General features: G+C 63.1%; 52 protein-coding genes and 1 tRNA gene (2 of these 53 only partly in view). 16 read left to right on the top strand and 37 right to left on the bottom strand.

Features of this window, described 5'->3' with window-relative positions; genetic code table 11:
• On the bottom strand, positions 1-994 hold the beginning of the coding sequence (hypF, locus tag ACDA63_RS11280) for a carbamoyltransferase HypF (RefSeq protein ID WP_373663343.1). Its footprint begins 1277 nt before the window's first position; only the first 994 of its 2271 coding nucleotides appear in the window; its start codon is at positions 992-994; its stop codon lies beyond the left edge, outside the window.
• 217 nt (positions 995-1211) lie between these two features.
• Here hypF and ACDA63_RS11275 point away from each other — a divergent pair, with 217 nt between their 5' ends.
• A complete protein-coding gene (locus tag ACDA63_RS11275) occupies positions 1212-1931 on the top strand; it encodes a HupE/UreJ family protein (protein WP_373663342.1) in 720 nt (239 codons plus the stop codon).
• A 49-nt stretch (positions 1932-1980) separates the two neighbouring features.
• Here the strand turns inward: ACDA63_RS11275 and hypE are convergent, their stop codons facing one another.
• The 5 genes from hypE to hypA form a co-directional block, all read right to left on the bottom strand.
• Complete coding sequence (gene hypE, locus ACDA63_RS11270) at positions 1981-3024, bottom strand: hydrogenase expression/formation protein HypE (protein ID WP_373663341.1); 1044 nt, start codon at positions 3022-3024, stop codon at positions 1981-1983.
• Between the two features lie 2 nt (positions 3025-3026).
• Positions 3027-4154 carry a hydrogenase formation protein HypD gene (hypD, locus tag ACDA63_RS11265; protein WP_373663340.1) on the bottom strand — a complete coding sequence of 376 codons (1128 nt, stop codon included), beginning with the start codon at positions 4152-4154 and terminating at the stop codon, positions 3027-3029.
• A gap of 10 nt (positions 4155-4164) precedes the next feature.
• Entirely contained in the window at positions 4165-4419 is a 255-nt protein-coding gene (locus tag ACDA63_RS11260) for a HypC/HybG/HupF family hydrogenase formation chaperone (RefSeq protein ID WP_373663339.1), read from the bottom strand.
• 10 nt (positions 4420-4429) lie between these two features.
• On the bottom strand, positions 4430-5266 hold the full coding sequence (hypB, locus tag ACDA63_RS11255) for a hydrogenase nickel incorporation protein HypB (protein WP_373663338.1): 837 nt from the start codon (positions 5264-5266) through the stop codon (positions 4430-4432).
• A 74-nt stretch (positions 5267-5340) separates the two neighbouring features.
• Positions 5341-5688, bottom strand: a complete 348-nt coding sequence (gene hypA / locus ACDA63_RS11250; RefSeq protein ID WP_373663337.1) for a hydrogenase maturation nickel metallochaperone HypA — start codon at positions 5686-5688, stop codon at positions 5341-5343.
• A 269-nt stretch (positions 5689-5957) separates the two neighbouring features.
• Between hypA and ACDA63_RS11245 the strand changes: the two genes are divergently transcribed.
• Genes ACDA63_RS11245 through fdhD form a run of 3 tightly spaced genes read left to right on the top strand, consistent with a single transcriptional unit; the run spans position 5958 to position 9531 of the window.
• Positions 5958-6500: a 4Fe-4S dicluster domain-containing protein gene (locus ACDA63_RS11245; RefSeq protein ID WP_373663336.1), complete on the top strand. Its 543-nt coding sequence runs from the start codon at positions 5958-5960 to the stop codon at positions 6498-6500.
• 36 nt (positions 6501-6536) lie between these two features.
• Positions 6537-8681 carry a formate dehydrogenase subunit alpha gene (gene fdhF, locus ACDA63_RS11240; RefSeq protein ID WP_373663335.1) on the top strand — a complete coding sequence of 715 codons (2145 nt, stop codon included), beginning with the start codon at positions 6537-6539 and terminating at the stop codon, positions 8679-8681.
• 46 nt (positions 8682-8727) lie between these two features.
• Positions 8728-9531 (top strand): formate dehydrogenase accessory sulfurtransferase FdhD, encoded by an 804-nt coding sequence (gene fdhD, locus ACDA63_RS11235; protein ID WP_373663334.1) that lies wholly within the window; start codon positions 8728-8730, stop codon positions 9529-9531.
• 15 nt (positions 9532-9546) lie between these two features.
• Here fdhD and ACDA63_RS11230 read toward each other — a convergent pair whose 3' ends face one another.
• The 12 genes from ACDA63_RS11230 to ACDA63_RS11175 form a co-directional block, all read right to left on the bottom strand.
• Positions 9547-11532 (bottom strand): sigma 54-interacting transcriptional regulator, encoded by a 1986-nt coding sequence (locus tag ACDA63_RS11230; protein WP_373663333.1) that lies wholly within the window; start codon positions 11530-11532, stop codon positions 9547-9549.
• Between the two features lie 211 nt (positions 11533-11743).
• Positions 11744-12220 carry a hydrogenase maturation peptidase HycI gene (hycI, locus tag ACDA63_RS11225; RefSeq protein WP_373663332.1) on the bottom strand — a complete coding sequence of 159 codons (477 nt, stop codon included), beginning with the start codon at positions 12218-12220 and terminating at the stop codon, positions 11744-11746.
• 145 nt (positions 12221-12365) lie between these two features.
• Positions 12366-12776 (bottom strand): formate hydrogenlyase maturation HycH family protein, encoded by a 411-nt coding sequence (locus ACDA63_RS11220; protein WP_373663331.1) that lies wholly within the window; start codon positions 12774-12776, stop codon positions 12366-12368.
• A complete protein-coding gene (locus ACDA63_RS11215; RefSeq protein ID WP_373663330.1) occupies positions 12773-13585 on the bottom strand; it encodes an NADH-quinone oxidoreductase subunit B family protein in 813 nt (270 codons plus the stop codon). The genes ACDA63_RS11220 and ACDA63_RS11215 overlap by 4 nt, the downstream gene beginning before the upstream one ends.
• 1 nt (position 13586) lies before the next feature.
• A complete protein-coding gene (locus ACDA63_RS11210) occupies positions 13587-14129 on the bottom strand; it encodes a formate hydrogenlyase complex iron-sulfur subunit (protein WP_373663329.1) in 543 nt (180 codons plus the stop codon).
• An 11-nt stretch (positions 14130-14140) separates the two neighbouring features.
• Entirely contained in the window at positions 14141-15853 is a 1713-nt protein-coding gene (locus ACDA63_RS11205) for an NADH-quinone oxidoreductase subunit C (RefSeq protein WP_373663328.1), read from the bottom strand.
• 2 nt (positions 15854-15855) lie between these two features.
• Positions 15856-17448, bottom strand: coding sequence for a hydrogenase 4 subunit F (locus ACDA63_RS11200; RefSeq protein ID WP_373663327.1), 1593 nt, complete (start codon positions 17446-17448; stop codon positions 15856-15858).
• A 4-nt stretch (positions 17449-17452) separates the two neighbouring features.
• Positions 17453-18103 (bottom strand): hydrogenase 4 membrane subunit, encoded by a 651-nt coding sequence (gene hyfE / locus ACDA63_RS11195; protein ID WP_373663325.1) that lies wholly within the window; start codon positions 18101-18103, stop codon positions 17453-17455.
• A 30-nt stretch (positions 18104-18133) separates the two neighbouring features.
• Positions 18134-19573: a hydrogenase 4 subunit D gene (locus tag ACDA63_RS11190; protein WP_373663324.1), complete on the bottom strand. Its 1440-nt coding sequence runs from the start codon at positions 19571-19573 to the stop codon at positions 18134-18136.
• Between the two features lie 15 nt (positions 19574-19588).
• Positions 19589-20530, bottom strand: a complete 942-nt coding sequence (locus ACDA63_RS11185; protein ID WP_373663323.1) for a respiratory chain complex I subunit 1 family protein — start codon at positions 20528-20530, stop codon at positions 19589-19591.
• 9 nt (positions 20531-20539) lie between these two features.
• Positions 20540-22555 carry a hydrogenase 4 subunit B gene (gene hyfB / locus ACDA63_RS11180; protein WP_373663322.1) on the bottom strand — a complete coding sequence of 672 codons (2016 nt, stop codon included), beginning with the start codon at positions 22553-22555 and terminating at the stop codon, positions 20540-20542.
• Positions 22552-23184: a 4Fe-4S dicluster domain-containing protein gene (locus ACDA63_RS11175; RefSeq protein WP_373663321.1), complete on the bottom strand. Its 633-nt coding sequence runs from the start codon at positions 23182-23184 to the stop codon at positions 22552-22554. The genes hyfB and ACDA63_RS11175 overlap by 4 nt, the downstream gene beginning before the upstream one ends.
• A gap of 303 nt (positions 23185-23487) precedes the next feature.
• Here ACDA63_RS11175 and moaA point away from each other — a divergent pair, with 303 nt between their 5' ends.
• Positions 23488-24804 carry a GTP 3',8-cyclase MoaA gene (gene moaA, locus ACDA63_RS11170; RefSeq protein ID WP_373663320.1) on the top strand — a complete coding sequence of 439 codons (1317 nt, stop codon included), beginning with the start codon at positions 23488-23490 and terminating at the stop codon, positions 24802-24804.
• 129 nt (positions 24805-24933) lie between these two features.
• Here moaA and ACDA63_RS11165 read toward each other — a convergent pair whose 3' ends face one another.
• Positions 24934-26268, bottom strand: coding sequence for an MFS transporter (locus ACDA63_RS11165; protein ID WP_373663319.1), 1335 nt, complete (start codon positions 26266-26268; stop codon positions 24934-24936).
• A gap of 100 nt (positions 26269-26368) precedes the next feature.
• Positions 26369-27553 carry a M24 family metallopeptidase gene (locus ACDA63_RS11160; RefSeq protein WP_373663318.1) on the bottom strand — a complete coding sequence of 395 codons (1185 nt, stop codon included), beginning with the start codon at positions 27551-27553 and terminating at the stop codon, positions 26369-26371.
• Positions 27554-27662: 109 nt separating this feature from the next.
• Between ACDA63_RS11160 and ACDA63_RS11155 the strand changes: the two genes are divergently transcribed.
• Entirely contained in the window at positions 27663-28613 is a 951-nt protein-coding gene (locus ACDA63_RS11155; protein ID WP_373663317.1) for a LysR family transcriptional regulator, read from the top strand.
• Positions 28614-29077: 464 nt separating this feature from the next.
• On the opposite strand, the gene ACDA63_RS11150 is transcribed toward ACDA63_RS11155, so the two are convergent.
• Positions 29078-29167 (bottom strand) — tRNA-Ser (locus ACDA63_RS11150).
• A 68-nt stretch (positions 29168-29235) separates the two neighbouring features.
• Positions 29236-30525, bottom strand: coding sequence for a serine--tRNA ligase (serS, locus tag ACDA63_RS11145; protein ID WP_373663315.1), 1290 nt, complete (start codon positions 30523-30525; stop codon positions 29236-29238).
• A 228-nt stretch (positions 30526-30753) separates the two neighbouring features.
• Here serS and ACDA63_RS11140 point away from each other — a divergent pair, with 228 nt between their 5' ends.
• Positions 30754-31017, top strand: a complete 264-nt coding sequence (locus tag ACDA63_RS11140; protein WP_373663314.1) for a hypothetical protein — start codon at positions 30754-30756, stop codon at positions 31015-31017.
• Positions 31018-31135: 118 nt separating this feature from the next.
• On the opposite strand, the gene ACDA63_RS11135 is transcribed toward ACDA63_RS11140, so the two are convergent.
• The gene (locus ACDA63_RS11135; RefSeq protein ID WP_373663313.1) at positions 31136-32116 is read right to left on the bottom strand and encodes a GlxA family transcriptional regulator; all 981 of its coding nucleotides are present in this window, start codon (positions 32114-32116) and stop codon (positions 31136-31138) included.
• Positions 32117-32248: 132 nt separating this feature from the next.
• On the opposite strand from ACDA63_RS11135, the gene ACDA63_RS11130 reads away from it, so the two are divergent.
• Together ACDA63_RS11130 and ACDA63_RS11125 are read left to right on the top strand one after the other, a co-directional pair.
• Complete coding sequence (locus tag ACDA63_RS11130; protein ID WP_373663312.1) at positions 32249-32881, top strand: cysteine hydrolase family protein; 633 nt, start codon at positions 32249-32251, stop codon at positions 32879-32881.
• Positions 32882-33178: 297 nt separating this feature from the next.
• Positions 33179-33394 carry a hypothetical protein gene (locus ACDA63_RS11125; protein ID WP_373663311.1) on the top strand — a complete coding sequence of 72 codons (216 nt, stop codon included), beginning with the start codon at positions 33179-33181 and terminating at the stop codon, positions 33392-33394.
• A gap of 57 nt (positions 33395-33451) precedes the next feature.
• Here ACDA63_RS11125 and ACDA63_RS11120 read toward each other — a convergent pair whose 3' ends face one another.
• Together ACDA63_RS11120 and ACDA63_RS11115 are read right to left on the bottom strand one after the other, a co-directional pair.
• Positions 33452-34654, bottom strand: coding sequence for a mandelate racemase/muconate lactonizing enzyme family protein (locus tag ACDA63_RS11120; protein ID WP_373663310.1), 1203 nt, complete (start codon positions 34652-34654; stop codon positions 33452-33454).
• Between the two features lie 62 nt (positions 34655-34716).
• Positions 34717-36018, bottom strand: a complete 1302-nt coding sequence (locus ACDA63_RS11115) for an MFS transporter (protein WP_373663309.1) — start codon at positions 36016-36018, stop codon at positions 34717-34719.
• A 389-nt stretch (positions 36019-36407) separates the two neighbouring features.
• Between ACDA63_RS11115 and ACDA63_RS11110 the strand changes: the two genes are divergently transcribed.
• Positions 36408-37082, top strand: a complete 675-nt coding sequence (locus ACDA63_RS11110) for a GntR family transcriptional regulator (protein ID WP_373663308.1) — start codon at positions 36408-36410, stop codon at positions 37080-37082.
• A 104-nt stretch (positions 37083-37186) separates the two neighbouring features.
• On the opposite strand, the gene ACDA63_RS11105 is transcribed toward ACDA63_RS11110, so the two are convergent.
• Positions 37187-39106, bottom strand: coding sequence for an ABC transporter substrate-binding protein (locus ACDA63_RS11105; RefSeq protein WP_373663307.1), 1920 nt, complete (start codon positions 39104-39106; stop codon positions 37187-37189).
• Positions 39107-39171: 65 nt separating this feature from the next.
• A complete protein-coding gene (locus tag ACDA63_RS11100; RefSeq protein ID WP_373663306.1) occupies positions 39172-41163 on the bottom strand; it encodes a hypothetical protein in 1992 nt (663 codons plus the stop codon).
• Positions 41164-41267: 104 nt separating this feature from the next.
• Here ACDA63_RS11100 and ACDA63_RS11095 point away from each other — a divergent pair, with 104 nt between their 5' ends.
• A complete protein-coding gene (locus ACDA63_RS11095) occupies positions 41268-42410 on the top strand; it encodes a LacI family DNA-binding transcriptional regulator (protein ID WP_373663305.1) in 1143 nt (380 codons plus the stop codon).
• A 49-nt stretch (positions 42411-42459) separates the two neighbouring features.
• Here ACDA63_RS11095 and moaE read toward each other — a convergent pair whose 3' ends face one another.
• Genes moaE through glp form a run of 3 tightly spaced genes read right to left on the bottom strand, consistent with a single transcriptional unit; the run spans position 42460 to position 44351 of the window.
• Entirely contained in the window at positions 42460-42915 is a 456-nt protein-coding gene (gene moaE, locus ACDA63_RS11090) for a molybdopterin synthase catalytic subunit MoaE (protein ID WP_373663304.1), read from the bottom strand.
• 1 nt (position 42916) lies between these two features.
• The gene (moaD, locus tag ACDA63_RS11085; protein ID WP_373663303.1) at positions 42917-43165 is read right to left on the bottom strand and encodes a molybdopterin converting factor subunit 1; all 249 of its coding nucleotides are present in this window, start codon (positions 43163-43165) and stop codon (positions 42917-42919) included.
• 4 nt (positions 43166-43169) lie between these two features.
• Positions 43170-44351, bottom strand: a complete 1182-nt coding sequence (glp, locus tag ACDA63_RS11080; protein ID WP_373663302.1) for a gephyrin-like molybdotransferase Glp — start codon at positions 44349-44351, stop codon at positions 43170-43172.
• A 359-nt stretch (positions 44352-44710) separates the two neighbouring features.
• Between glp and egtB the strand changes: the two genes are divergently transcribed.
• Positions 44711-45976: an ergothioneine biosynthesis protein EgtB gene (gene egtB, locus ACDA63_RS11075; RefSeq protein WP_373663301.1), complete on the top strand. Its 1266-nt coding sequence runs from the start codon at positions 44711-44713 to the stop codon at positions 45974-45976.
• Positions 45973-46974 carry an L-histidine N(alpha)-methyltransferase gene (egtD, locus tag ACDA63_RS11070; protein WP_373663300.1) on the top strand — a complete coding sequence of 334 codons (1002 nt, stop codon included), beginning with the start codon at positions 45973-45975 and terminating at the stop codon, positions 46972-46974. The genes egtB and egtD overlap by 4 nt, the downstream gene beginning before the upstream one ends.
• A 16-nt stretch (positions 46975-46990) precedes the next feature.
• On the opposite strand, the gene ACDA63_RS11065 is transcribed toward egtD, so the two are convergent.
• The 6 genes from ACDA63_RS11065 to rpsT form a co-directional block, all read right to left on the bottom strand.
• Positions 46991-47209 carry a hypothetical protein gene (locus ACDA63_RS11065; RefSeq protein ID WP_373663299.1) on the bottom strand — a complete coding sequence of 73 codons (219 nt, stop codon included), beginning with the start codon at positions 47207-47209 and terminating at the stop codon, positions 46991-46993.
• Positions 47210-47730: 521 nt separating this feature from the next.
• A complete protein-coding gene (locus ACDA63_RS11060) occupies positions 47731-48531 on the bottom strand; it encodes a DJ-1/PfpI family protein (RefSeq protein ID WP_373663298.1) in 801 nt (266 codons plus the stop codon).
• A gap of 91 nt (positions 48532-48622) precedes the next feature.
• A complete protein-coding gene (locus ACDA63_RS11055; RefSeq protein WP_373663297.1) occupies positions 48623-48781 on the bottom strand; it encodes a DUF3309 family protein in 159 nt (52 codons plus the stop codon).
• Between the two features lie 241 nt (positions 48782-49022).
• A complete protein-coding gene (locus tag ACDA63_RS11050; protein WP_373663296.1) occupies positions 49023-50354 on the bottom strand; it encodes an AI-2E family transporter in 1332 nt (443 codons plus the stop codon).
• Positions 50355-50595: 241 nt separating this feature from the next.
• Positions 50596-50805: a hypothetical protein gene (locus ACDA63_RS11045; protein ID WP_373663295.1), complete on the bottom strand. Its 210-nt coding sequence runs from the start codon at positions 50803-50805 to the stop codon at positions 50596-50598.
• A gap of 194 nt (positions 50806-50999) precedes the next feature.
• Complete coding sequence (gene rpsT, locus ACDA63_RS11040) at positions 51000-51275, bottom strand: 30S ribosomal protein S20 (RefSeq protein ID WP_373663294.1); 276 nt, start codon at positions 51273-51275, stop codon at positions 51000-51002.
• Positions 51276-51448: 173 nt separating this feature from the next.
• Between rpsT and murJ the strand changes: the two genes are divergently transcribed.
• The 3 genes from murJ (at position 51449) to fusA (ending at position 56385) form a co-directional block, all read left to right on the top strand.
• Entirely contained in the window at positions 51449-52990 is a 1542-nt protein-coding gene (gene murJ / locus ACDA63_RS11035) for a murein biosynthesis integral membrane protein MurJ (RefSeq protein WP_373663293.1), read from the top strand.
• Between the two features lie 72 nt (positions 52991-53062).
• Positions 53063-53797: a peptidoglycan DD-metalloendopeptidase family protein gene (locus ACDA63_RS11030; protein WP_373663292.1), complete on the top strand. Its 735-nt coding sequence runs from the start codon at positions 53063-53065 to the stop codon at positions 53795-53797.
• A 548-nt stretch (positions 53798-54345) separates the two neighbouring features.
• Positions 54346-56385, top strand: coding sequence for an elongation factor G (gene fusA, locus ACDA63_RS11025; protein WP_373663291.1), 2040 nt, complete (start codon positions 54346-54348; stop codon positions 56383-56385).
• Positions 56386-56427: 42 nt separating this feature from the next.
• Here fusA and ACDA63_RS11020 read toward each other — a convergent pair whose 3' ends face one another.
• A protein-coding gene (locus tag ACDA63_RS11020; RefSeq protein ID WP_373663290.1) for an MATE family efflux transporter crosses the window boundary here: on the bottom strand, positions 56428-56784 show its end. Its footprint extends 1014 nt past the window's final position; only the last 357 of its 1371 coding nucleotides appear in the window; its start codon lies beyond the right edge, outside the window; its stop codon occupies positions 56428-56430.

The following is a 56784-nucleotide window of genomic DNA, read 5'->3' as shown; positions in this document are numbered from 1 at the left end:
GGTTTCCGCTCGTCGCCACCAACGGACCGCCAAAAGCATCGAGCAATCGCGAATGCAGCCCGCTCGTCGGCAACATCACACCGCATCGGGGCGAATCCGGCGCGACCGGCGGCGCGACAAAACCGGGCGCGCAATCGAGCAGCACGATGGGCCCCGACGGGCTCGCAAGCAAGGTGAGTTCTTCTGGCTTTATGGATTCGCTGCCCAGTGCGCCGAGGCCCGCGACCATCACGGCGAACGGCTTCTTCGGCCTGGCTTTTCTTTCGCGCAGCCGCTGCACGGCGGATTCGTTGCGGGCATCGACGAGCAATTGGAAGCCGCCAATGCCCTTGAGCCCGACGACGCCGCCCGTGCGCAAGACAGCAATCGCAGCGTCGAGAGCGGCATCTCCGTCTGCTTTCGCTTGACCGTCCATGCCGAGCAGGGTGAGTCGAGGACCGCAGCGCGGACATGTGATGGTCTGCGCGTGGAATCGACGATCGGCCGGATTTTCGTATTCGGCGAGACAGTCCGGACAAAGCGGAAAATCAGCGAGCGTCGTGCGATCGCGATCGAAAGGCAGCGCCTCCACGATCGAATGGCGCGGTCCGCACTCCGCACAACTGATGAATGGATAGCCGTAACGCCGATTTGCCGGATCGCGCATTTCAGCGATGCAGGCCGGGCACGTGACCGTGTCCGGCAAGAGTGTCGGGACGATGCTGTCGGCGACGAGGCTTTGGACAATCCTGAAACCTGCCTCATCGCGCAAAGGCACGGCCTCATGGTGCACGCGGTCTATTCGCGAAGGCAGCGGCTTGTCGGCGACGATCCGCGCAGAGAAGGTCTCCAGTGCCGTCGGATCGCCTTCGACCTCGATCACCACACCATTGGCACGGTTTGCCACCCAGCCGGACAATCCAAGGTCGTTCGCGAGCCGCGCGACGAACGGCCGAAAGCCTACGCCCTGGACCACGCCTTCGAGTTCGAAACGGAATCGGACAAACGCACGCAAGGACTCATCCCCCATAGCGCGGATCATACGTGACCCGGGCATCGCGACATGCGTGCATGCCGCTTCGAGCTGGCCACGGCCCGCTCGGGCCGAACGACTGTCGAACTGTCAGCGCCCTCGCCCACGTCGTCGTCAGTTGTGACGAAAAGTGCGGGATCGCTATCGGCACAAAACCGCAAACCCTTGTAAATGAGCGCGTCTCGCGACCTGCACGCGCATGGCATGGAATCTGCATTCGATGCGCAACAATCGGCTCGATGACGTATCGGCTGGCAATCTCGCCACCTGCTGGTCGCATCTCGACTGCCGATATACGGCCGACCCACAGATTAGCCTGGAGATCCAGATGAACATCCGCAAGCACCTATTGCTCGCTTTGACGCTGAGCCTGCCCGGCATCGCCCTGGCTCATACGGGGACCGACGGCGGCGCGCATCACCTGACGGGCCTGGTCGCTGGGGTCGTGCATCCCTTCACTGGCCTGGACCACCTGTCTGCGATGATCGCCGTCGGCATCTGGAGTGCCATGACTGCACGCCGCATCTGGGTAGCGCCGATCTCGTTTGCGGGCCTGTTGCTGGTCGGAGCCGTGGCGGGCATGGCAGGTGCAACGCTGCCGGCCGTCGAGCCGATGATTGCGGCTTCGCTGCTGGTGCTCGGCTTGCTCACGGCCATGCGTGTAAAGATGCCCACGGCCATGGCGGCCTCGCTTGTCGGGATGTTCGCCGTCTTTCATGGTCTGGCCCACGGCGCCGAATTGGGCATCACTGGGCAAGCCACGGCGACGCTGGCCGGCATGGTATTCAGCACCTTGCTGCTTCACTGCGTCGGCCTCGTCGCCGGCCGCATGCTCATGCGGACCCACGCATGGTGGAGTTGTGTCCTCGGTGGAGGCGTGGCGCTGCTGGGGACGAGTCTTCTCGTGGGGTCGATGTGAACGACCCCTGCCCCGTTCGCTGTCGATGTGCCGACGGCGAATGGCGGCATCAACAGATCCGCGGCAGTTGCTCTCCTGTCAGCCAGTCGACCATGCGGCGTCCGCCGAAGGCCGTTTCCATCTGAACGAAGCATCGCTCGTCGATCTGCGCGTAGCCGATGAGCGACGCATCGCGCCCGAGCGGGTGGGCGTGCATGGCGTCGAGCACGCGCGGAGCATCTTCCGGCGCGCACGCGGCAACGAGCTTGCCTTCATTGGCGACGTAGAGCGGGTCCAGTCCAAGCAGTTCGCATGACGCGGTGACTTCGGGGCGCACGGGTATTGCGCTTTCCCGCACATGGATTCCGCACCCCGCGGCCTGCGCGAATTCATTGAGCACGGCCGCCAGTCCGCCTCGCGTCGGGTCGCGCAATGCGCGCACGCCGGGAACGGCCGCTAGGATGGCGTCGACCAGTCCGTTCAACGCCGCGCTGTCGGAGCGCAGTTCGGATTCGAAGGACAGGCTCTCGCGTTGCGACATGATCGCCATACCGTGGTCACCGAGCGTACCGGAAACGATGATCGCGTCTCCCGGGCGGATGTTTGCCGGGTCCAGCGTCACGCCCGGCACGGCCACGCCGACGCCCGTCGTGTTGATGAATACGCCGTCGCACTTGCCGCGTTCGACCACCTTGGTATCGCCCGTGACAATGGCCACGCCGGCCGCACGGGCCGCCTCCGCCATCGACACGACAATGCGTTCGAGGTCCGCGAGCGGAAAGCCTTCTTCGAGGATGAAGGCCGCCGACAGCCACAGCGGACGCCCGCCAGCCACCGCGACGTCATTGACCGTGCCGTGCACGGCCAGACTGCCAATGTCGCCGCCCGGAAAGAACAACGGCGAGACGACGTGGCAATCCGTCGCCATGACGATCCGCCCCGCATCGGGCGGCAGCGACAGACATGCGCCATCGTTTTGCGCCCGAAGCCACGGGTTATCGAAATGGCGCAGGAAAAGCTGCTCGATGAGTTGTGCCATGGAACGGCCGCCAGCGCCGTGGCCGAGGTCGACCCGACCGTGACGCAAATCGAGAGCGCGCGAATGAGTTGCCATGGTCAGTTCGGTGAAGTGATTGCAGTCACAGCATGGCGACCGTAGGTGTAGTGCGCCGCGCAGGCGCCCTCTGAGGACACCATGCATGCGCCGATCGGGTGATCGGGCGTGCAGGCGGTGCCGAATACGCGGCAGTCGGCCGGGCGCTTGAGTCCTCGCAGGATGGAAGCGCATTCGCAGGCCTTCGGATCGGCGACGCTGCGATAGCCGACCGCAAAGCGCCGTTCAGCGTCGAAGTCGGCAAAGTCATCCGCGATGCGCAGTGCGCTGGCCGGGATCTCGCCCAGGCCGCGCCACTCGAAGGTCTCTCGAAGCGAAAATACCTTGGCCATCATCGCCTGCGCCTTGACGTTGCCGTCGCGTGTCACCGCACGCTGAAACTGGTTTTCGACGGCCACGCGGCCGTCATTGAGCTGGCGCACCAGCATCAATATGGACTGCATGACATCGAGCGGCTCGAAGCCGGAAATCGCCACGGGGCAGCCGGATTCGGAAACGAATTTCTCGTAGGGCCGGGAGCCGATCACCGTACTCACGTGGGCCGGCCCAATCAGCCCGTCCAACGCGGCGTCGCTCTCTGACTCCAGAATGTGCGACATCGCCGGAGGCGTGAGCACGTGGTTGCAGAACACGCTGAAATTGCGCACGCCCATTGCGGCGGCCTGCATGACGACCGCGGCCGTCATCGGCGTTGTCGTCTCGAAGCCGATGGCAAAGAAGACGACTTCGCGCGAGGGATTGTCCTGTGCGATGCGCAGCGCATCGGCGCACGAATAAACCATGCGCACATCGGCCCCGGCAGCACGGACGTGTTGCAGCGAGACGCCTTTCGACGCCGGCACGCGCAGCGTATCGGCGTACGAACAGAGGATCACGTTGTGCTCGCGCGCCAATGCAATGGCGGCATCGATTCGCCCGATCGGCAGCACGCACACGGGGCAGCCGGGGCCATGGATCAGTTGTACCGACGAAGGCAGCAGATCGGCGATGCCGTAGCGGGATATGGCATGCGTGTGCCCTCCGCAGAACTCCATCAGGCGATAGGTCCGCCCGGGTCTCGCCTCGGCCGTTATCGTCTGCGCCAGGCCGCGCGCCAGTGTGCCATCGCGAAATTCGTCGACGTATTTCATTGACGTGTTCTCAAGCCAGCGGCGGCGTCAGCAGCGATTCGTCTTCGCTCACGGCCGCCATGTCGGCCAGCGTGGCAAGCGTCTGCTCGGCTTCCTGCGGATCGATGCGCCCGATGGCGAAGCCGACGTGCACGATGACGTAATCGCCCACGCACACCCCATCGAGCAGCGACAGCGAAATCTCTTTCTTCACGCCGCCGAGTTCCACGCACGCGCGCTCGTCAGGCAGAAGTTCGATCACACGAGCGGGAATGGCCAGGCACATTTCGCGGTCCTCATCGATTCGATGCGTCTTCAGTCGCCGCTGCCTCATGGCGGCTCGCCGCGCATCCTGCCGCGAGCCACGCCAGCCACGCGTCGCAGCCTTCTCCGGTGCGGGTCGACAGTTTCAGCACGGGCAATCCCGGCCGCACCTTGCGCGCATGGGCGATTGCCGCCTCGGCATCGAAGTCGACGAATGGCAGCAGGTCGACCTTGCTCATGATCAGCAAGTCGGCGACACGGAACATGTCGGGGTATTTGAGCGGCTTGTCCTCGCCTTCGGTAACGGACAGGATGACCACCTTGTGCGCCTCGCCCAGATCGAAGGCAGCCGGGCAGACGAGATTGCCGACATTCTCGATGAACAGCAGACCGTCGCGCGGCAGAGCGTCGTCTTCGACCAGCCGCGCCACCGCGTTGCTCACCATGTGGGCGTCCAGGTGACATCCCTTGCCCGTATTGATCTGGACTGCCGGCGCGCCGGCCGCGCGAATGCGGTCGGCGTCGTTCTCCGTCTGCTGATCGCCTTCGATGACGGCAAGCGGCGTACGCGCTTGCCAGCGCCGGATGGTGTCGGCCAGCAGCGTGGTCTTGCCCGACCCGGGACTCGAGACGAAATTGAGCACGAACAGACCCCGCTCGGCGAAGACTGTGCGGTTGATGGCAGCCTGCGCATCGTTGTCGGCCAGCAGATCGCGCTCGATCCGCAATATCTGCTCGCCGGTCGTGTCGGGGGCATGTGCCGCCTGCAGGGGAACCACATTCCGCTTGCGCCGCGCGCCAGCGGCGTAGCTGATCGGCACGCCACCAATGACAGTCTGGCCGCCGCCGCAGCCGCAAGTGCTACACATTGCACAACTCCAATCATTCCCGCCCCGCGCCACTGGCAAGACCGGGCTCGTACAGCAAGGCCGGAACAGTTTCGTCAGCGGCTCGCGACGCTGATATCGAGGATCTGCATCTCATCCCCCGCTACGACTTCCAACTCGAATCCACCGCAGTGCGGACAGGCATTTCCAACCCGCGACAACTCGACGGCTTGCTTGCAAGTTGCACACCATGCCTCGCCGGCGATGCGTTCCGCAACAATCTCGGCGCCTTCGGCCAGCGTTTCGCGCGCGACGAGGCCGCAGCAATAGATGAGCGTATCAGCGTCGACATGCGCCAGCGCGCCGATGCCAAGGCGAACGCGCGTGATGCAGCGCGCCCCCGCGCGGCGGGCCACTTCTTCGGCCATGGCGATGGCACGCTCCGCCAATGTCAGTTCATGCATTTCCTTGATCCAGCAATTTGACCGTCCCGGCGGCTGACGAGCGTCGTCAAAAGTGTCGAAAAGCTGTCGTTCGACACTCGGCGGCACATCGCTCTCCGCCGGATTCCATCGCGATCGAGCAGCCGCACCGCAGCCAAGCAAGTGTAGTTCCAGCGCATCGGGACAGGGACGACAACTGGCATGCCTTATGCGTCACACATGCAATTGAAAGGACGGAGGCACAACCGTCCAGCGCGCCTATGGCACGTTCCAAATGAGGAGCTCGTCAAATGAACCGGTTTGTCATCACCGAACCTAGCAAATGTATCGGCTGCCGCACCTGCGAAGTCGCTTGTGCGATGGCACATCCCCTCGATGAAGACACTGCGCTGACCCCCCAGAATTTTTCGCCGCGCCTGACGGTCCAGCGCATCGGCTCGATCACGACGGCAGTCATGTGCCGCCAGTGCGACGACGCACCCTGCGCCAAGGCGTGCCCCGTGAATGCAATCGTCTTCGCCCACGACAGCGTGCAGGTCGTGCAGTCACGCTGCATCGGCTGCAAGAGCTGTGTCGTGGCCTGCCCTTACGGCGCCATGAACGTCGTCAACGTGACGGCTCCTGCTCAGCCGCAAACATTCTTTGCCTCGCGCCGCGCGAAGTCGGAGGCTCAAAAGTGCGATCTGTGCATTGACCGGGCCGATGGGCAGGCATGCATCACGGCCTGTCCGACCAACGCCATCCGGCTGGTTGACCAATCCGTCATGACTGCCACTTTGCAGCGCCGCCGCGAACTGGCCGCTCAGAGCCTGGACAGCAAAACTCAATTTTGAGCCTCGGCGACTTCTCGATTTGAAAGGGTTTGTGACATGAAAAAAGTCATCACGGTCTGCCCCTACTGTGGTTCAGGCTGCAAGATCAACCTCCTGGTGAAGGACAACAAGGTCGTCGGAGCCGAAGGCGCAAACGGGGTGACCAATGAGGGGGCGCTGTGCCTGAAGGGCTACTACGGGTGGGACTTCCTCAACGACACCAAACTGCTCACGCCGCGCCTGCGGCAGCCGCTACTGCGTCGGCAGCGCGGCGCTGAATTCGAAGCCGTGTCGTGGGATGAGGCGATCAGCTTCGCAGCCGGGCGTCTGAAGGAAATCAAGGCCAAATACGGCCCCGATTCGATCATGGTGACCGGCTCTTCGCGCGGCACCGGCAATGAATCGAACTACATCGCGCAGAAATTCGCCCGGGCAGTCATCGGCACCAACAACATCGATTGCTGCGCGCGCGTCTGCCACGGCCCTTCGGTGGCCGGGCTGATGGTGACGCTCGGCAACGGCGCCATGAGCAACTCGATTCCCGAAATCGAGGACACGAAGTGCATCCTGGTATTCGGATACAACGCGGCGGACTCGCACCCCATCGTGGCGAACCGCATCATCAAGGCCAAGGAAAAAGGCGCCAAGATCATCGTGTGCGATCCGCGCTACATCGAAACCGCGCGGTTGGCCGATCTGTATCTGCCGCTGAAGAACGGCTCCAACATGGCGCTGGTCAACGCCTTCGCCAACGTGCTGATCAACGAGAACCTCTACAAGCCGGATTTCGTCGCGAATTACGCCGAAGGCTTCGAGGAATACAAGGCCGCGGTCGCCAAGTACACGCCGGAGTACGTCGCCGACATCACAGGGCTGGACCCGGACCTCATCCGCGAAGCCATGCGCATGTACGCTGCCGCGCCGACGGCCACGATCCTGTGGGGAATGGGTGTGACGCAATGGGGGCAGGCTGTCGATGTGGTCAAGGGCCTGTCGAGCCTGGCAACCGTGACGGGCAACCTGGGGCGTCCCAATGTTGGCGTTGGCCCGGTGCGTGGCCAGAACAACGTTCAGGGCGCGTGCGACATGGGGGCCTTGCCCAACACCCTGCCCGGTTACTACCCGGTCAGCGACGCACAGGCGCGCGACAGGTTCGCCAAGGCCTGGGGCATCGCCGCCCTGCCGGCCGAGAACGGCATCGGCATCACTGAAGTGCCGCACAAGATCCACGAAGGCAGGCTCAAGGCTTACTACATATTTGGCGAAGACCCGCTGCAAACGGACCCGGACGTCAATGCACTGCGCGCGGAACTTGAAAAGCTCGAGCTGATCATCGTGCAGGACATCTTCATGACCAAGACGGCCATGATCGCCGATGTCATTTTCCCGGCCACGTCGTGGGGCGAACACGAGAATGTCTTCTCCAGCGCCGACCGCGGATTCCAGCGGTGCTACAAGGCGGTGGAAGCACAGGGCGACGTCAAGGATGACTGGGAGATCCACAGTCTGATGGCGACAGCCATGGGCTATCCGATGAAGTACAACAACGCGCAGGAAATCTGGGACGAACTGCGTGGTCTGTGCCATCTGTACACCGGCGCCACCTACGAGAAGATGGCCGACCTGGGCTATGTCCAGTGGCCCTGCCCGACCGAAGATCATCCGGGCACACCCTGGCTCTACAAGGGCTTCACCTTCGACACGCCCAGCGGCAAGGCCCGACTGTTCGGCACAGAGTGGCGCCCGCCCCTGGAGAAGGTAGACGCCGATTACCCCTTGGGGCTGTGCACGGTGCGTGAAGTGGGCCACTACTCGTGCCGCTCGATGACGGGGAACTGCTCGGCACTGCAGACCCTGGCCGACGAACCGGGCTTCGTGCAGATTCACCCGGACGACGCCAGGACGTACGGCATCAAGGACCAGTCGCTCGTCTGGATATCGTCGCGCCGGGGCAAGGTCATCACGCGCGCCAACATCAACGAGCGCGTTAACAAGGGTGCGGTCTACATGACTTACCAATGGTGGATCGGCGCATGCAACGCGCTGACTGCCGACCATCTCGACCCGATCTCGAAGACGCCCGAATACAAGTTCAGCGCGGTCAAGGTTGAACCTATCGCTGACCAGAACTGGGCCGAGAATCACGTCAAGCAGACTTACGGCAAGATGAAGGCCGACATGCGCAAGGCCGCGCTGGCCTGAGTGCCATCTGGCATCGCGGCCCCGTGAGGGGCCGCGTTCCCGTCACATGATTGCGTCAGACCCTTCGAACGAACAGGCGACCACCCAGCAACTGAGTGTGTCGCGCCACCACTCCGGCGAGGTCACGACTTGCCGTGACGTCGTTGCGGAAGAGTTCCCGGTAGCGCTCGTATTCAACGGCATTTCGCATGCCGTGATGATGGCAACGCCGCAGGACCTCGAAACGTTCGCCGAGGGCTTTGCATTGTCGGAGGGTATCGTCACGCATCGACGGGAAATCCTCGACATGGAGGTCAACTGGCTGACGGATGGTGTCGAGATTCAACTCACCGTGACGCAGCGAGCCTTTCTCGGTCTGAAGGAGCACCGGCGGACGCTCGCCGGCCGTACGGGATGCGGCGTGTGCGGCACGGAAAGCCTGTCGCTGCTGGACCTTCACCCAGAGCGCGTGCGTACTGCTTCAGCGGTGACGGTGGACGAAGCCCTGATCCAGCGCATTCTCGATGCGCTGCCGGCCCATCAGCCCCTGATGGGCGCAACCGGATGCACCCATGCGGCCGCCTGGTGCAATTCGCAAGGCGAGGTCGTCCGCGCCTTCGAGGACATCGGCCGTCACAACGCGCTGGACAAACTCATCGGCTGGATTGCGCGCCACGACGTGGACACCACGGCCGGTGTCGTCTTCCTCACCAGCCGCGCAAGCTATGAGCTGGTACGGAAAGCGGCTCGCGTCGGCCTTCCGGTGCTGGCGACAGCCTCCGCCCCCACTGCATTGGCAATACGCATCGCGCACGAAGCGGGCGTTCGCCTGTTCAGTTTCTGCCGCACCAACGGATTCGTCGCTTACTGAGGTCGGCAAGCGCGCTCAGCGTGCTTCGTCCAGAGCAAGCGCGGCGTTGACCGAGATTCCGAAGCGATGCATGCGGGACAGCAGTGTCGTGCGTTTGAGTCCAAGCAGCACCGCGGCGCCGCGTGGACCGGCGACGATGCCGCGCGTCTCGCGCAGCGCGGAAATGATGCGCTCGCGCTCTGACTGAGCGGCTTCTCCGTCACGCAGGGGCGCCGAACGGACCGGGATCAACGGCCGATTATCAAAGGCGCCCCGTTTCGGCATGTCTTCGTGACGCACGGTCGTCAATGACACATCGAGGGTGCTGCCGCGCGTGAGAATGACTGCGCGTTCGATGACGTTCTCGAGCTCGCGCACGTTGCCGGGCCAGGAATGCTCCATGAGACGATCGATTGCCGTCGTCTTGATCTGGTCGATGGCCCGATTCATTCGTCGCGCGCTGCGACGCATGAAGAAATTGGCCAGAAGCGGGATATCGTCCGGCCGCTCGCGCAACGGCGGCACAGTGATCGGAAAAACGTTAAGACGGTAGTACAGGTCGTTGCGATATTCGCCCGCGTTCACCATGTTGTGCAGATCGCGGCAGGTGGCGGCAATGACACGCACATCGACCGGAATGACGGCGCTGCCGCCCACCCGCTCGATTTCGCGCTCCTGCAGGACGCGCAGCAACTTGGGCTGCAGGTCGAGCGGCAGGTCCCCTACTTCATCGAGGAACAGTGTGCCTTGGCTGGCCGTCTCGAAACGACCGATGTGGCGCGCGGCCGCGCCCGTGAAGGCGCCTTTCTCGTGGCCGAACAGATCGCTCTCCAGCAGGCCCGCGGGAATCGCGGCGCAACTGACTGTCACCATGCGTTGTTCGCGCCGCCGGCTGAGTCGGTGGATGGCGCGCGCGATGAGTTCCTTGCCGGTACCCGTCTCTCCCAGGATCAGTACGGAACAGTCGCTGTCGGCGACCATCTCCACTTGCTCGAGCACGCAGGCCATGGCGGGGCTTGTCGCGATGATCTCGTCCGAGCCCTGATAGTTGCGGATGTCCTGCTCGAGCAGGAAGTTCTCGCTGGCGAGTCTGTCGCGAAGTCGCGAGATCTCCTGGTACGCCAATGCGTTGCCAAGCCCCAGCGCGATCCGCGCCCCCACCTGCTGCAACAAGGGCATCTCGTCGCGCAGCAGCGCGGACATGCGGCTGAATGCCAGATTCAGCACGCCGATGACCTTGTGCCCCGACAGCAAGGGCAACGCGCAGGCCATCACGAAGCCTTCGTTGAGCAAACGAGCGACGCACGGATTGTTGGCAAGAAGCTGGCGGAGCGTACGTTCGTCGCCAACCCAGGCCTTGCCACTTTGCAGGGCGCGCCACCCCAGCGAATCGACGGGAGCGATGTCGCGGCATTCGACGCGCATGTCGCTCCTCGGCCCGAACCGCACCTCGTACGAATGAAATACGGCCCCGTCCATGTCCGGCAGATCCAGGCCGACGTAGTCGATACCGAAGGAACTGCGCATCGCTTCCGCCACGTTGCGCACCATATCCTGGACATCGAGCGTCGACAGAACGGAATTGGTGATGTCCACCAGCACCTGCAAGCTGCGTCGCTCCTGCTGCGCCTGTTCTTCACACTCGAAGTCCGCCTGCCTTTGCTCGATCCGCACCAGCGCGTTGGCAACCAGCCCGGCGACCTGGCTCAGGAAGGTAACGTCGACGTCGCCGATGCCCGCTTCCCCCAGGATGTACTCAATCCCGCCCAGGCAGATGTCCGCCTGCAGCGGGCATGTCACGTAATGCCCCAGCCGCCGGTACGGTGCCAGCGCGACAGACGAAGGGAAGTCGGCACGTAGAACGCTGCCGTCGCATTGGTAGGGAGAGGCCGCGTGGCGAGTACGAAGGAGATTGCCCGCAGGCAAGGAGGATACGTCTGTCCAGCATTCCAGTTGCCCGGAATCGGCGAGGAAATAGACACCCTCCGCCAACTGCGCTGTGCCCGCCAACACAATATTCACGCGGCACGCCAAATGTCTTTCGAGCGCGCTCAGCAAGGACTTGATATCACGCGGCTCTCCGAGCGCATGAGCCAAGAGTAAGGGAGCTGACTTAGCGGAAGAGAAATGGCTGGCGACCATACCTCTATGCTATCGCTGCTGCGTCGGAAGATTAGACGGTCATGTAGAGACTTTGCGCTGCCACAAACACATCTGGCAAGTCATTACAGTTCTACGACAACTCCGGATCGCCCAGGCGATCGAACGTGGCGGGGTCCCGCCCGGAGACCAACTGCCGGTGCAGTGCCGTCACCGCCTCGCTGACAGCCGTGCACATCGGAAAACCGAACGCGACCAGATCGGGCTGGATGCCCAGGAACAGCACTTCGCCCGCGCTTTCGCGCAAACGCTGCATGAGAAAGCTGAGCGGCAGGTCGTGCGTTGTCATGATGAACATTTCGCTGATCGCCGCCTCGTCGATCAGGCGCATCTGTCCGGGCGACAGCCCCATATCCGCCGCATCGACGATCAGCACGCGTTCGGGCGCCACCGCGGAAATCTCGTGCGCCGCGTTTTCCGGCGCCGATCCGCCATCGATCACCTGCCAACCCGGCGCGGGCTGTCCGGTCAGCAGTGCAGCCAGCATCGGCCCGGCGCCGTCGTCGCCCATCATGCTGTTGCCGACGGTGAGAATGATGTTGGAGTTCATTCGTGGAGCGTGTTCAAAGTCTGTCGCGAGAGGCCGTCAGCGGGGTGAAGAGCAGCGCACAACCGGAGTTTATGTTGATAAATGAGGATGTTGAGCAGCGCATGAGCCCCGATCGCAGCCTCGCAGCAAGATTTTGAACATGCTCTTAGCGGCGACGACCAATCAAATAGATGGCGGGCTCGGCCTCGATTGCGCGCAAAGCCTGCAGGAGTGTCTCCGCCCACTGGGACACCTGCTCCGAGAAGGCCGCATGTTCGGCCAGGGCCGGCGCGAGCATGGAAACGTGGCTGGCGTCGATGTTGATTTCGCCAAAACTCAGCAGGCCCGACAACTTGCTGCGCGCAGGGCCTTCCGGCCAGCTCTCGAGCCATGCGGCGAATTCGCGCAGCGGACAATCCAGGATCGGGCGCAGGCAATCGATGACGCCAACGTGATGCCCGATGGCGAGCGAGTAGTAGACGACCTGCCCGGCCTCAGCCGATGCGGCCTCTTTCTCGTCGAGGAATTTCTGTCCAAGCTGGTAGAAGACCACCTTGGATTCAACGCCACGGCTCACGGCTTCGTACCTTGGCCGCTCGCCGAGCATAGCGTCAGGAAAGACGCGAATATTTCGGATCGGCGCGGGTCGTCTCTTTCTGCAAGGTGGCGACTGACGGCGGCTTCGAACTCGCCAGCGGACGTCGCTTGAGCGACCAGCCCGAGAAAATCGTCGGCAAGCTGGCCGCCGTGCCGATAGCCTGCCATGCGCCGGGCCTCGCGCTCGATCTGCACGCGAAGATCATGCGGAATGCCCGGATGAGCCAGTGCGGCGCGATCGCCGTCGGCTTCGTTGTCGTGACGCGCCTTGAGCTTCTGGTCGAGCAGTCCCAACGCCACCGCAAAACCATAGATCGTGGCGGCCGGAGTCGGAGGACAGCCGGGGATGAATACGTCCACCGGTACCACCTTGTCGGTCCCGCCCCATACGCAGTAGAGGTCGTGGAAGATACCGCCGCTACACCCGCAGGCGCCGTACGACACAACGATCTTCGGATCGGGCGCGGCGTGGTAGGCGCGCAGCGCCGGCATGCGCATCATGCGTGTGACCGCCCCGGTAAAGAGCAGGATGTCGGCGTGACGCGGCGAAGCCACCACCTTGATGCCGAAGCGCTCGGCATCGAACACCGGCGTGATGGCGGAAAAAATCTCGATCTCGCAGCCATTGCAGCCCCCGCAATCGACGCGATACACGTAGGCGGAACGCTGGATATCGCCGAGAAGGGTTTTCTTTAGCGCCTGCGCGCTCTCCGATACGCTCAGGGGCTGCGGCATGCCGTTTGCATCGCGTGGAGCAAAGGCCAGGGGCGTGTCGACGGGCTTGTTCATGTCAGGCGGCTCCCTTCACGACGTAGCGGCGAGCATCGGTGGCGTCCAGCGTGTGCAATCTCTTGCAGTCCGGGCAGGTTTCAAAACGGGCACGCAGCGATTCCAGGTCGCTCTCCGGCACGCCCTGCTGCACGGTCAGCGCCAACGCGTATTCAACTTCCTTGGTGGGCGCGAAAGGCGTGTCGCATTGCCGACACCGCATCAGCGTGAAAGTCGCCTGCTGCAACAGGTCGGCCTTGCTGCCCACCGCCAGCTCGAATTCGGGCGACAGTTCTATGGCGCCGGTCGGGCACACCTCTTCGCAGCGTCCGCAGAAGATGCAGCGCCCCAGGTTCAGGGACCAGGTGCGCGTGCACGCATCGGCGTCGGTCTTTACCGTCAGCGCGTTGGGCGGGCAAGCCAGCACGCAGGCCGCACAGGCAATGCACTGCTGCGACGTGTATTCGGGTTTGCCACGAAAACCGGGCGACACCGGCATCGGAGCAAACGGGTACTTCTCCGTGGCCTCTCCTGCGCGGGCGATGATCTTGAGCAGCTTGAACATGTCCTCGTCCCTTACTTCAGCGGCGAATTCTTGCGCTCACGGCCGTAACGCTCGATTTCCTTGTACGGCACCGTGGTGGACTTCTGCTTTTTCACATCAACCAGCGTGACGCGATCGGTGCAGGAGTAACAGGGGTCGATGCTGGCGACGATGAGCGGCGCATCCGAAACGGTGTTGCCCCTCAGCATGTGGCGCAGCGGCGGCCAATTGGCGTAGGTCGGCGCCCGGCAGCGCCAGCGGTACAGTTTCTGGTTGTCGCCGATCATGCTCCAGTGGATGTCTTCGCCACGCGGCGCTTCGGCAAAGCCGAGCGCAAAAGCGTGCGGCTTGTAGGCGAATCCTTCAACCAGGATCGGTCCTTCCGGCATGTTGTCGAGCGCGTACTCGATCATCGCCAGCGAATCGTAGAACTCGCGCACGCGGATGAGCACGCGTCCGAGCACGTCGCAGCTCTGCTCGGTGTGAACGCTCATCGGCAGCGAGCCGTACGCGGCGTAATCGTGATCGGCGCGAATGTCCCGCACGAAACCGCTGGCGCGCACGAGCGGGCCGACCGGGCTGTAGTCGCGCGCCACTTGCGGGTCGAGGCGACCGACACCTTGCGTGCGCTGCTTGAGGTTGGGCGTCTGCAGCAGCATGTCGACGAGCGGCGTGATTTCCGCGCGCAACTCGCCGATGACTTTCAGCGTCTTGGTGCGTTCGTCCTTGAGGATGTCGCGACGTACGCCGCCAATCAGGTTCATGCCGTAGGTCTTGCGCGCCCCCGTGAGCATTTCGGCCAGAGTCATGGCCTTTTCGCGCACGCGGAAGAACTGCATGAAGCCGGTATCGAAACCGGTGAAGTGACACGCCAGCCCGAGGTTCAGCAGGTGGCTGTGCAGGCGCTCGACTTCGAGGAAGATCGAGCGGATGAACTTTGCACGTGCCGGTACTTCGAGCCCGAGTGCGTTTTCCACCGAAGTGGCGTACGCCACGCTATGCGTGAAGCCGCAGATGCCGCACACACGATCGGCCAGGAAAGTGACCTGATCGTAATCCATGCGCGTTTCGGCGAGCTTTTCCATGCCGCGATGCACATAGAACAGGCGGTAGTCGGCATCGACGATGTCTTCGCCGTCGACGAACAGACGAAAATGCCCCGGCTCGTCGGATGTGATGTGCAGCGGTCCGAGCGGCACCACGCGACTTTCGCCGCCATCATTCACGAAGGTGTACGTCTCCGTGTCGGTGGTGGGCGTCGGCCGCTGGTCATAACCCATCGTGTCCTTGCGCAGCGGATAGAGCCCATCGGGCCAGTCGTCCGGCAGCACGAGCCGGCGCTCGTCCGGCAAGCCCACGGGAGTCAGCCCGTACATGTCGCGCACTTCGCGCTCGCCCCACACGGCCGCGGGGACTTTCGGCGTGACCGAGGGGTATTCCTGGGCCACGGCGTCCACCAAGGTGCGGACGACGACCCAGCTCTTTACCGCCCCCTCCATCGAAAGCACGTAGTAGACCGCGAAATGGCCGTTGAGCGTACGTTCGTCATTGCCGAACAATACGGAGAGCCAGCCGCCCTGATCGTAGTAGAGCCAGGCCACGACATCCGGCAGCGAATCGGGCGTGACCGTCACGGTCACCTGGTCGGCGGTCTGCCAGGCCTCCTCCAGCACGGCAGAAGGAAACCGCTCGCGCAGTCCGGCGACGTAGTTGCGACCGGTTCGGGTGTGTTCTGCCACGGACATATTCATTGTCTCCCTGCCAGCGCCGTCGTCGGCGCAGGCGGTATTGCGTTTTGTTCCACTGCTGCCTGATGAGCCTGTGCGACGCGAGCCTCATGCGCGGCCGCGCCCGACAACACGATCTGCGTAGCGTTATCGACCAGGCTGACCAGCCCCGTCGGCGCACGTACCCCCATGACAACCATGAGCACGAGCAGGATTGCCATGGGCAGCAGCGTGAGCACCCCCGTCTCGGCCTTCGGCACGGCTTCCGGCGCTGGCCCGAACAGCATGCCGGCAGCCATCCGCACGAGCCCTGCGAGCACGACGGTCAGCAGCAGCAATGTCACAACCATGAGCCATGTGTGATTTGCGTGAATGCCCGCCGTGACGATCATGAACTCGCTGACGAACACATTGAACGGTGGCACCCCCGCCAGCGCCAGGGCACCGGCGCCCAGCAGGACGGCGGTCAGCGGCGCGACGCGCAAGAGACCTTTGACCGCATCGAGATCCGGCGTGCCGTAGCGCAGCAGCACATTGCCCGAGCCGCAGAACAGCAAGGCCTTGGCAAGGCTGTGATTGATGGTGTGCAGCAGCGCGGCGAAGACGCCTAACGGGCCGCCGATGCCGAAGGCCAGCGCGATCAGGCCCATGTTCTCGACACTGGAATACGCCAGCAGTCGTTTCATGTTGCGCTGGACGATGATGAAGAACGCCGCCACCGCAATCGACAGCAGGCCGAAGACGATCATCAGGGTCTGCGGGAAAGCCGGTCCGATGCTCGCCGCGGCGAGCATGTAGAAACGCACGACCACCAGCAACGCACAGTTGAGCAGGACGGCCGACAGCAGCGCGCTCGTGGGACTGGGGGCTTCGGAGTGAGCGTCGGGCAGCCACGCATGCATCGGGAAGAATCCCGCCTTGGTGCCGAAGCCGATCAGCACGAACACAAAGGCGAGCTTGACCAGCGTCGGGTCGAGCACATCGGCATGCGCCAGCAAGTGCGTCCAGAAAGCCGCGTCAGCGGTGTGCGGCAGGACGCCGGCGCCGTTGGAATACACCAGCACGACCCCGTAGAGGCCGAAAGCGACGCCTACGGTACAGATGACGATGTACTTCCACGCGGCCTCAAGAGAGGAGCGCTGTCCATAGAACCCCACAAGGAACGTGGAAGCAAGCGTCGTGGCTTCAATCGCCACCCACATCGCAATGATGTTATTGGCAGTCGCGGCCAACAGCATCGTGAAGATGAACAGGTTGAATATGCCGTAGTAGTTGCAGAGCTGCCCGGCGTCGACCTCGGAGCTGGCCAGTTCGTGGTTCATGTAACCGATCGAGTACAGCCCGGTCAGGAAACCGATCACCCCGATCAGCCCGACGAATATCGCCCCCAGGCTGTCGACGCGCACCCAACTGCCGAATGCCGCGACTTCGCCAGCGGCCGCCACTTCGATCACCACGACGATTGTCAGCGCCAGCAGGGCCGTGATCCCGATGGCATGCAGGGCGCGGGCCACCACGTGGGCAGCAGACCCGAACAGGCGCGACGCCAGGCATAGCACCGACGTCGCCAACGGCACCAGCAAGAGGACGGAGAGTAAATCCGCGTGATTCATGGCGTCAGCCCTTCAAGGCAGTGAGTTGCTTCACGTCGAGCGATTGCAGGGTGCGCTGGATCCGGCGAACCAGCACCACCATGATGATGACGGCGAACACGGCGTCGGTCGCGACACCGATCTCGACGATCTCCGGAGCCTTGTAGGCGAGCAGCGCGAGTGTCAGGTGCGAGCCGTTTTCCATCAGGCAGAAACCGAAGATCTGCTTGAGGATGCTGCGCTGGGTGACGATGCAGACGAGCCCGAACAGGAAGTGCCCGAGCGAAATGCCCAGCGCCGGCTTGAGCGGTTCGACCAGCGCGATGTGTACCGAAGAAACGGCGTAGCACGACAGCCCTACGATGAGCGCCGCCGCCAGTACCAGCCACGCGGGCTTGAGCACGCCCGGCAGATCGTCCTGCGGCGACAGCGAAGGCAGCGCGCGCAGCATGATCATCGGCACCAGGATGACCTTGGTGACAAAAGCCGAAGCCGCCCACAGGTAGAGCTCCTCCGCGCCGTGCGCGACTGCCAGCGCGACGAAGATCGCCACCAGAACGAGCGACTGCACCGCATACAGCCTCGCCGCGCGAGCCGTGTCGCTCGCCGCGGTGACCAGCAGCGACGTGACGATGAGCACCGCGGCCAGGCTATTGACGACCATCGATCCATCCATTGCTTATTTCCTTATCCGCAATTCTTCGTGCTAACCGAGCCAATTTGCGGCGATGAAGCTGGACGCCACACACATGATGATCAGCACCACGAGCACCGTCTGCATCATCGGCGGTACCGGGGCGGCATCGGCAACGGCCTGCGACGGCGTGCCCGGCGAAGTGTCGCCGAACCACCGCAGGAACCAGGCAAAACTCCCCACTGATTCGATCAGGGCGATCACGACCAGCGGCAGGAGCAGGATGTGCTCGGCCGACAACTGGAAGCCCGCGGCAAAGATCGGAAACTTGCTGAAGAACCCGCTGAAGGGCGGCACGCCTGTGATGGCAAGTGCGGCCACGCAGAAGCTCACACCCAGCAACGGCACGTTGCGAAGCAGACCTCGCAGCGACGGCAACATGCGGGTGCCGCAGGTGTAGGACAGCGCGCCGGCAACCAGGAAGAACAGGCTCTTGGCGAACGCATGGTTGAAGATGTGCGCGATGGCGCCCTTGAAGGCCAGTTGCGAACCGAAGATCGCCAGCGACAGCGCCATGAAGATGAGCGAGAGCTGCGAGATCGTCGAATAGGCCAGCAGCCGCTTCATGTCCTTCTGCGGCAGATAGAGCAGGAAGCTGTAGACCATCGTGATCGTTGCCATCACCACGCCGACCCAGCCCACGACGTGGGGCACGGCGCCCGCTTCGTGGATGGCACGGGCGAAGATGAAGGCGCCAACCTTGACCATCGAAGCCGCATGGAGATACGCACTGATGGGCGTGGGCGCCTCCATGGCGTCGGGCAACCAGGCATGCAGCGGCAGTTGCGCCGACTTGCCCCAGGCGGCGAAGAGCACGCCAAAGAAAATCAGCGTCTTGGTTGCATCATCGAGGCCGGCAAGGGCGCTGATCGAGAAAGTGCCCGTCTTCACGAACAGCAGGGCGGCGGCGAAATACAGGCCGATCGCGGCGATGTGCGTGATGATCAGCGCTTTGGCCGCCGAACCCAGCGCCCTGGGTTTCTCGTAGTAGCCGATGAGTGCCCACGAACAGGCGCCGGTGATCTCGAAGAAGACGAGCTGCCCGAGCAGCGTGGACGAGAACACCAGCCCCGCCATCGCTCCGATGAACAACAGCAGAAATGCGTAGTAGCGAGGACGCCCCTCATGCGGATGTTCGCGATTGCCGAGCGTGAGGTAGTCGGTGGAATACGCGACCATCAGCAAACCGAGCACCACCACGGCGATCGCCACCAGTACGCTGATGCTGTCGAGCGTCAGTCCGATGACTTCTGCGGTGCCAAGGCTCAACAGCGTGTAGTGCGTCGGCACCCGCCCGGCATCGCTGAAGTCCACCGCCAGGCAGATCACGCTGAGTGCGGCCAGCGCGGCGAACACCAGCGCCACCCACTTGGCCGCACGCTGAGGACTGACCGCCGTCAGGGCTGCTCCCAGCACAGGCAACAGGATGGTCGCGAGTGCAATGTTGTCCATAATCGACCCGACTCCTCAGAAACCCGTGAGATAGAAGACGAACGCCAGCACGGCAAAGGCGAAACCCACCCACGTCACGCGCGAGGTGAGCACGAAGCGACCGCGCGCCATGCTGTTCTCGACGAGCCCCGCGAGTACGAACACCAACAGCAACTTGACGAGCAGGGCCACCAGCGAAACGATCCAGGCCGCGCCGGCGAGCGTCCCGAGGTTGCCAAACGGCAGCAGCACGCCAAGCAGGAACTGCGCGAGCACCACTTTCTTAAGCGCCAGGCCGAGTTTGAAAATACCCAGGGACGGCCCCGAATACTCGGTCAGCGGCCCTTCCTGCAGTTCCTGTTCGGCTTCGGCCATGTCGAAGGGGAGCTTGCCCATCTCGATGAACACGGCAAAGGCGAAGGCAAACATTGCGGTCACCAGCGCCACCGGCGACACGAAGTAGGAGCCACCGGCCAGCGCTGACGCGATCGTGCCCAGGTTGGTACTGCCGACGACGAGCGCCACGACCACGAGCGAGAGAATCATCGTCGGCTCGACGAGCGCGCCCATCGTGAGTTCGCGCGCAGCACCGATGCCCGCGAACGAGCTGCCGGAATCAACGCCGCACAGCGAGAAGAAGAATCGCGCCAGCCCCAGAACGTATGCGAACGTAATCAGGTCGGCCAGCACCCCTACCGGTGACAGGTGGGTGAAGATCGGCAGCGCCATCGCCAGCAGCAGCATGCAGCCGAGATTCACGCTCGGCGTCGCGCGGAATACGAATCCGGACGCGGCTGGCGCCACGTCCTGCCGCCGCAGCAGCTTGGCGATGTCGCGATAGTCCTGTAACACGCCCGGGCCGCGCCGCGAGTGCATTCGCGCGCGGATCATGCGAGACACGCCGGTCATGAGCGGAGCGAGCGCCAGCAGAAGCAGGGCTTGCGCGATGGCGAGAAGGAGCATCCCGAGATTTGGCATGAACAACTCCTAGATCGCGACGAGAAGAAGAACGGCCAGCGTGGCCACCACGTACAGGCAATAGACGCGGAAATCGCCGTGCTGGAGCCACTGGATCTGCCGCCCCGTCCACTGCACCGCGTGCGCGCAGCGCAGGACGACCGTGTTGTCCCAGACCGGCTCCATGCGTGTCGTTGCATCCACCATCCAGTCGATGGCGCGTCGGCTGGCGCGGGCGGGACTGAGCACGTCACGCAATCGGTAGAGCGGTGAGAACAAGTGCTGGATCGGCTGTGCGAGGCCGCTGGGCGACACCGTCATCACCTCTTCCTGCACGTAGCCGCAAGCCCACGCATCGCCGGCATGGCGGCGTGCCAGCCGGGCGCCCTTCAACGCTGCCACCAGCAGCAGCGGCACGCACAAGGTGCCAATCAGGATCAGCGTCAGCAAGGGCATGGACAGCACCGCCTGCCCGCTGTTGGCCGGGAACACGACCGTACCGCTGGCAACCGCCGTCAAGGGCGCATGGGTGAGCGCAGAAGCCACGCCTGCCATCGCCGGCGCCACGACCGAGGCGCCCACGCCAAGCAGTACGGCACATGCTGCCAGCATGACCAGCGCGGCAACCATCGGCCGCGGCACTTCCGTGGCTTCGTCCGCATGCTCGCTGCGCGGCAGGCCGGAGAACGTGACGCCCCACGCCTTGACGAAGCACACGGTGGCCAGGGCGCCAGTCAATGCAAGCATGACCATGCCGACCGGACCCGCGATGCGCGCAGCGAAGTCGCCGCCATGTCCGAGCGAGAACAGCCCCTGATAGGTGAACCACTCGCTGACGAAACCGTTGAATGGTGGCAACGCACAGATCGCGATGCTGCCGATCAGGAACGTACCCGCCGTCCATGGCATCCGCTTGGCCAGACCGCCCAGCTTTGCCATGTCACGGGTATGCGTGCGATAGAGAACCGCGCCCACGCCGAGGAACAGCAATCCCTTGAAGACGGCGTGGTTGAGCAGATGGTAGAAGCCGGCAAGCAGACCGATGACAGCCAGGGCCATGTTGCCGGTGGCGACACCGATCATCCCGACGCCCACCCCCATGAGGATGATGCCGACGTTCTCCACGGTGCAATACGCCAGCAGGCGCTTGAGGTCCGACTCGGCCAGCGCATAGAGCACGCCGAGAACGGCAGAGACGGCGCCGAAGGCCAGCACGAGAATTCCCCACCATGCCTGCGAGGCACCGAGCAGGTCGACCCCGACCTTGACGATACCGAACACGCCGATCTTCACCATCACGCCCGACATCATCGCCGAGGCATGCGACGGCGCTGCCGGGTGAGCGCGCGGCAGCCAGCCATGCAACGGAACGATGCCCGCCTTGGCGCCGAAGCCGAAAAACGCCAGCAGGAACACCAGCGAGGCCAGCACCGGCGACAATTTGAGCTGGCGGAAGCTTTCGAAATCGAGACTGCCGCTGTGGGCGTAGAGAATGAGGAACGCCGCCATGATCAGCACGGAGCCGGCGTGCGCAATGAGGAAATACAGGAAGCCTGCGCTCACCGATTCCTTGTCCTGGTCGAAGATGACAAGGAAATACGAGGCCAGCGACATCATCTCGAAAAAGACGATGAAGTAGAACGCGTTATCGACCGTCACCAGCATCACCATCGAGGCGATGAACACGTTCATGAAGAAGCCTATCGCCCACGCGCCGCGCCCGGCGTACTCGCGCACATAAGAAAGCGAATAGAGCGAAGACGCGCAGCCGACCAGCGAAATGACGAACACCATCAGCGCCGCCAGCGGATCGATGCGCACGGCGAACTGGGCGAAGGAGAACGGCCCGTCCAGGACGAATCTGATCGTACTGCCCGACAGCAGAATGGGCGCCGATCCCGCCACCCCTGCGGCACCGCCGAGCACGCCGGCCACCGCCGCGACGCGGGTCGCCACGGCTTCCGCGCCGGTCAGCAGCAGGGATACCGCCGTGCCCACGGCATAGCACGCCAGCGAGATGATCAGCAGATTGAGTGCGACGCTCATGAGCCGGCCTCCTCGGATGCAGTAAAGGGCCCGGGGATGTCGAGCGCCGCTGCGGCCCTGACACGGCTGGTCTGGCCCGCATCGGACAATTCCGAATCCGCCACCATCACCAACGCCTTCGTCGGACACACACGCACGCATTCCGGCCCGGTGGCGCGGAAGTCGCACAGATCGCACTTGACGGCCACGCTCCGTACACCGGGCGACCACGCCAGCAGCGGATGCAGGGTATGCACGCTATCGCTCGCCGCGCCCGGCTCTTGCGGCGCGAGCATTGCCGGAGAGACATAGCCCTGCCCCGTGGCCACGACACCGGTGACGGGCGTGCCGCCCGGCGTGATGGCGCCGAATGGACAGGCGATCGCACACAGCTTGCAACCAATGCAGAGGGTCTCGTTGAGCACGATGGCGTCGTGCTCATGAGTGATGGCCTTCACCGGGCACACCCGCGCGCAGGGCGCATCGTCACACTGGCGACACAGCATGGGCGCCGTGCGATCACCACTGGTGACGACCTTCAGCCTCGGCTGCCCCTGCAGGCCGACCGCCTTGTGCACGACCGAGCACGCCGCCATGCACGTGTTGCAGCCATAACAGCGCGAAGGCTCCGCAATCACGAAGCGATTCATGACCAGAAACTCCCCCGGGTATTGCGGCACTATGAATAATGACCAGTGCAAATGCAGAATCCATGCCACGAGCGGAACGCGCGTCAGGCCTGGCGCACGCCCTTTCGCCACAAGGACTTACGTCGAATCGAGAAAGGGAACGCGCTGATGTTCGTCAGAAGTGACGATGGCGGGAGCGTGGTGACGACAGTTCGACACTGTCGAATGACATGTACTCAAATGCTGGCGGTGCCGTCCGCCTAGAATGGCGGGCGCCAGACGCGGCTTTGTCGTCTGCAACGCCCGCGCGGAGAACGAACCGGCATGTCGCGGGTGCTGGTTTGCGCTCCCGGTCAGCAGGCATCGATTCGGCCAGCGCGGATCGCACGAGATGGCACGGTGCATGCTCGACAATCACCGGTCGTCCGGGTGCAGCGATCTTGCCCTGCAGAAAATGGACGACACGTGTCGCAATGCTGGCGGCATGATCTGCGTATCTCAGGCGACACGAACGTACCCGGCGGTTGGGCTCCGTTGGCCTCGGCTCCCTGGTACTGCGCATACACGAAGATGATCGACACGACCCAAACCACTTCGACGCACGTCACCCAACGTCAGCCTGATCCGAAGGATGGCGGCGGCGCGCTCGTCGATCGTGAGATGCGCCGGATGCGTGACTTGCGAATATCGGTCACCGATCGCTGCAACTTCCGCTGCAGCTACTGCATGCCGAAGAATGAATTCAGCCGCAAACACGTCTTCTTGCCGCGCACCGATCTATTGAGCTTCTCCGAGATCGTCCGCATTGCACGGCTCTTTGTGGCGGAAGGCGTGAGCAAGATCCGCATCACTGGCGGCGAGCCATTGTTGCGCCGCGATATCGAATGCCTGATCGCCGAGCTCGCGGCCCTCGGCACGGAAGTCACGCTCACGACCAACGGCTCGCTGCTCGCCGACAAGGCGCGCGTGTTGGCCGATGCGGGACTGCGGCGCGTGACGGTCAGCCTGGACGCACTCGACGACTCGATCTTTCGTCGCATGAACAATGTGGGCTTTCCCGTTGGTCAGGTTCTGGCGGGCGTGGAAGCCGCGGCCGCCGCCGGGCTGGCTCCCGTCAAGCTCAACTGCGTCGTGCGGCGCGGCGTCAACGACGATCAGATCCTGCCGCTCGCGCGCCATTTTCGAGGAACAGGGCACATCCTGCGGTTCATTGAGTTCATGGACGTGGGCATGAGCAACGGATGGAAGATGGATGAAGTGCTCCCCTCCGCGCAGGTGCTCGCGCGCCTGCAGGCCGAATTCCCGCTCGACCCGGTCGACCAGAACTATCCGGGCGAAGTCGCGGCGCGCTGGCAATATCGCGACGGCACTGGCGAAATCGGCTTGATCTCTTCGGTCACTCAGGCGTTCTGCCGCGATTGCACGCGCGCCCGGCTCTCACCGGACGGCCGCCTCTTCACCTGCCTCTTCGCCAACCATGGGCATGACCTGCGAGGCCCCATGCGCGCGGGCGTCGGCGACGCGCAGCTGGCACGCATGATCCGCACCATCTGGAATGCCCGCGGCGATCGCTACTCGGAAATCCGCGGTACGCCCACGGCCGGTAGCCAGCGGATCGAGATGTCTTACATCGGCGGTTGATTCGGTTCTACACACGGATGTCGTTCACGGCGTGCGTACCCCGTGGAGGATGAGTCTTGCCGCAGTCGTGGAACTCGTTTTGTCAGCGGACCCGTGCCGATGGCGCAGCGGGCCCGCCGACGGGGCTGGTTAATTGCTTTCTGGCACCGTTGCACCGACCTTTCGGTCTGTGAGGTTATGCCGGAAGGTTTCTTCCAGGAAATACGCCGACACCAGGCTGATGATTGCCGTCACCGCAATATAGAGCGCGATAGGCGTCGTCGACTGGTACTCCGCGAACAGCCAGGCCGAAAGCAAAGGCGCCGGTCCCGATGTGATGATGCCTGCGATCTGGTACGGCAAGGACGCGCCGGTGTAGCGGACACGGGTACCGAAGATTTCCGAGAACCATGTCGACTGCACCCCGTACGTGGAAGCCTGGCTGAAGGCGATACCCAGTACGTAGGCAAGAATGATATAGGCCGGCTGAAGCGTCTCGATCAGGGCAAAGAATACGAACCCGTAGATCGTCACGAATATCGCGCCAAGCATATACACGGTGCGGCGGCCGATCATGTCCGACAGCCTGCCGAACAAAGGCAGCGTTATCAGTTCCACAGCGCACCCGATGAGAATGGCCTCCAGGAACACGCTTCGTGGCAATCCCAATTGCTGGGTACCGTAGGCCAGCATGAAGACGTTGATCACGTTGAATGTAATGTCGGTGGCAAAACGGGTGCCGATTGCCAGGATGATCTGCTTCGGATAAGTGCGCAGCAATTCGATCAGAGGTGCCTTGGCTACGGCCTTTGCTTCCTTGAGTTCACGAAATACCGGCGACTCTGTCACCCGAAGCCGGATGAACAATCCAACGATGATCAGCAGAAAACTGATCAGGAAAGGAATTCTCCAGCCCCAGCTCATGAATTGTTCGTTCGGCAATTGCGAAGCCAACGCAAATACGCCAGTCGACATCAGCAAGCCGATCGGGACGCCCATCTGCGGAAAGCTGCCGTAAAACCCACGCTTTTCCGCCGGAGCGGTTTCCACCACCATCAGAACCGCGCCACCCCATTCTCCGCCCACCCCGATGCCCTGAAAGAGGCGCATCAGGATAAGAAGGGCGGGTGCCCAGATGCCAATGCTGTCATACGTGGGAAGAATACCGATGATGAATGTTGCCGCCCCCATGATGAATAGCGTGGCAACCAGTGTCGCCTTGCGCCCGATACGGTCGCCGAAATGCCCGAAAAATACGGCACCGAAGGGGCGCGCGACATAGCCCACCATAAAGGTGCCAAAAGAAGCCAGCGTACCCACCACGGGATCGAATTTCGGAAAGAACAGATGCCCGAATACCAACGCCGAAGCCGTTGCATAAAGAAAGAAGTCGTACCATTCGATTGCCGTGCCGACGACCGAAGATACCAATGCCCGCCTGACCATTCCGTCAGTAATCTGACTATGGGCCGATTGTGTAGTCATGATTGTCTCCCCACCACTTAAATGGCATCGCCTGGCCACTGATAAACAGTCGATTGACCGGCCAGACTTTTGCCTTTTTCAAATTGCCGTCTGGAATATTTCACCAGTGCAAGACCATTGGGAATTTGTCGAGCGTTTCCACTCCTTTCGCTGTCAGTCGCACAATGCGTTCAGTGCGAAGCCCACCGACCTCGGGCACGGTAATCGTGGCCTTTAGCGTGAACACCATGTTTTCTCTTAGTACGGTGGTATTGCCGGGGCCGATCCAGGGCGCCTCTTCCTCCGGGTCCATGCCCGTGCCGTGGCCCGTACCATGGCCCCGAGCTTCACTGGAAAATGCTTCATAGCCGGATTCGACCAATGCGCGTTGAATGACGGCGTTGAGTTCCTGGGCCTGCATGTCGGGACGCGCGGCCTCGAGTCCTGCTTCCACCGCACTGGCGGCGGCGGCCACGATGCTCATCTTCTGGGCATCCGCGGGCCCGTAGGTGAAACCTCGGCCACCGTCCGCCACATAGCCGCGATAGCGCGCGCCAATATCGGTCATCACGAGATCGCCGGGCTCGACGAAGCGGTCCGTCGGGCGCGCCAGGTTATAGGCTGAGCGCACACCGGCCTGCACCATCGAATCGAAAGCGGTGCGGTCGGCGCCACCCGCCAGCATGGCGCGATCGGCCAGCCACGCCAGTTCGCGCTCGGTAAAGCGCTCGCCCGTGGCAAGCGCGTCACGGATGGCTTCCATGGCGGCGTCGGACAGGGCCGCGGCCTTACGCAAGAGGCGCACTTCGGCGTCGCTCTTGATGGCCTTGATTTCGGCAAGCAAAGAAGTCGGAGCTAGCATCATTTCGGCCAGCCCCGTTCGCACCCTGTCGAGCAAGTTCGCGGGCACGTAGGCCGCCCCGGCGAGTCCTACGGCGCGCTTTGAATGACGCGCCGCGAACGCGCTCAGGGTGGAATGTAGATCCCGGAAATCCTTCACGCTGAATGGCGTCACGCTTTGCGCGTAAGCCAGGCACTGAGCCGAAACGAACAAGGTGGGATCGTCATCGGCCGGCAGAAAGAACAACGCACTGGCGATGTCCGAAACACCATCCAACGGCCGGAACTCGGTGAAATAGGTAATATTGGCGCCGCGCCAACAATCACCGAATGCCATCAACGCGGCCATGCCGCTCTTTTCGACTGCTGCGCGTACAGTCGCAATACGGGCGGCAAATTCGGCGGGACTGATGCCTTCATCGGGAGGAAGATGAAGGTTATTCTGCGTAAGGCTTGGAATGCTCATATCGGTCTCCTCTTATGGACACACAGAGGCTACGACCAGGCATAACAGCCGACAAATGAATAGAAAGTCCGAAGGTATTTCTTAAGGATATACGTCAGGAGTACACGGCATGGCGGAACGTTCACGAAGCAATTGGCTCACGCGGTCACGCCTCAGCGCACGTCAATTGACGCTGCTGGTTCACCTGGCAGACAAAAACTCCGTCCTGCATGCAGCAGAGGCTGCGAACCTTACGCAGCCGGCCGCTTCGAAAGCCCTGGCACAGCTCGAACAGGCCTTGGGCGTGACCTTGTTCATTCGCCATGCGCGCGGCATCGAGCCCACCATCTATGGAGACATTCTGGTACGACACGCGCGCAGCGTATTGGCGCAATTGCTCCAGGCACACGAAGAACTCGAAGCGGTACGGCTGGGGCTTGTGGGAGAAGTCTCGGTCGGAACGGTTGTGACTTCCGCCACGACGCTGATTCCGCATGCCATCGTCGCGCTCAAAGAGAAATTCCCCGGTGTCCAGGTCAATATCGACCTGGATTTCAGCGAAGTTCTCGTCTCGCGGCTTCTGGATCAAAAACTGGATATGGTCGTTGCCCGCCTGCCGGATTCGGTCGATGCAAACGAGGTCCTGTTCGAACCTCTGATGGAAGATGGTCACCAGATCGTTGTTCGGGCAGGACATCCACTCGCTGTACGCAAGAACCTTACGCTGGCCGATTTGGCTGATAAAGAGTGGATTTTGCCGCCCAAAGGCAACGTCATGCGCCGGCGCATTGAACGACTATTTGCCGAAACGGGCATGGAGTTTCCACGACATGCAGTCGAAACGCCATCCTTCGAAGTCATCCTCGGACTGCTTCAATGCAGCGACATGATCGCGCCCTTGTCCATCGACGCAGCCCGTCCCTTCCGTGATGCGGGTGTATTAGTGTTTCTGGATGCCGAACTCGACCTTCGCCTCGGCAGCAGCGGAATCGTCACGCTTCGCGATCGTCACCTTACGCCCGCTTCGCAGGCCATGCTCGCCGCCTTGCGACACACTGCAGGTATTCAGCGAGATCTCTAGGCAATTTCAGACCATTCTGCACGGGTGGTGAATGAATACGCATCTATCTTGCGAAGATGCAATACGTTGCTAATGAGGAAATCTAAATCCATTCGACCAATGGTCGGCGTGGGCATAACGACAACTGATTGAAAACTCAAATGCGACGGCGTCTCGTTATTTGGATGAGCGAGACAAGACAATTCCGTCGATGACGGCACCGGCAGAAATGGACATGGGCGAGGCTTGTTCGTGCAAAGGTGCCCGGCCCTATTGGCGGACCACTACAAATACGAGGCCGGTCCAGGAAACGACAACACGAATTCAACAGAAGGAACAGTGGGGGACGAATTCGAGACGGAAGCGTCGTTTAGGACTGACCGGACAGGATTCCCCGCGCATATCGGGGTAGGCGCGGACCACGGGGTGGCCACAAACAAAAAAACCCGCAAGGCCAGTAACCATGCGGGTTTTTCGGGTATGAGTGGCGGAGAGGGTGGGATTCGAACCCACGGTAGGCTCGCACCTACGCCTGATTTCGAGTCAGGTACATTCGACCACTCTGCCACCTCTCCGCGAGCCGCGCATTATAGCGAGGCTTTTTGCCAAATGCCAGCGCTTTCGCACGTCTTGCGTTTGGCGTTCAGGCGGCCGGCTTGAGGATTTCGAGACCGCCCATGTAGGGACGCAGCGCTTCGGGCACGATCACCGAGCCGTCGGCCTGCTGGTAGTTCTCGAGCACCGCAACGAGTGTGCGGCCGACCGCGAGGCCGGAGCCATTGAGCGTGTGGACGAGTTCGTTCTTGCCTTGTTCGTTCTTGAAGCGCGCCTGCATGCGACGCGCCTGGAAGGCTTCGCAGTTGGAGACCGAGGAGATCTCGCGGTAGGTGTTCTGCGCTGGCAGCCACACCTCGAGGTCATACGTCTTGGCGGCGGAGAAGCCCATGTCGCCCGTGCACAGCGCCACCACGCGATACGGCAGCTTGAGCTTCTGCAGGATGGCTTCGGCGTGACCGACCATCTGCTCGAGCGCTTCGTACGACTTTTCCGGATGAGTGATCTGCACCATCTCGACCTTGTCGAACTGATGCTGGCGGATCATGCCGCGCGTGTCGCGGCCGTAGGAACCGGCCTCCGAACGGAAGCACGGTGTGTGGGCGGTCATGCGGATGGGGAGTTCGTCCGCGCGCAACACGGTGTCGCGGACCATGTTGGTCAGCGAAATCTCGGAGGTGGAAATCAGGTACTGCGTCTGGGCGCCCTCGCCTGCGCGCTCCACGCGGAACATGTCGTCGGCGAACTTGGGCAGTTGGCCCGTGCCGTAGAGCACGTCGGCGTTGACGATGTACGGGGTGTAGCACTCGGTGTAGCCGTGTTCGCCAGTCTGCGTGTCGAGCATCAGTTGCGCGATGGCGCGATGCAGGCGGGCCATGCCGCCGCGCATCACGGCAAAACGTGCGCCGGAGAGCTTGGCCGCGGCGTCGAAGTCCAGGCCGAGCGCGGCGCCCAGGTCGACGTGGTCTTTCACTTCGAAGTCGTAGCTTGCAGGCGTACCCCAGCGGCGCACTTCGACATTGCCTGTTTCATCGTTGCCGACCGGCACCGATTCGTGCGGCAGGTTGGGAATGCGCAGCAGCAGATCGTTGAGCTTTTCCTGCAGCGCCGCCAGACGCTCTTCGTTCTGCTTGAGTTCATCGCCGATGCCTGCAACCTCGGCCATCACGGCGGAGGCGTCTTCGCCCTTGCCCTTGAGCATGCCGATCTGCTTGGACAACGCATTGCGCTTGGCTTGCAGGTCTTGCGTGCGGGTCTGAAGAGACTTGCGCTCGTCTTCCATGGCGCCGAAAGCGGCCGTATCGAAGGCGACCTTGCGTTCGCCCAGGCGCTTGGCGACGAGTTCGGTTTGCGAGCGAAGGAGTTGAATGTCTAGCATGAAAGTGGTGGTCCGGGTGCCGCATCGGCGGCGAAACCCCGCGATTGTCTCAAAAAACGGCGCTGCCGTGAGCGCGCGCGTGCGGCCGCCTGCGTTCTCGGTGCCATTGATCAAGGCAATGGGGCAGCACGTGCTGCATTGGCAGAGCTTACTTGCGTTACGAGATGTGTCATGTACGGTTAAATAAGGTAGCCGTGCTACCAGCCCCACCCTGTAGGAGAGTACGACATGCTTTCGATGCGCGACTGCCTGGATTACTGCGATCTGACCGAGGAGGATGTGGCGCTGTTCGCCGAACACGAACATTTATCACCCCACGTTGCCGCAACCATGGCGTGCGGCCTGGTGCAAACCAAGGAGGGCGTTTCTGCATTCGACCATTGCCTGGAGGACTTGCTCGGTGACGCCATGCGCTGTGGCGAGTTCGCCAAAGCAGAACACGTATTGCACGTGTACACGCGGTTTCGTACCGCGCACCCGCTCGCCCAATGATCAAGGCCGCCTCGCGTGCGGCGATCAACCATTCAGGTAGCGAGCCCGACGGCGGATTTCCCGATTCGCCACCCTCAAGTCCGCGATGCCTGGGCCAAACCCGGTATCGCGGGCGATCTCACCTAGCCGCTGTTGCCGCCAATACCGGCCTTGCCTCGTCACGCCCCTTGAAGGCGCGCCGATAGGCCAGGGGCGAAGTCTGGAGCGTGCGCACAAAGTGCTGGCGCAGCGACACCGCTGAGCCGAACCCCGCACGGGCCGCCACCTGATCGATAGGCAGATCGCTGCTTTCCAGCAGCCGCTGGGCCGCGCCGAGGCGCTGTTCGGTGATCCAGCGATTGACCGTCGTGCCCGTGCTGGCGTGAAAGCGTCGCGTGAAGGTGCGGCGGCTCATCAGCGCGCGGGCCGCCAGCGAATCGATGGTGTGCGCCTGATCCAGATGCGCGCGCGCCCAGGCGAGCGTGTCGGCGAGTCGATCGTCACGCGCGTTGTCAGCGATTGGCTGCTCGATGTATTGCGCCTGCCCGCCCTGCCGGTGCGGCGGCACCACCAGATGGCGCGCCACGCGAGCGGCCGCTTCGGCACCGAGCCGTTTGCGCACGAAGTGCAGGCAGCAGTCGATGCCGGCGGCGGTGCCGGCGGAGGTCATGACGTCGCCTTCATCCACGTAGAGCACGTTGGCGTCGAGCGCGACATGCGGAAAGCGCTGCGCGAACACTTCTGCCGCGCGCCAATGCGTACTGGCCCGGCGGGCGTCGAGCAGCCCGGCCTGCGCCACCACGAAAGAGCCGATGCATAGCCCGATGATCTGCGCGCCCTTTGCATGCGCCGCGCGCAGCGCAGCCGACAAGTCGGCAGATGCCTCCGCCTGCGGGCTGCACCATGAGGGCACCACCACCACGTCCGCCTGCAGCAGCGCCTCCAGCCCGTGATGTACATGCAGGCCGAAGCCCGCACTGGTCGTCAATGCACCGGGTGACTCGGCGCAGATGAGCAGTTCGAAATACCCCTCCAGCGCACTGCTGCCGAACACCGCGCAAGGTACGGAGAGATGAAACGGGCTGATGCCGTCGAAGGCAAGGATGGCAACCGAGGGCATGGTCGGGCTCGCGGATTAGAATTGGCCCGATTCTATCGCAACATGTCATTCGGGCCACTCGAAGCGTGCAGACAGTCGCGCGAAGATTCTCTCCACGCCGGCACCGCCGGCCCTTGCACAAGGAGAACCGCCATGACCGCCCCTCGCCGCGCCCTGATCGTCATCGACGTCCAGAACGAGTACTTCACCGGAGGCCTGCAGGTCGAATATCCCGACCCGGCGCTGTCGCTCGCCAACATCGGGCGCGCCATGGATGCAGCGCGCGAGGCGGGCATCCCCGTGATCGTCGTCCAGCACACCGCGCCGCCGGCCGCGCCCATCTTCCGCAAGGGCACGCATGGCTGGGAGCTGGAAGCCTCCATCGCCGCCCGCCCGCACGATCACTACGTCGAAAAGAACTGGCCCAGCGCCTACGTCGGCACGGACCTCGGCGAATGGCTGGCACGTCACGAAATCGACACGCTCACCGTCGTCGGGTACATGACGCAGAACTGCGTGGACTCGACCATCAAGCAAGCCATGCATGCCGGCCTGACGGTGGAGTTTCTGTACGACGCGACAGGCGCCGTGCCCTATGCGAATGAGGCCGGCTCGGTGAGCGCGGAGACGATCCATCGCACGCTGGCGGTGATCTACCAATCGAATTTCGCCGCCGTGCTCGACACCGACCAGTGGCTTGAAGTGATCGCGGGCAAGGCTGTTGCCGTCAAAGACAATGTGCCCGCATCGTATGCCCGCGCACGGGCTCAGGTCACCGAGAACTGATCGTCGTCGCCGCTTGCGGTTACGCAAATGGAATAATTGTCCGAGCGTCTATGGTTCGCTCTGCGGGTGCTAAGAACATCCGCAGACGAACCGACACACGCGGACTCAAGAGAAGAGCCGCCTCCGCTGGCATAATGCCGGGGCGGCCTTTTCATGCTCATCGTTTCAATGGGCGGGAGTGCGACGGATACAAGACCTGCAAAGGGAAGAAGTCCGCCGTCGTGTGCGGTTCTTAGCTCCCGCCCGCCCCGCCAAGAACGGGACAGGCCGGGATCCGCCTGCACACGAGGATCTACCATGCCCGCACCCAAACCCGCTCCATCCGCCCTTCCCTCTTCCTTCACCGACGCTGTCGACGAACTTGCCGCCGTGCGCGACGCCCTCGACTGTGTCGCCTCATTGCTGGCCGATGCGCGCGACCCGGTCAACGGCCAGCCGTTGTACTTTCTGATCGACACGGTCTGCCAGCGCATGACACGCGCATGCACGCTGCTCGACAAGACCGCGCCCTGATCCGTCCACAAAAAGAGGCCCGGCATCGCGAGATGACCGGGCCAGACAACGTGCGGCTTACTTGATGGTGTAGGCGAGGTAATCCTTGGTGATCTCCTCGTTCAGCTCTTGTCCCAAACCGGGCAGATCGGGGATGGTGTAGTAACCATTCACCGGCTGGTAGTCATTGGTGCATAGCTCACGAATGCAGTGCTTGAGCCCATGAGTGTGATGCTCGTGAATGATGAAGTTCGGGATCGCGGCTTCCAGGTGGAGTGCCGCTGCCGTCGACACGGGTCCGCCGCAGATATGCGCCTGCACGGTGGCGTCATAGATGTTGGCGTAGTCGCAGATTTTCTTCCCTTCTGTCAGACCGCCACACAGGCATAAGTCTGGCTGAACGACTGCTACGGCCTGCTTCTCGAACAGGTCGCGATAGCCCCAGCGCGTGTATGAACGCTCACCCGTCGCCACTGGAATGTTGATGCTGCGCGCCACCAGCGCCATGTTGTCGGTATTCAGCGGATGCACCGGCTCTTCGTAGAAGAAGATGTTGTGCTTTTCGATGGCACGGGCAAACTGGATCGCGGCGTTGGTGCCAAGCAACGAGTGGATTTCGACAATGATGTCGACATCCGGGCCGACGGCTTCGCGCATGGCGGCGATGCGTTCTTCCCCCATGCGCAGTTGGCTGGCGTACAGCAGGCCGAAGTAGTTCTGGTTGATTTCCCAATCCAGCGGCGGGCCGCCGTTGTAGTCCACCTGCAGCGGGTCGACCTTGATCGCCGTGTAGCCCTCGGCGATCGCCTTTTTCGCGGCCTCTGCGTACTGCTCGGGGCGGGTAAGCATCTGGTGCGTGTCGCTCCAGCCAAACTGCAATTGGCTGGCATACGAACGCAGCTTGTCGTTGGTCTTGCCGCCAAGCAATTGATAGATGGGCGCATTGAGCACCTTGCCCTTGATGTCCCACAGCGCGATGTCGATGGCGCTCATGCCGGCGTAGAAGACATTGCCGCCGCCCATGCCCCAGAAGGTGGCGCGGAACAGGTTCTCCCAGATCGCTTCGATCTTCATCGGGTCCTTGCCGATGATGCGCGGCGCCAGGTCACGCACCATGCCGACGCCCGCCTTGGCGCCGGCACCATAGGCCAGGCCCACTTCACCAAGGCCACTGATGCCTTCGTCGGTGTTGATGCGGATGATCACCGGGTTGAAACGCGCCATTCGCGCATCTCTGCGATTGACTTCGCAATCAAAGATTTCGACGCTCGTGATTTTCATGTGACTCCTCCTTGTTTGAACACTCCGCGCGACGCGGATCATTTCGAATCGTTGATCGGCTTTTACTCGGCCGCGGTACCGTGGACACGCGGAACGCGCATCGTGAGCAGGATCAGGAACGAGATGACGCACAACACGGCTTCGACCATGAAGACGCCATTCGAACCGTAGGATTGCGCGACGTATCCCAGCCCCTTGTTGGCAAGAAAACCGCCCAGGCTGGAACATGAGTTGATGAAGGCAATGCTCACCGCCAGCCCTGCGGGCGACAGCAACGACGGCGGGATAGCCCAATACGGACCGTAGAAACTGAGAATGCCCAGACCGAAGAGGACCATGCCGAACATGCGCATGCCCATCGACGGCATGCTGGCGATGACCACGAAAGCCACGCCCGTCAACAACATGGGTAGGCCAGCGTGCCATTTGCGCTCACCGGTCTTGTCTGAATGAGCGCCCCACAGCGGCATGGCGAACATGGCGCAGACAAACGGCAGTGCCATGATGAGCCCGACCTGCGTGTCGGTCAGACCGTCCGCGAACTGCTTTACCTGGCCGGGCAGCCAATAATTGGAAGCCTGCGAAGCGGCCTGGATGAACATGTAGACCAGTGCCAGCTTCCACAAGGTGGCGTTGCCCAGCACGGTGCCCAGGCCGATCTTTTGTGTGCCGGTTTTGCCGGTGTTTTCGCGCGCCAATTCTGCGGTGAGCCATTCGCTTTGCTGCGGTGTCAGCCAGCGCGCGTCCTTGGGCGTGTCGGCCAATACGAAGAATGTCGCCACGCCAAGCAGTACGGTCGGAATCCCCTCTATCGCGAAGAGCCAGCGCCAGCCTTCGTAGTTGGGTGTGTTGACGTGCTGCACGATCCAGCCGGACATCGGTGCTGCGATCACCGTGGACACCGCGATGGCGAGCATGAACAGAGAGGTGACGCGCGCACGCTCCTTGGCGGGGAACCAGCAGGCCAGGTAATAGATCATTCCGGGGAAGAAGCCCGCCTCGAACACACCCAGCAAGAAGCGCGCGCCGATGACGTGGTCCACGTTCTGCGCGAAGAACATCAGGCAGGTCACCAGGCCCCAGGCGATGATGATCGAGCCGATCCAGCGCCGCGCGCCGAGTCGCTGCAACATCATGTTGGCCGGTATCTGGAACAGCAGGTACGAGATGAAGAAGGCCGACGCAATGGTGCCGAAGTCGGTCTTCGAGATGTTCAGCGCCTCATTCATCTGTAGGGCGGCGAACCCCACATTGACGCGGTCCATGTAGTTGAACAGGTACAGGATGAATGCGAAAGGGATGATTTTCCGCTTCACGATCCTGATGACGTTTTCGCCGAAATGCGGCGATTCCGCGATGCTCATGTGTCTGCTCCTCCAGGCTTGCGATCAATGACGAAGTCATCGATTCGCTGCGTTGCTCTTTGACGGCAAGTTAGGGAGGCGACTGCTGAGCGTCAATCGTCGAAATCTGGCATCTGGAATATCAGCTGCGCCATCGGATCGCGCCCATCGCGAACACATTGCCAGGCGGACGATCCAGACGTTCCGGTGATGTCTGATACATCACCGACCAGACGAGCGGAATGGCGGTTCCGCGTGGGACATTCGGTACTGCACGGGCGGCGGCGGCCGAGCCTTGGCTTTTGAGGTGACGCAAACAGAGGGCTGCGCGTTCAAGGGCAACATCGTGCGTCCGACGCCGAGGCATCGATTGCCTTTACCGCGACCAGTCATCGATGAGGGCAGTCGTCATGCGACATCAATCACGAGCGATCGACATTCCCAGGTCGCTGACAGAGATCGTTGAAGAGAACATTCGCCAAATGATCCTGAATGGCGATCTGGAACTCGGCGAGCAGGTTTCGGAATCCAAGTTGTCCGAAATATTCAGCCTGAGCAAGACGCCGATCCGCGAAGCGCTGTTGCGTCTGAGCGCGGGCGAACGGCTCATCGAAATCAAGCCGCGCTGCGGCAGTTTTGTCTTCTCGTTGACTGAGAAGGAAATCACCGACATTGCAATGGTGCGGATCATGCTTGAACAGGGTGCCATCCGGGCGGCCATGCATGCCGACCGCACAGCCCTGCTAACGGATCTGGAGAAGAACCTGAATGCCTGCGAGAGTCTTCGACAGAAGCTCGACCTGACCGCCTACCGCAAACTCGACCACCGCTTCCATCGCATCTTCGTGGAGCATGCCCGCAATCCTTACCTGTCCGACATGCATAGCACGATCACGACAAAGGTACTGGCGATGCGCAATCGATTGACCTTTTCGCAGGAGTACGTGCACAACTCGATCGGCGAACATGTACAGATGTTCGAAGCCCTCCTGGGAGATGACGTGGAGAAGGCATGCCGTGTCGTGCAGAGCCATATTCACAACGGCTTCACCGAACGTGCAAGACGTCTCCTGAGCCAGACTTAGGCGCCGGGACGGGCTTCAAAAAAGAGGCCCGGCATGTGGGATGACCGGGCCTTGAAGGGACAAGATGTTGTTGCTACTGCATCAGGAGACCACTCAGGGACAACTCACTTGGCATAGAACCATTGCTGCGGCAGCGACGGCCCCGGCGTGGGGTACGACCAGCCCGCGGGCATGTTCTCGAACACGTTGGTGAGGTTGTTCTTGCGGATGGCCGGGTCCTTGGGCGGACGCACCAGGCCCATCACTTCGAACTCATTCGCTGCTTCCTGCAGGATGGCCTTGAACAGGCGATCCGCTTCGGCCTGCGACGAGGCCGTCTGCCATTGCGTGTAGAGATCGAGCCGCTTTTTCATGCTGGCGGTGGGCTCTTCACCCTGCTTGCCGCCGGACAGGTACCACTTCACCCACAACAGGCTCTGGCGCGACTCCTGCGGATGCACCGCGACGACGCCGCGCGGGTTGAGCGTGATGTCCAGGCCGCCGGCGAGCTGGTCGGCGCTGATGTCGTAGTCGTTGGCATTGGCGCGGTTGTAGAACAGCGAGCGGTCGGACGCGAGGATCACCAGTTCGATGCCCGCCCTGGCCCATTGCTTGCGCACGATTTCCAGCGCCTGCACTTGCTGCGCGAGCTGCACAGCGATGATCACGTTGAGCGACACGCGCTTGCCGTCCGGGTAGAGGCGATAGCCGTTGCCGTCGCGCTTGGTCAGGCCCAGCTTGTCGAGCAGCGCATTGGCCTGCTTGATGTCGTACTTGGTGAACTGCGTGCCCAGTTGCTCGTTGAACCACTTCGATTCCTTGATCGGCCCGATCTGCCACGGCGTACCCTGGCCGAGGTAGACGATCTTGTTGATCTCTTCGCGATCGGTCGCGAGCGACAGCGCTTGACGGAAGTCGTGGTTGCGGATGAGCTTGCGCAGATCTTCGTTCTTCGTTGTGTAGTTGAAGAACATGCCCACCGAGTTGGCCGACAGCGGCGGCAGGCCGAGCACCTTGTATCCGCCCTTCTCTGCATTCTTGAGCAGGATCGGACGGTTCTGGATCAGGTAGATGTGGCGATGCTGGAAGTCGAGCTCACCATTGATCGACGACAGCAGGATGCCTTCGACCGCCGAGTTGATCTGCAATTGCATGGTGTCGATGTACGGCAACTGGTTGCCGGCCGTGTCGACCTGCCAGAAGTACGGATTACGCTCCAGCAGCACGCGCGTCGCCGTGCCGGTGTACGGCTCCTTCACCACCCACGGGTCGAGCGTGGGGCGCTCCGGGTTGCTCCAGCGCGAAGCCAGTTCGATATCGCCGCACTTGGCACGCATCAGCGTGCCCCAGTCCTTGACGCTGTTCCGGGCCAACTCGTCGGCGATCTTCGGGTTGTACTTGGGATGGAACTGCGAGCAGTACTTCTTCTGGTAGAAGGTCGGATGCTGGTTGGTCGGCAGCGCCAGTTGCTCGATGAAGCCGAGGTACGGGCCCGCGAACTTGAAGCGCACGGTGTAGTCGTCGATCTTGGTGGTCTCGACGTACTTGTCCTTGACGACGTAGGTCGACAGGGGCGCGGCGAGGAATTCCTTGTTGCCGATGAGATCGTTCATCGAAAACAGGATGTCGTCCGCCGTGAAGGGCGAGCCATCGGACCACTTCGTGCCAGGGCGCAGCTTGAAGGTGTAGGTCGTGCCATCCGGCGACAGCGTCCAGCTCTCCGCCAGGTTGGGCTCGACGTTGTTGAAGTCCATCGTCCAGCGGGTCAGGCCCTGATTGCCGACCATGCGCAGGATGGCGTTGTAGTCGCCGTCGGCGCGCATGGCGGTGCGGAGCTTGCCGCCATAGGTGCCAACGCGGGTGAGCGGCTTGATGACCTGTGGCTGCGCGGGCAGGCGCTTGTCGACAGGTTCGAGCTTGCCTTCCTTGACGAGAGCGGCCAGCTCCGGCGCCTCCTGGTACGCGCTGGCCAGCATCGGCACCAATGCAGCGCCGAGTGCCACCAGCATGCGCCGTTGCGCCACCGATGTGATTGCGAATGACATACCACTTCCTCCTGAGTGTGTGGATCGCCGCTGTGCGGTTCTAGTATTCGTTTGACGTTGTGGGGTCAGATGCCTTGCGGCGGGTAATGGAACTCGCCGCGATAGTTCGATGCATTGCACAGCGGGTACTTGAGCGGCTTGTAGACGGGGTCGGCATCGGCCGCGCGGTCCTGCGTGTAGATGTACATGCGCTGCGCGTCCCACAGCACGATCTCGTCGCGCCCGTCGCCGGTCAGGTCGATCACCTCGGCGCACAGGTCGGGGTGGCCGTCATCGGGGAAGCGCACCACCACCCTGCCCTCGCCATCCATCAGGCCACCATGCGTGACGTTGCCATTGAGCAGCACGAGGTCACGCCCGTCGCCGGTCCAGTTGACCGGCGTAAGCAGGTTGCCGTTGCTGGTCGGTTCGAACTCGTGCAACAGCTCGCCCTTGCAGTCGAATACGTAGACGATGCCCTGGTAGCCCCAATACGTGACCACGCACAGCTCCAGCCCCTTCAGGTCGGGGCGGTAGTTGCCGACGCTCACGCGCTGCACGTGCCCGAGCATGTGCTTCTTGACGATCTCGCCCTGCAGGTTGGCGATCATGAAACCTTCATCGCCCGAGGCAATCGCGATCTGCGGCTCGGCTACGTCCGGGTTCCAGCGACCGATGAGGATTTCGTCGGTATGGTCGGTGGGCACCGGCAGCGTCCACATCAACCGGCCGTCGTCGTCGACCATGTGGTAGCCGACGAACATCTCTTCCTTGCCATCGCCATCGATATCGGCGGTGTAGGGAAAGTGGCCCGTGATGCCTTCGTGGAAGAACCACAGCGGGTTCAGCTCGCTGTCATAGGCCCACACGCGGCTGTAGCGATCCTTGATGAGAATGTCGGTCGGGCGGCCCACGCCGCGCAGATCGGCCATGCGGATGGCGTCGACATTCACGCGATCGAAGGCGTACTTCTTGTACGGCAGGCTGTGCAGCGTGTTGTCGGCCTGCTCCGACTTGGGCGTGGGCACGCTCTTGCGGACCTCGCCCGTGCGGCCGTCGAGGATCATCAGCTTGAAGTCGCGCGACATGATGACCTCATCCACACCGTCGCCGTCGATGTCGCACAGTTGTACAGGCAGGTCGGCTGATAGCAGCACGTGGTCGGGCTCGGTGGAAGGCTCGCCGATCTGCCACAGCACCTTGCCGTCGAGGTCCATGGCCGTCAGGCAACTGATGTGGGCGTAGGCGTCCTTGTAGCCGCGCTTCTGGTGCTGCGCGAAGACGACGAATAGCTCGTCCGTGCCTGTCAGATGGCCAAAGCGGATCTGCCGTGCGCTGCCAAAGTTCTTGAGGTCGAGGGTCTTCCACAGGCGCGGCTGCGGATACTGCGCACGCATGCCGGCAAGCATCAGCGTGTCGATCGCGTCGCGCTCGATCCATTCGGCGTGCTGGGCCGGCGTCATGGTGACCGTCACGTCGGTGTACTGCGCCGGCATGCGCGCGGTGAGCCCCACCTTGCCGTCTGCGTAGCTGGCGTCGCGCACTTCGAGCAGCGGCACGCCGTCGATACTCGCGCGAATCAGCTCACCCGCGCATTCCACGCTCAGCCGGTAGTGCGTGTCGGTGTCGTGGGGGAAATCCGCGGCGGCCAGTTCGATGAAGGCTTCCTGGTCGCGTTTGGCGATGACGGCGCGCCTGCCTTCGAAGCCAAAGAAGTAATGGTGGCGCGCGTGGGTATAACGAAAGACGACGCCCACCGGTGCGGCGGTCGACATGGGGCGCACGGAGGCGCTCAGCGTGTAGTCGCGCCAATTGGTCTGTCCGGTCACCAGCAGCGGCCAGTGGTCGGTGATGGCCATCTGCGGGCGTGTCTGCTCCATGAACTTGCGTCCGCCATCTTCGGTAACGATCCACGTCGGGCCGAGCCAGCCCCACCACACCACCGGGTCATACCACCGCCCCTTGAAGCCTTGCGTGGGGTAGTAGTGGTACTCGCCGATGGCCGAATGCTTGGGATCGAACGGGAACGGCCCGATGGCAAACTCGTTGAAAGACTCCTGCATCACGGTCGTTTCCATCGTCCCCTCCTTGTTTTGATAACGTTATCAATTCGACTTGAATCGGATTGTTAGCGTTATCAGATCGGGTGTCAAGTATCGTTAATCCGGGCAAGCAATCCGGAATGCGACGTATCCGTGGCATCATGCGGGTCGCAACGAACAAAGAGCACGTAAAACGTGCCTCAAAGGGGAAAGGAATCACATTGGCGCGGCAAAGCAGACCCCGCTTCTCCGACGACCCATCTTCTCGCGTCACCATCGGCGAAGTCGCACAGGCGGCAGGCGTTTCGATGCAGACCGTGTCACGGGTCGTCAATGACAACCGCAACGTTTCGGAGAAAACCCGCGAACGCGTACTTGAAGCCATCACGCGGCTGGGCTACCGCCCCAACCTGCTGGCCCGCCGCTTTACCAGCGGCCGCACGCACACGCTGGGTGTCATCGGCTTCAACCTCGGTTTCATCAGCACCGATCTGCACCAGGGGATGGCGCGCGAGGCCGCGGCGCGCGGCTATTCATTGCAACTGAAGACGCTGTCGGACCTGACCGTCGAGCACGTCGAAGAAACGCTGCTCTCGCTGATGGACCAGCGCATCGAAGGCATCCTGTGGGCGATCCCGGACACCCTGCGCAACAGCGAGTGGCTGAGCGAAGGTGTGCTGGCACGCGTGACGGTGCCGATGGTGTTCCTGTCGTTTCAGCCTCGGCATGGCATTACGAGCATCGGCTTCGACAACTTCGAATGCGGCCGGCTGGCGACCCAACACCTGATCGCATCGGGCCGCAAGCGTGTGGCGCATATTTCCGGCCCGCAGGACTGGTGGGTTGCGCGCGAACGCGTACGTGGCTGGCGCAGTGCGCTGCAACGCGCCGGTTTGCCTGCGCCCGACACATATATCGCCGCCGGCAACTGGCTACCCGAATCCGGTCAGTCCGCGCTCAATGCCCTGCTCGACCGCTCGCCCGACATCGACGCCATCTTTGTCGCCAACGATCGCATGGCGCTCGGCGCCCTGCTCGCCGCGCACGAACGCAAGCTGAATATTCCGCGCGATGTCGCCATCATCGGCGTGGATAACATCCTGGAAAGCTCGTGCTTCTTCCCGCCGCTGACTACGGTGCGGCAGGACAAGTCCCGCCATGGGGAGATCGCTGTCGAAGCCCTGGTGCGACGCGTCACCGCGCGTCATGACAAAAGCATCGACACCCTGGACGATCTGCCGCGCCTGGCCCAGGACGTGATTGTGCGGCAGTCGGCAAGTTAGGCCGGCGCCGCCTTCAGTGGCGGCCCCATCGGGCGAGGCCGTCAGCCGATCACTCCCCCTTGTCCCAGCGCGCCGCCGCCGCGTCGTCGCTCTCGCGAGCATCGACCCACCGCGCGCCCTGCGCGGTTTCTTCTTTCTTCCAGAAAGGCGCCCGGGTCTTGAGATAGTCCATGACGAACTCGCAGGCTTCGAAGGCCGCGCCGCGGTGACGCGAGGCAACGCCGACGAACACAATGCGATCGCCCGGCAGCAGGCGGCCGACGCGATGGATGACGCGCACCCCCAGCAATGGCCAGCGCCCCTGCGCCTGTTCGATGATGTCGGCGAGCGATTTCTCGGTCATCCCGGGATAGTGCTCCAGCGTCATCGCGCGGATCGCCTCTGCGCCCTCTCCGCCGCGCACCACGCCGACGAAGCTTGCCACCGCCCCCGCGCCTGCGACGTCGGTGAGCGCGCCAATCTCAGCGCCGACGTCGAAGTCGCCCTTCTGCACGCTCACGCTCACGTCAGCCTCCGGTCACGGGAGGGAAGAAGGCGACTTCGTCACCGTCGGCGAGCATATTCGCGCCAGTGACGAGCGACTGATTCACCGCTGCGCGCACCGATCCGCGCGACAGCGGCTGCCATTGTTCGCCACGTGCGATGAGCAGCGCGCGAAGGCTGTCGACAGTCGCACCGGCCTCCAGCGCAATGCGTTCGCGTTCAACGCCCAGCGCTTCGCGCAGGCTGGCAAAGAACAATACGGTGACATTCACAGACTTACTCCTCGAACGACAGGTAGGTGACCATGTCGCCGCGCGCAATGGTCGTGTCCGGCGGATTGCTGACGAACCCATCCGCCCAGGCGCAGGAGGTCAGCACACCGCTGCCCTGGCTCGGGTAGAGATCCAGCCCGCCTTGTGCGTTGCGGCGCACGCGCAGGAATTCGCGGCGCGGGTCGGCACGCTTCCATTCAAAGTCGGCGCGCAGGGTCAGCGGCGCATGCGGCGCTTCGGTCACGCCCTGGCGACGGCGGAGATAGGGTCGCACCAGCGTGAGGAACGTGACGAAGCTCGACACCGGATTGCCGGGCAGACCGATGAATGCCGCCTGCCCAACGCTGCCAAAGGCAAAGGGCTTGCCCGGTTTGATGGCGACTTTCCAGCTCTCCAGCCGCCCTTCGGCTTCGACGGCGGCCTTGACGTGGTCTTCCTCTCCCACCGACACGCCACCACAGGTGATGACGACGTCAGTGCTGCGCGACGCCGTGCGCAGCGCCTCGCGCGTGGCGTCGATGTTGTCGCGCACGATGCCGAAGTCTTCGACGGTGCAGCCCATGCGCTCGAGCAGGCCGCGCAGCATGTAGCGATTGGAGTTGTAGATGGCGCCCGGCTTGAGCGGCTCGCCGGGTTCGGTCAGTTCATCGCCAGTGAAAAACACCGCCACACGCAGGCGGCCATGCACGATCAGCGAGGGTTGCCCCAGCGACGCGGCAAGGCCCACATCCGCCGCCGACAACTCATGGCCGGCAGGCAGCACGACAGCCCCGCGAGCGATATCGCTGCCGGCGCGGCGCACATTGACACCCACGCGGACGCCTTCTTCAAAGATGACATCGTCGCCTTCGGTGCGGCAGCGCTCCTGCATGACGACGGTGTCCGCTCCGGGAGGAATCGGGGCACCGGTGAAGATGCGCGCAGCGGTACCGGGGCGCAGCGCCGAGGGTACGCTGCCCGCGGGCACGCGCTGGCTCACCGGCAGGCGTGTGCCGGCAGTTGGTACGTCCGCCGCGCGAACGGCGTAACCGTCCATGGCCGAATTGTCGGCCGGCGGAACATCCATGTCGGCCTGCAGGTCGTGCGCCAGCACGCGGCCGGTGGCGGCGTAGATGGGCACGCGCTCCAGCGGCGTGGGGCTGGCCGCGCCCAGCAGGCGCGCGGCGGCTTCTTCAAAACTCAACATCCGTATTGTCTCCTGGCGCTCGTGGCGCCTTTATCTGGCTGGCGTATGGCGGTCGCGTGTATGCACCGCGCAGCCCATGCTCCGATTGTAGCGGCCCCTGCACACAGGCGTCGGGGCCGGTTGGCGATTGCAGAAATTACACGTCCATCGAATCACATTGCGCCAGTCTCGCGCGTGCCGTCGATCGGATTGCGGCACATGGCGGCCTGCTGGCGGCAAATGGCGAACACGGCATACGTCTTGCAAAGGGAGCGCTCAAGTCCTAAACCTGAAAATCTTCCGCCCCGCTTCGGAGGTCCAATGCCTCACCCGATCTGCGAGCCCCGCGCCCCCCGCGCAGTCTGTCCCCGGTCCCGGTCATGACCGAGCGCGCCGGCCCCGTCGCGTCCGCCTTCGCCACGCTCGCCACCTGCCGGCAGCGCACGCTGGCGCTCTGCGAAGGGCTGTCCGACGCTGACATGACGGTGCAGTCCATGGACGACGCCAGCCCGGCAAAATGGCATCTGGCGCATACCAGTTGGTTCTTTGAAGAGTTCATCCTGCAGCCGCGCGTGGCGGGTTATGAGGTCTTCGACCGGCGTTTCCGCTATCTCTTCAATTCGTATTACGAGCAGGTCGGCGCACGCCATCCGCGCCCGCGCCGGGGCATGCTCACGCGCCCGACGCTGGCGGAGGTCCACGCCTATCGCCAACACGTGGACGCTGCACTCGGTCGCCTGTCCAGAGCCCAGCCCTCGTTGGATATCGTCAACATTGTCCGCCTGGGCATCGCCCACGAAGAACAGCACCAGGAACTGATCCTCACCGACCTGCTTCATCTGTTCGCGCAGAATCCGCTGCGCCCGGCATTGCGCGACGCAGCACCTCGCGCCGCCAGCTCGATGCGGCCGATGCACATGCATGCATTCGAAGGCGGCCGCGTGCGCGTCGGACATGCCGGCGAGGGCTTTGCATTCGATTGCGAAGGTCCGGCGCACGATGTGTTACTACAACCTTTTGCGCTCGCATCCAGACCGGTCAGCAATGGCGAGTGGACGGCATTCATCAGCGATGGAGGCTATCGCACGCCGACGCTGTGGCTCTCCGACGGATGGGCCCGCGTCCAGGCCGAGGGCTGGCAGGCGCCGCTGTACTGGCGAGAAATCGACGGCGCATGGCAGACCATGACGCTGCACGGCGAATGCTCGCCCACACCCAGCGCACCGGTATGCCACATCAGCTATTTCGAGGCCGATGCGTTTGCCCGCTGGGCCGGCAAGCGACTGCCGACCGAATTCGAATGGGAGTGCGCGGCCGTGGCGCAAGCGGGTGACGCCGACGCTGGCCAGTTCGCCGACGATGGGCATTGGGTGCCGCACGCCGATCAAACACAATCGCCGCTGGAAAATCTGTTCGGCGGCGCATGGGAATGGACCGCCAGTGCCTTCGCCCCCTACCCGCGCTTTGCGGCGGCGCCGGGCGCGGTCGGTGAATACAACGGCAAGTTCATGTGTGGCCAGTTCGTGCTGCGCGGCGGATCATGCGCCACGCCCCGCGGACATGTGCGGCCAACCTATCGCAATTTCTTCCCCCCGCATGCGCGCTGGCAGTTCAGCGGCGTTCGATTGGCTGAGGATCGTTCATGACCTTCGCACACCCTTCGCTGCACCACGAGCCGATGCCCCCGTTCATCGGCGGCACGCCCGTGCACCTCGCCGACACCTTCGCACATGACGTACTGGAAGGTCTGTCACTGCCCGAGAAGAGCATTCCGCCGACATGGCTGTATGACGCCACGGGTTGCGAACTGTTCGAAGCCATCACCGATCTGCCCGAGTACTATCCCACGCGCACGGAGATCGGCATTCTGCGACGCTGCGTGGGCGAGATTGCCGAGGCGGTCGGCCCGGGTGCGGTGGTCGTGGAGATCGGCAGCGGTTCGAGCCGTAAGACGCCCTTGCTGCTGCACGCGCTGGAGTCGCCGCAGGCCTATGTACCGATCGATATCGCCGATGATTCGCTGGTCGGTGCCATTCCGCCATTGGCGGCACGGTTCCCGCAGATACGGTTCTACCCGACGGTGGGCGATTTCCGGCGCCCTCTCGTGCTGCCGTCGGCCTTGCGTGATTTCAGCGGCCGCCACCTGGGCTTCTTCCCCGGTTCCACCATCGGCAACCTGCGGCCGCACGAGGCCGAGGAGTGCCTGGCCAACATCCGCGCCACGCTGGGACGGCACGCGCTGCTGGTGCTCGGCGTCGACATCACGCGCGACCCGGCCGTGCTGCTGCCGGCCTATGACGACGCGCAGGGCATCACGGCGCACTTCAATCTGAACCTGCTCGCGCGCATCAATCGCGAATTGGATGGCAACTTCGACCTCCATCGCTTCCGGCACATGGTGCGCTACGACCATCGGCGTCCGCGCATCGAAATGCATCTCGTATCGACGAAGGATCAACACGTCCGCGTATTGGGGCAGGAGTTCCGGTTTGCCGAAGGCGAAACCTTGCATACGGAAAACTCATACAAATACCGCCTGACCGAACTGGCACCGGTGGCTCGCGCGTCGGGCTGGATGACGGAAAATGTGTGGACCGACCCGGATGCCCGTTTCGCGGTGATGCTGCTCAGCGCAATGGACTGACGCGGCAGCGAGCCTGTCATGGCCTGGGCTTGTCCAGTCCGGGCGTACCGCGCAGATCGGTGTCTTGCTGGCCGCTCTCGATATCGTCCTGCGCCTGGCGGATATCCGGGCGAGGCGGCTGTGGCTTTTCGACGTCCTGGTCACGCTCGTGGGGCAGCTTGGGAGATTCACGCGAAGGATCGGGCTTGCCGCCCGTCTTCACCCGCGTAAGTTGGCTATCGTGCGGTTGTGCCATGGGAACTCCGTGAAGGGATGCGGACCATTCCGCTCCCGGAGCCCGGCAAGAGACGTGCCGTCGACAATTGACTCGCGCCCGGGCGTCCCATGATCCACACTGATTCAGGCACGCATCGTGCTGGACTCACGTCGAAGCATCTGTTTTCGAGCAGCCTCATCCAAAAACTCACTGGAGGTCTTTCCATGCGAACTCGCCAACTGCTTCTTCCCGTTTTCGCGCTGGCCGCTTGCATCAGCCTGGCCGCTTGCAACAAGAGCAGCGATACGGGCACAGCCCCGACCGATTCCGGCGCAGCTACCTCTCCGCCCGAAGCGCCCGCCGCACCGCCTCCGGCGCCGCCGGCCGATGCGTCGCCACCGGGGGCTGACATGTCGCCGCCCGCCGCGGACTCCGCGTCGTCGGCTGCCAGTAGCTGACAGGGTGCCGTCAGGCATCCCGGGGGATCGCCTGATCCGCCAGACAAAAAGAAAGCGTGCCGAGAGCACGCTTTCTTTTTGCGCGGTTGCGCCTGAACGACATCAACCAAAGACGCACTCCACCCGACGCGCCCAATGCCGATGCTGGTACATCGCTTCGACGAGCGCATACAGCACGCTGCCATCGTCCGCGCCCGACGCCACGATGACGCCGATATCCTCACCGTCTTCGGGCATCGCCGATGAGGCGCAGAAGACAATGAACTCGAGCAACGGTGCGGACTCGCCAAACAGCGCCACCGTCTTGCGATGACGATATGCCTCCACCAGCATCGCCAAGGCCATCGATGAACGCTCCAGCGTCTGGATGCTGTCCTCGCCGCCGGGCACGCAGATGGCATCGAACATGTCCGAACTCACATCGGCCAGCGCGTAGCTTGCAACCAGGGGGATGCCGCCGGACCCGGCCAGTACGCTCTCCGCTGGCGAGACGATCGACACTTGCGCCCCGACGGCTTCGAGCCCTTCCTTCAGTGCCGAGACATCGTCGACATTGACGCCGTCGGCCGCCAGCAAGGCAACGTGCTGGCCTTCGAGTGGCGCCTCGATGATCTCGTCTTCGTCCGTTTCGTCGTCGGCCAGGTCTCTCACGACGATGTCATTTTCTTCATCGTCCAGCACAAAGGTCTGTTCGGGGCCTTCGGACTCGCTCCAGTCGTCCTGGGCAGCAATGCGCGCCTGTGGGGCAAACCGTTCGCCAGTGGCGAACAGGGGTAGAAGACGTATGAAGGGGTGCGAGGCGGCCTTGCCTTTGCCGATCCCCGGCGCGCGGGGACCCACATCGCGCATGAATGATTCGCGGGCCGCACTGGCGGTTCGTGGGGATGATGAATGCGTTTTCATTTTTGTTCTTCGGCGCGACCGCGCCGCTCCTTCTTCAAGAAACGATGCCCGGCCGGCGAAGCGAGCTGCGCTCCGCGGGCCAGGCATCCGGTCACAAGCGTCCCATCAGCAGCAGGACGACCACGACCACCAGCACGACGCCAAGAATGCCGCTGGGGCCGTACCCCCACGCGGAGCTGTATGGCCATGCGGGGAATGCGCCGATCAATAACAGGATCAGCAGAATCAGCAAGATGGTTCCGAGCGACATGTGGATCTCCTTCTCATAGTGCTGCGGCGACACAGTGCTGCGATGGGCCCGGCCGTTGACCGATCGGGACTCACCATTCATACAGCGAACCACGTGCCAGTTCGGCCCGCGACGACAAACAACATATGAATCAATGAGTTGTCGGAGATTGAAGTTTTTTCAGCCAAGCGTGGGCGTCTGTATTTTTTACTCTGAGCGGCAGAACAGAATGCACGCGGCGGGCTTGCCTACTCGACTGCGTTCATGCCGAACGCATGCCGGTTCCGGCCGGCGAAGCGTGTTCGGCTTGCGCGGAATGGGCGGACGTGCGTGGTAACGAGGTGGTCGGGCGACGGGGTGCCTTGGCATGCGCGGCACTCTTGCGCCGTCGTTGGCGACTGTGTTCGCCGGACTCGGCTTCCATCAACTGCGCGAGCCCGCGAAGCGGACGCACGTGCTCGCACACAGCCTTGAATATCGCCATGAGCGGCGCGCCGAGCACGAGTCCGGCCGGCCCCCACAGCCAGCCCCACAACAGCATGCCGAGAAAGATGCTGGTCGTATCGATCCGCGCGGTGAAGCTCTGCAACCACACCGTGATGAGATTGCCGACAACGGCGGCGATCGCCAGCGAGACAAGCGCCGGGGCCAGCGCGGCGCCCAGCGCATCGAACTGCACGAGGCCCGCAAGCAATGCGGCGATGGCAACGATGCCCGCACCGAAGTAAGGGATGAAGTGCGCGCCGGCCACCGCCACAGCCCACATCATGGCATTGGGCATGCCAAGCGCGTGGAACGCAAACCCGGTCACGAGGCCCTGCATGATGTTGGTGACACACAGCACGAGCAGCGTGCTCTGGATACGCGAACCCATCGCATCGATCATCCGGATGATGGACTTCTTGTGGCTGATGGTGCGCCCGATGATGCGCAACAGCCGCCGCTTCATCAGCTCGCCGGAGGACAGCAGGAAGAACGCGAGGAAGCTCACCACGATCAACTGGAAGAAGAACATCAGCGCGCCGGCCGAACCAGTGAGCAGGAAGTTGCGCAGATTGGTGGCCGACGATTCGGCCCGCACGCTGAGTTGCGAGCGCGGCGCAGCATCGCCCGTGACCGACGTGGCGGCACGCTCCAGCCGGGTGGCGGCACGTTGTGCGTCGCGCAAGGCCGAGAAATTGCCGACCCGCATGCGCTCGATCCGGCTGGCGGCTTTTTCTGCCATCTCCGGCATCTGTTGCACGATGCTGATGACGTTGTCCTGTATGGCGTAACTAAGGAGTACGCCGCCCCCCCACAGCACCGCAATGACCAATGTCGCGCCCACTGCGCGTGGCACGCCATAACGGCACAGCCGCCGCACGATCGGATTGCACACCAGCGCAAGGACAATGCCGAAGGTGACGGGCACGAGAAAAGGCCGTGCCCAGTACAAGAAGAACAGGCTCGCCATGACCGCCAGGGCGACGAGCGACAATGTGGCTGCCGGAGGCAGGGCATGAATGCGGACGCGCCGCAGTGCTGGCAGTGCGCGGAGGGAGTCGGCCTCGGGCATTTGGGCCGTGGAGTGCGGGCCCGGTTCGGGTCGGTACATGGGTGTGGGTCCGGGGCTCGCCGCCGGCGCCATCGCCGGCCAGGCGACCTCACGCCCGAATCTGCAATTTTCGTTCCCGGGGTCGACCGTTTTCGCCGGTCATATCGCTCACTTCGCGGAATTCGGCTGGCCTGGCCGCTGGCGCACCGTGGGCCCATGCGGCGCGCGGACCTACGTGTTGGAGGCGGAGTTCCACCAACCGGCGATAGAGAACGACGGCGCCTCTGCGCAAGCTCGGTCGTCAGCGGCTTTCGAGATAGTCGCTGGTCGCGGCCAGCCAGCGCTCCAGATCGTCGCGGACCTGCTCGGCCGCGCGAGGGATTTCGCCTGGCTCGGGGCGTTTACCTCTTTCGAACTCGGCGATCACGTTGTAAACGCGCTTGATACCGTCCTGCAATTGTTGGTAGCTCGCGTGAAACGCCGCATGCTCGGCGTCCTTGATATCAGCCATCGCACCATTCCCCTTTGTGTGGAATGGGATGAGAACCGCATGAAGCATGCCGTCGGCTCGCGGCGGGGGCGAGGCAGGGGATGCGCGAAAGACCGATCGCGCACTTCGATGGACGAAAAAAAAGCGCAGCCTACATCGGCTACGCCTTTTTTATGCGCGACGCGCCAGGGCGCGTCAGCGGGTGCTACACAGACTCAGGCAGCTTCCACGCCCAGCGCCTTGATGGCGGCGGACAGGCGGCTCTTGTGACGAGCGGCCTTGTTCTTGTGGATGATCTTCTTGTCAGCGATGCTGTCGATCACGCTCACGGATTGTTGGAAGACTTGCTGTGCTGCAGCCTTGTCACCTGCCTCGATAGCCTTGCGAACGGCCTTGACCGCGGTACGCAGGCGGGAACGCAGGCTGGCGTTGTGGTCGCGCGCAGCCAACGCTTGACGCGCGCGCTTACGGGCTTGTGCCGAGTTGGCCATATGACGATTCCGGTTCAGTTAAAACGAAAGCCGCGTAGTTTAATGGCAACAGCAGGGGAATGCAAGTCCTGCAAAGGGTGGGCTTTTTCACACGGGGCGGGCCGTCGTGGCTATCATGCAGCCCCATCCCCGCCATATCTACGGTAGCGCCGCGACGGCGCCGCGCATTCTACGTGAATCTGCTCAAAGCACTGGCCACCATCAGCGGCCTGACCTTCCTGTCCCGCATTCTTGGCCTCGTGCGCGAAATGCTGATCGCCAGTCTTTTCGGCGCCGGCACGTACACCGATGCGTTCAACGTCGCTTTCCGCCTGCCGAACCTGCTGCGCCGCCTTTTCGCCGAAGGGGCCTTCTCGCAGGCCTTCGTGCCGATCCTGTCCGAATACAAGAACAAGCGCCCGCACGATGAGACGCGCGCGCTGGTCGATCACGTGACCACGCTGCTGGGCATCGTGGTGTTCATCGTGACGCTGATCGGCATGATTGCCGCGCCGTTGGTGATCCATCTCACGGCCGGCGGTTTCGCGCAGACGCCGGGCAAGTTCGCGCTGACGGTGGAGCTGACGCGCATCACGTTCCCGTACATCTTTTTCCAGGCGCTCACCGCGCTGGCGGCCGGCGTGCTCAATACGTGGAGCCGTTTTTCGGTACCGGCCTTCACGCCGACCCTGCTCAACGTGAGTTTCATCGTCATGGCGCTGTTTGCCGCGCCCTATTTCGACGAACCGGTCCGCGCGCTGGCCTGGGCGGCGTTCATCGGCGGCGTGCTGCAATTGCTCTTCCAGTTGCCGTCGCTGGCGCGCATCGGGATGCTGCCGCGCTTTTCGATCAACCTGCGCGACCCCGGCGTGATCCGCATCCTTAAACTGATGGCGCCCGCCACGCTGGGCGTGTCGGTGGCGCAGATCAGTCTGCTCATCAACACCAGCTTCGCGTCGTACCTACCCAATGGCAGCGTGTCGTGGCTCAACTATGCAGACCGGCTGATGGAGTTCCCCACCGGCATCCTGGGCGTGGCGCTCGGGACGATCCTGCTGCCCAGTCTCTCCAAGCTCAACGCCAGCCAGCAGCATGACGAGTTCTCCGCCATGCTCGACTGGGGCCTGCGCCTGGCCCTGCTGCTGACTTTGCCTGCGGCGGTGGCGATGGCGGTGATCGGCGTGCCGCTGGTGGCCACGCTGTTCCAGCACGGCGCCTTTCACGCGCAGGACGTTCTGCAGACGCGCATGGCGCTCGCCGCCTATGCGGTCGGCCTGTCGGGGCTGATCCTGGTGAAGATCCTGGCGCCCGCCTTCTACTCGCGACAGGACATCCGCACGCCATTGAAGATCGCGCTCGTCACGCTGACCGCGACGCAACTCATGAACGTGCTGTTCGTGCTCGTCGGACCGCTGCGCCATGCCGGTCTGGCGTTGTCGATCGGGCTGGCGGCGTCACTCAATGCGGCCCTGCTCTATCGCGGCCTGCGCGCACGCGGGGCCTACGTGCCGCACGCTGGCTGGGGCGCGTTCTTCGGCAAGCTGCTCGTGGCGCTGCTGGCGATGGGGGCCGTGCTGTGGCTCGTCATGGGGACCGAAGCCAGTTGGCTGCAGGGGGCAACGCTTGCGCGGGTGGCGCGCCTGTCGATGGTGGTGGTGGCCGGCGCGGCGACGTACTTCGCCGTACTGTTTGCGTTGGGCTTCCGCCTGCGCGATTTCCGCCGCCGGGTAGTCTGAAATGGCCGGTTCTTGCTTGCAGCCAGGGGCACGGCACCACTGCCCGGTTACAATCGGCCGGTGATGCGACCCATGATATCCCGCCCCGCCCGCACGCTTGCGGCCCTGCTGAGTGCATTCGCCATCGCCGCGTGCAGCACGACACCCGACTATCCGCCCGCACCGGAAGGCTTCTACCGCGTGCAAAGCGGCGACACGCTCTATCGCATTGCCACCGACAACAAACGTTCGGTGGCTGAACTGGCCCGCTGGAACGACATCAAGGACACCTCCAGCATCGAAGTCGGCCAACTGGTGCGCGTGGTGCCGCCGGCGGGCAATGCGAGCGCGAGCAGTTCATCGAAGGCCAGTTCGTCCTCGGCCCGGGCCGCTTCGTCGTCATCGCGCGCAACACAGGCAAAACCGACGCCGAAGCCCACGCCTGCGCCAGCGACGCGGTTGGCATTGATATGGCCGGCCACGGGCAAGGTCATCGCCAGTTTCGACGGCGCCGCACGCAAAGGCATCGACATCGCCGCGGCGGAAGGCAGCGACGTGAAAGCCGCGGCGGCTGGCCGCGTCACCTACGCCGGCACAGGCCTGCGCGGCTACGGCAATCTGCTCATCATCAAGCACGACGCCGACTACATCACCGTCTATGCACACAACAAGGCGCTGCTGGTGAAGGAAGGCGAAACCATCCGCCAGGGCCAGCGCATCGCCACCGTGGGCAACACTGACGCCGATCGCGTGAAGCTGCATTTTGAGCTCCGCTACAAAGGCGAGCCGATCGATCCATCCAAGTACCTGCCGCAGTCCGACGGTTGAACCGGGCGGACGTCGACGTCGCCGCGTCACAATTCGACACACGTTTTTTCATGGCGCGTCGTGCAAGCATGTTCTACAGTCAGACGCAGACCACTTGAATATCGGGTATCCGCCACGACATACGTGACGATATGAAAACCATGACCCCGCAACTCCGTGACGTTCGCGTTGCCGCCCCGGCAGGCTTCCTGCCGAACGGTGTGCACGCCATTCTCGAATCGATGGATTAGCCTTTCTACCAAACAGGCAGGAAGGCGCGTACCCGTGCAGCCTTCCGGCAGACAAGACAGGAACCCCGGTTGGCGCGAGCCCCCGGGGTTTTTTGTTGTTCCTGTCATGCCGGCCGACCCGGCAGTTGGAGAGAACCGATGTACCGCTACGACAAGCAGATCGCCGCAATTACCACCCGCCGGAGCGGGACGCGTGCGCGCGCGTCGTATTCGTCTGCGCGTTGGCGCACCTGCCCTGCACCGGCTGGATTGCATCGCTAGAGCCGCCCTCGCCTCGTGTGCGGGCGGTTCCCGTTACGAGACAGAAATGAGGGCATCATGAAAGCTACATCGCACAACCTTCCCCGCGACAAGGTTCGCAACATCGGCATCATTGCGCACGTCGACGCCGGCAAGACCACCACGTCCGAACGCATCCTGTTCTACACAGGCGAGAATCACCGCATGGGCGAAGTCCATGACGGGCGCGCGACGATGGACTTCGATCCGCAGGAAGTGAAGCGCGGCATCACCATCAACAGCGCTGCCACGACGGTCTTCTGGCGCGACCACAAGATCAACCTGATCGACACACCCGGCCACATCGATTTCAACATCGAAGTGAACCGCTCGCTGCGCGTGCTCGACGGCGCCGTGGTGGTGTTCGACGGCGTGGCTGGCGTGGAGCCGCAGACCGAGACCAACTGGCGCCTGGCCGACAAGTACCACGTGCCGCGCATTGCGTTCATCAACAAGCTCGACCGCACGGGCGCGGATTTTTCGCGCGCGGTCGACATGATCCGCGAGCGCCTTGGTGCGACGCCGGCGGTGCTGCACGTGCCGATTGGTGCGGAAGGCGAATTCCGTGGCGTAGTCGACGTGCTGCGACGACAGGCGCTGCTGTGGCCCTCGGACAAAGCGGACCGACCGGTGGAAATCACCGCCGTGCCGGCCGAACTGGTCGAGCGCATGGAAGCCGCACGCGCTGTGCTGCTGGAACTCATCGTCGAACAAGATGATGCGGCACTGGCCGAGTACCTCGAAGGGCGCGAGCCAAGCATAGAGGCGCTGCAAGCCTGCCTGCGACGCGGGACCATCGCCGGCGCATTCGTACCGGTGCTGGCCGGCTCGGCGTTCAAGAACCGTGGCATCGAGCCGCTGCTCGACGCTGTTGTCGACGACTTGCCGTCGCCAGACGACGTGGCGTCCGACATTGGCGACGATGCGGGCGCTCCGCTGGCTGCGCTCGTGTTCAAGCTGATCGCCGATGAGCACGGCCAGTTGTCGTTCGTGCGGGTCTATCGCGGCACTTTGCGTGTCGGCGACACGGTACTGAACGCCACCACCGACAAGCGCGAGCGGGTGTCGCGGCTGTATGAGATCCACGCCGACAAGCGACGCGAGATCGATGCCGTCGAAGCCGGCGGCATCGCGGCGATCGTCGGCGTGAAGGATGCGGCCACGGGCGACACGCTGTGCGATCCAGCACACCGCATCGTGCTGGAGCAGATCGCGGCACCCGAGCCAGTGATCGACATCGCCATCGAGCCCAAGACGCAGGCCGACCAGCAGCATCTGGCCCACGGGCTGCAGGCCTTGCTGCGCGAAGACCCGAGCCTGCACATGCGCTACGACGCCGAATCGGGCCAGACGATCCTGTCCGGCATGGGCGAATTGCAGCTCGAGGTGAAACTCGAAGACCTGCGCGCGCGCCACGGCGTGGAAGTCATCACCGGCAAGCCGCAGGTCGCGTACCGCGAGACGGTCACGCGCAGCACCACGGTACGTCATCTGCACCGCAAGCAAAGCGGCGGCCCCGGGCAGTACGCCGAGGTCGAACTGTCGGTCGAGCCGCTGGAACGGGGCGCTGGCGTTCAGTTCGAAAGCCGTGTCGTGGGTGGCGCCGTGCCGCGCGAGTTCATCCCGGCAGTTGAAGCTGGCGTCAACAATGCCGTGCGCATGGGTGTGATTTCCGGTCACCCGGTGGTGGACGTGAAGGTCACGCTGCTCGATGGCAGCCACCACGAGCGCGATTCGTCGGCGATGGCGTTCGAGATCGCTGCGGCCACGGCGTTCCGCAGTGCGATGCGACAAGCGGCGCCGGTGGTACTCGAACCGGTGATGGGCGTGGAAGTGACGACGCCGACGGACCACGTCGGCGATGTCATCGGCGACCTGAACCGCCGACGCGGCACCATCCGTGCGCAGGAGGCTCGCGGCAACGCGGCCGTCATCGACGCCCAGGTGCCGCTGCAGGAGATGTTCGGCTACATCGGACAATTGCGTGCGCTCACTTCAGGGCGCGCCCAGTTCACCATGCAGTTCGATCACTACGCGCCTGCGCCAGCAACGTTACAGAAGCAATTGATCGCCGCGTAAGCAAATGTTCCACCCAGGAAGGGGCCTTCGGGTCCCTTTTTTTCAGGCGCGCGCCCGATGGCTCAGGATGCGGCGGCGCGTGCCGCGCGCGTACGAGGCCCAGCCCAGCCAGTGCCAGCGTGCCGCCATGCACAGGCCGCGCACCCATTCGTCGGCCATGTAACCCAGCCAGATACCGGGCAGCCCCAGGCCGAAGTGCACGCCGAGCAGCCACCCGAGCCCGGCGCCGAAGACGAACACCGATACGGCACTGATCTTGACCGGAAAACGCGCGTCGCCCGATGCCCGCAGTCCGCTCGTGATGATGGTGTTGAGACTGCGGCCCGGCTCCAGCACCAGCTCGATCCAGACGATGACGCCGACGAGCGCGATGATTTGCGGGTCGCGCGATACGTGCGC

This window comes from Uliginosibacterium sp. sgz301328 (genome assembly GCF_041807905.1).
In the GTDB taxonomy this organism is placed as follows: Bacteria; Pseudomonadota; Gammaproteobacteria; order Burkholderiales; family Rhodocyclaceae; genus JBGVSA01.
This window is presented reverse-complemented; position numbering and strand designations above follow the sequence as displayed.

Excerpts from the sequence above, each read along its gene's own strand:
- ACDA63_RS11275 (WP_373663342.1), top strand. The coding sequence starts at position 1,212 with ATGGCATGGAATCTGCATTCGATGCGCAACAATCGGCTCGATGACGTA.
- hypE (WP_373663341.1), bottom strand. The coding sequence starts at position 3,024 with ATGGCAACTCATTCGCGCGCTCTCGATTTGCGTCACGGTCGGGTCGAC.
- hypD (WP_373663340.1), bottom strand. The coding sequence starts at position 4,154 with ATGAAATACGTCGACGAATTTCGCGATGGCACACTGGCGCGCGGCCTG.
- ACDA63_RS11260 (WP_373663339.1), bottom strand. The coding sequence starts at position 4,419 with ATGTGCCTGGCCATTCCCGCTCGTGTGATCGAACTTCTGCCTGACGAG.
- hypB (WP_373663338.1), bottom strand. The coding sequence starts at position 5,266 with ATGTGTAGCACTTGCGGCTGCGGCGGCGGCCAGACTGTCATTGGTGGC.
- hypA (WP_373663337.1), bottom strand. The coding sequence starts at position 5,688 with ATGCATGAACTGACATTGGCGGAGCGTGCCATCGCCATGGCCGAAGAA.
- ACDA63_RS11245 (WP_373663336.1), top strand. The coding sequence starts at position 5,958 with ATGAACCGGTTTGTCATCACCGAACCTAGCAAATGTATCGGCTGCCGC.
- fdhF (WP_373663335.1), top strand. The coding sequence starts at position 6,537 with ATGAAAAAAGTCATCACGGTCTGCCCCTACTGTGGTTCAGGCTGCAAG.
- fdhD (WP_373663334.1), top strand. The coding sequence starts at position 8,728 with ATGATTGCGTCAGACCCTTCGAACGAACAGGCGACCACCCAGCAACTG.
- hycI (WP_373663332.1), bottom strand. The coding sequence starts at position 12,220 with ATGAACTCCAACATCATTCTCACCGTCGGCAACAGCATGATGGGCGAC.
- ACDA63_RS11215 (WP_373663330.1), bottom strand. The coding sequence starts at position 13,585 with ATGAACAAGCCCGTCGACACGCCCCTGGCCTTTGCTCCACGCGATGCA.
- ACDA63_RS11210 (WP_373663329.1), bottom strand. The coding sequence starts at position 14,129 with ATGTTCAAGCTGCTCAAGATCATCGCCCGCGCAGGAGAGGCCACGGAG.
- ACDA63_RS11205 (WP_373663328.1), bottom strand. The coding sequence starts at position 15,853 with ATGTCCGTGGCAGAACACACCCGAACCGGTCGCAACTACGTCGCCGGA.
- ACDA63_RS11200 (WP_373663327.1), bottom strand. The coding sequence starts at position 17,448 with ATGAATCACGCGGATTTACTCTCCGTCCTCTTGCTGGTGCCGTTGGCG.
- hyfE (WP_373663325.1), bottom strand. The coding sequence starts at position 18,103 with ATGGATGGATCGATGGTCGTCAATAGCCTGGCCGCGGTGCTCATCGTC.
- ACDA63_RS11190 (WP_373663324.1), bottom strand. The coding sequence starts at position 19,573 with ATGGACAACATTGCACTCGCGACCATCCTGTTGCCTGTGCTGGGAGCA.
- ACDA63_RS11185 (WP_373663323.1), bottom strand. The coding sequence starts at position 20,530 with ATGCCAAATCTCGGGATGCTCCTTCTCGCCATCGCGCAAGCCCTGCTT.
- hyfB (WP_373663322.1), bottom strand. The coding sequence starts at position 22,555 with ATGAGCGTCGCACTCAATCTGCTGATCATCTCGCTGGCGTGCTATGCC.
- ACDA63_RS11175 (WP_373663321.1), bottom strand. The coding sequence starts at position 23,184 with ATGAATCGCTTCGTGATTGCGGAGCCTTCGCGCTGTTATGGCTGCAAC.
- moaA (WP_373663320.1), top strand. The coding sequence starts at position 23,488 with ATGTCGCGGGTGCTGGTTTGCGCTCCCGGTCAGCAGGCATCGATTCGG.
- ACDA63_RS11165 (WP_373663319.1), bottom strand. The coding sequence starts at position 26,268 with ATGACTACACAATCGGCCCATAGTCAGATTACTGACGGAATGGTCAGG.
- ACDA63_RS11160 (WP_373663318.1), bottom strand. The coding sequence starts at position 27,553 with ATGAGCATTCCAAGCCTTACGCAGAATAACCTTCATCTTCCTCCCGAT.
- ACDA63_RS11155 (WP_373663317.1), top strand. The coding sequence starts at position 27,663 with ATGGCGGAACGTTCACGAAGCAATTGGCTCACGCGGTCACGCCTCAGC.
- serS (WP_373663315.1), bottom strand. The coding sequence starts at position 30,525 with ATGCTAGACATTCAACTCCTTCGCTCGCAAACCGAACTCGTCGCCAAG.
- ACDA63_RS11140 (WP_373663314.1), top strand. The coding sequence starts at position 30,754 with ATGCTTTCGATGCGCGACTGCCTGGATTACTGCGATCTGACCGAGGAG.
- ACDA63_RS11135 (WP_373663313.1), bottom strand. The coding sequence starts at position 32,116 with ATGCCCTCGGTTGCCATCCTTGCCTTCGACGGCATCAGCCCGTTTCAT.
- ACDA63_RS11130 (WP_373663312.1), top strand. The coding sequence starts at position 32,249 with ATGACCGCCCCTCGCCGCGCCCTGATCGTCATCGACGTCCAGAACGAG.
- ACDA63_RS11125 (WP_373663311.1), top strand. The coding sequence starts at position 33,179 with ATGCCCGCACCCAAACCCGCTCCATCCGCCCTTCCCTCTTCCTTCACC.
- ACDA63_RS11120 (WP_373663310.1), bottom strand. The coding sequence starts at position 34,654 with ATGAAAATCACGAGCGTCGAAATCTTTGATTGCGAAGTCAATCGCAGA.
- ACDA63_RS11115 (WP_373663309.1), bottom strand. The coding sequence starts at position 36,018 with ATGAGCATCGCGGAATCGCCGCATTTCGGCGAAAACGTCATCAGGATC.
- ACDA63_RS11110 (WP_373663308.1), top strand. The coding sequence starts at position 36,408 with ATGCGACATCAATCACGAGCGATCGACATTCCCAGGTCGCTGACAGAG.
- ACDA63_RS11105 (WP_373663307.1), bottom strand. The coding sequence starts at position 39,106 with ATGTCATTCGCAATCACATCGGTGGCGCAACGGCGCATGCTGGTGGCA.
- ACDA63_RS11100 (WP_373663306.1), bottom strand. The coding sequence starts at position 41,163 with ATGGAAACGACCGTGATGCAGGAGTCTTTCAACGAGTTTGCCATCGGG.
- ACDA63_RS11095 (WP_373663305.1), top strand. The coding sequence starts at position 41,268 with ATGCGACGTATCCGTGGCATCATGCGGGTCGCAACGAACAAAGAGCAC.
- glp (WP_373663302.1), bottom strand. The coding sequence starts at position 44,351 with ATGTTGAGTTTTGAAGAAGCCGCCGCGCGCCTGCTGGGCGCGGCCAGC.
- egtB (WP_373663301.1), top strand. The coding sequence starts at position 44,711 with ATGACCGAGCGCGCCGGCCCCGTCGCGTCCGCCTTCGCCACGCTCGCC.
- egtD (WP_373663300.1), top strand. The coding sequence starts at position 45,973 with ATGACCTTCGCACACCCTTCGCTGCACCACGAGCCGATGCCCCCGTTC.
- ACDA63_RS11065 (WP_373663299.1), bottom strand. The coding sequence starts at position 47,209 with ATGGCACAACCGCACGATAGCCAACTTACGCGGGTGAAGACGGGCGGC.
- ACDA63_RS11060 (WP_373663298.1), bottom strand. The coding sequence starts at position 48,531 with ATGAAAACGCATTCATCATCCCCACGAACCGCCAGTGCGGCCCGCGAA.
- ACDA63_RS11055 (WP_373663297.1), bottom strand. The coding sequence starts at position 48,781 with ATGTCGCTCGGAACCATCTTGCTGATTCTGCTGATCCTGTTATTGATC.
- ACDA63_RS11050 (WP_373663296.1), bottom strand. The coding sequence starts at position 50,354 with ATGTACCGACCCGAACCGGGCCCGCACTCCACGGCCCAAATGCCCGAG.
- ACDA63_RS11045 (WP_373663295.1), bottom strand. The coding sequence starts at position 50,805 with ATGGCTGATATCAAGGACGCCGAGCATGCGGCGTTTCACGCGAGCTAC.
- rpsT (WP_373663294.1), bottom strand. The coding sequence starts at position 51,275 with ATGGCCAACTCGGCACAAGCCCGTAAGCGCGCGCGTCAAGCGTTGGCT.
- ACDA63_RS11030 (WP_373663292.1), top strand. The coding sequence starts at position 53,063 with ATGATATCCCGCCCCGCCCGCACGCTTGCGGCCCTGCTGAGTGCATTC.
- fusA (WP_373663291.1), top strand. The coding sequence starts at position 54,346 with ATGAAAGCTACATCGCACAACCTTCCCCGCGACAAGGTTCGCAACATC.